Genomic DNA, 55,474 nt, shown 5'->3' with positions numbered 1-55,474 from the left:
TCGCCTTGACGCGGGGGTCGCCGACCGGCGGGGCGCCGACCAGCTCGTCGAGGGGGACCTGGTGGGCACGGGCGAGCGGCAGGAGCAGTTCGAGGCTGGGTCTGCGCTGCCCCGACTCCAGCCGGGAGAGGGTGCTCACGGAGATGCCGGTGGCGGCGGAGAGCTCGGCCAGGGTCACACCCCGGTCGCGCCGGACCCGGCGGAGCCGGGGGCCGACCTCGGTCAGGACGGCGTCGATGCGATCGTCTTCGGTCATACCTCCAGTGTTGCAGAAACGGCAAGATTCCTTGCGGTACGTTCACCAGCGGAACCACTCTCGCCTGCATGAACACGAACACACCTGACACGCACGAGCGGTACGACGCGGTGGTGGTCGGCGGTGGTGCGGCCGGGCTCAGCGCGGCGCTGATCATGGGCCGCTCACGGCTGCGCACCCTGCTCGTCGACGCCGACGAACCCCGCAACGCCCCGGCCCGCAGGAACAGGTGGTCAACGCGGTGAGCCGGGGCTACCGGGCGGGCGTGGCGATCAGCAGCGAGCTGCTGATCGCGGACCTGGAGGCGGGGGCGGCCCGTCGGCCGGCCGGATGAAACGTGGCGGCTGGGGCTGCGCCGCGCGGGGCCGTGGGTGAGGATCGGCCATGGTGACCACATTCGGCCGGTACGACGTAAGGACGGGACACCTCCCATGCTCGGTACGCAGTTCACCAAGGGCTCCCCCAACTGGATCGACCTCGGCAGCCCCGACACCGCTGCCGCCGCCGCGTTCTACGGCGCCGTCCTCGGCTGGGAGTTCCGGTCGGCGGGCCCGGACGCCGGCGGTTACGGCTTCTTCCAGCAGGACGGCGCGACGGTCGGCGCGGTCGGCCCGCTCACCGAGGAGGGCGCGCGCTCCGCCTGGACGGTGTACTTCCAGACCCCGGACGCGGACGCCACCCAGAAGACGGCCGAGACGGCGGGCGGCACCGTGCGCGTCGAGGCCTTCGACGTCATGGACGCGGGCCGCATGGCCTGCCTCACCGACCCGGCCGGCGCCGAGTTCGCCGTCTGGCAGCCGGGGCAGGTGCGGGGCCTGGAGCGGACCTCCTCCCCCAACACCCTCGTCTGGGCCGAACTGCACGTCCCCGACCCGGAGTCCACCCTCGGCTTCTACCGGACCCTGTTCGGCTGGCGGTGGGCGTCGATGGACGCCCCGGGCATGACGTACCGCGTGATCTCCACCGCCGAGGGGGACCAGCAGGACACCTCCTTCGGCGGGGTCGCCGAACTCCAGGGCGAGGGCGAGCGATCGCGCTGGATCCCGTACTTCGCGGTCGAGGACGCCGACGCGATCTCCCTCGCGGCCCAGGGCAACGGCGGCTCGGTCGTACTGCCGGCCGCCGACATCCCGGACGTCGGCCGCATCGCCTGGCTCGCCGACCCCTTCGGCGCGGTCTTCGCGGTGCTGAAGCCCGCGCCGACGGGGTGACCCGCCGCCCCTCGCCTCAGCGGGCGAAGAGTTCGAACGCCACCGCCGGGCGGTCGGCGAAGCGGGTGGAGGCGCGGGCCGTCGCCGCGGTCAGGAAGGCGCGGACGTACTCCTCCGGGGCCTCGTCCGTCAGGGCCTCGATGTAGGCGCGGTGGCAGAGGAGGGAGCGGATCGCGCGGTCCAGGCCGGGGGTCGCGTCGACCGCGTGGGTCGGGGTGCTGGAGGCGGCGACCGCGACCCAGCGGACGCCGTTCCAGGGTTCCAGGCCCTGCTCGGTCAGTTCGGGGAAGATCCAGCGGTTGCCCGCGTCGGCGGCCGCGTCCAGCGTGGCGCGGCCGACGGCCAGGTGGTCCGGGGTGTTCCAGGGGGCGCCGGGACCCCCGCCCCAGGTGTCACGGTGGTTGAGGGTGATCACCAGCTCCGGCCGGTGGCGGCGGATCGCCGCCGCGATGTCGCGGCGCAGCCCGAGTCCGTACTCGATCACGCCGTCGCGGTGGTCGAGGAACTCGACGGTGTCCACGCCGACGACCGCGGCGCTGTCGCGCTGCTCCCGCTCGCGGAGCGGGCCGCAGACGTCCGGGGCGAGCGAGTCGATGCCGGCCTCGCCGCGGGTGGCGAGGACGTACGAGACCTCCTTGCCCTCGTCGGTCCAGGCGGCGACGGCCGCCGCGCAGCCGTACTCCAGGTCGTCGGGGTGGGCGACGACGGCGAGCGCGCGCGTCCAGTCGCCGGGCATCTCCAGAAGGTCCGGGGCATCCGTGTCGATCATGACCGCAGGATACGGGTCGCCTCCGACACCGTCGGGCGGAACGCTCCGGCGAGGATCACCGAGCGGGAGATGTGCCGCGGACGGTCGGGGTTGAGGCCGCGCCGGTCCGCGAGGGCGACCGCGAGCCGCTGGGCGCGGACCAGGGCCGCGACCGGGTCGATCGCGTCGGCGGCGAACAGGGCGCCGGTGGACTCCACTTCCTCGCGGAGACCGGAGGGGGCGGGGCCGAGGCAGCAGACCAGGCTCGCCCGGTCGCTGATGCTGATCGGGCCGTGGCGGTACTCCATCGCCGCGTACGACTCCGTCCAGGCGCGGGCCACTTCGCGCAGCTTGAGCGCCGCCTCGTCGGCGAGGCCGACGGTCCAGCCGGTGCCGAGGAAGGTGAACTGGCCGCGCCGCTCCCAGGCGGCGGGCAGCTGCTCGTACAGGACGAGTTCCGCGTCGGCGATCGCGGGGCCGAGGTCCACCCCGAGCCCGGCGCGCAGGAGTTGCAGGGCGGTGGTGGCGAACCGGGTCTGGACGACGGAGCGTTCGTCGGCGAAGCCGAGGTCGACGACCCGCTCGGCGAGCCGCCCGGCCGGGCTGTCGGGGACGCCGGTGACGACGAGCGTCGGGACGCGGCCGGCGGCGCGGGCGAGCAGGTCCACGACCTCCGTGGTGGTGCCGGAGCGGGTGAGGGCGACGATCCGGTCGTAGCCGCGGCCGAGCGGGGTCGTGTCGGAGGCGGGGAACGCGTCGGTCTCACCGGCGCCGAGGGACTCCCGCAGGGCCGCGTAGGCGCGGGCGATGAAGTACGAGGTGCCGCAGCCGACGACCGCGACGCGCTCGCCGCGGGCCGGCAGCAGGCCGGTGTCGCGGTCCGCGATCTCGGCGGCGCGGCGCCAGCAGTCGGGCTGGCCGGCGATCTCCGCGCTGACGTGGTTGCTCATGGTCCGGGTCCTCTCCTCGCAGGGTCCCTCGCGGGTCCGGACCGAGTTGTATCCGTGCGCGACCAGAGCACACCATGAGCAATCCGCACTCACTGCTTGGACTTTTGTGGGTCCCTCGGCGCCCGGCCGCCGCAGGAGGCGCGGACCACCAGCCGAGGCCTCAGCTGCACCTGGTGGAGCGGGGCCGCGTCGCCCTCGGCGAGCCGCCTGAGCAGGATCTGCGCGGCGAGGCGGCCGAGCTGGTACTTGGGGGGCGAGACCGCCGACAGCGGGGTCTCGGCGACATCGGCGAACTCGTTGTCGTAGCTGATCAGGGCGAGGTCCTCCGGCACCCGCAGTCCGGCGCGGCGGGCCGCTCCGAGCAGCAGGGCGGCCTCCCGGTCGCCGAAGCAGAGCGCGGCGGTCACCCGCGCGCCCCGGAGCGCGGCGAGGGCCCGGTCGGCGCGGTCCGGGTCCCAGCGGGCCATCACGTCCCGCTCGTACGCGGGGGCGACGGGCAGCCCGAGGTCGCCGACGGCGCGGGCGAAGCCGGACTCGATGGGCGCGGTGGTGGGCGCGTCGGTGCGGGTGACGAGCCCGAGCCGCTCGTGGCCGAGGGCGCGCAGGTGGCGCACGGCGTCGTAGGCGCCGCCCTCGTGGTCGGTGCAGACGTGCTCGGTGGGATCGCCTGGGCCGTGGGCGGCCAGCCGGCGTTCGACGAGGACGGCGGGGACGGGCAGGGCGAGGAGTTCCTCGGCGCGCCGCCCCGGGTCGGTCGCGGTGTGCAGGCTGGGGACGAGGAGGAGCCCGTGGACCCCGGCGGAGAGGAGCCGTTCGACGGCGGCGTCCTCCTCGGCGGGGTCGTAGTGCGAGCAGGCGAGGACGAGGCGGGCGCCGGCCGCCGCGAGCTCCTTCTCGATGCCCTGGAGGACCCGTGGGTAGTAGAAGGTGGTGTCGGGGACGAGGACGCCGACGATCCGGCGGTCGGCCCGGTCCCGTTCGGGCCGGTGGGCGGCGAAGGTGCCCGCGCCCTGGCGCCGTTCGACGAGGCCGAGGGCGACGAGGTCCTCGTAGGCGCGGCGGACGGTGGTGACGGACAGACCCGTCTCGGTGGCGAGGGCGCGTTCGGTGGGGAGCTTGCTGCCGGGGGGCCAGGTGCCGTCGAGGATGCCGCGCCTCAGCTCCGCCATCAGGGCCCGGAACTTCAGCTCCCGGCCGGAGGCCGGTGTCTCGCGTGCCGCCATCCGGGCCCCCTCGTGCGGACCGGGGCGCCGGCGCCCCGGTGTCATTGCTGATCGATTGCGCGCCGAATCCTATGCCCCTCCCGCGGCGGTGGTCAGACCTCGTCCCGGGCGAGGGCGAGGAGCCGGTCGAGGACGCGCGGCCCGCCGGCCCGCACCCCGTCGTGCTCGAACTCGTCGGTCACCCAGGTCCGCAGCCCGCGAATCGCGCGCGCGGTCTCCAGGGAGTGGTCGGTGTCGACGTACATGTCGTCGTGGTAGACGGCGGCCGCCACCGGGACCTGGTTGGCGGCGAGCCGCTCGGGGTCGTACAGCGGGGTCCAGTCGTCGCGCGCGGCGAGCAGTTCTGCGGTCTCGCGCAGCGGGCGGAGCGCGGGGTCGGTGGTGAAGTGCCAGGGGTGGACGGTCTCGCCGGTGAAGAGCAGGGGCCCGCCCTCGGCGAGCGCCGTCCGGGCGTCGAACTCGGGGTGCTCGGCGCGGACGCGCTCGGCGGCCCAGTCGGTGGGGCCCTGGCCCTGGGCGTAGATGGCCTCGTGGAGTACGGCGTACAGCGGGTGCCCGGCGTACGAGAGATGTGCCTGGACCTGCTCCAGGAAGGCGTCGGAGAGCGCGGGCCCGCCCGGGGTGGGCACGAAGGCGCCTTCCAGCAGCAGATGGAGCTGATGGGTGCCGTCGCCGGAGCCGAGGAGGATGCCGAGGGACTGGAAGGCCTCGGCGGTGAGGAGGCCTCCGCCGGGGAGGGTGACCTCGTGGTCGAGGAGGTGGGCGGCGATCGCGCGGGCCCGTTCGGCGTCCTGGGGGTGGCGGGCGAAGTGGGCCTCGTTCTTCCGCCGGATGCGGGGGTAGGCGGCGCGGTAGACCTCGTCGGCGGTGGCGTCCAGGGAGGGCAGGCCTCCGGTGACGAGGACGGTGTCCAGGCCCTCGGGGGCGGTGGAGAGGTAGTGGGTGGCGCAGAAGCCGCCGAAGCTCTGGCCGAGGACGGTCCAGGGGGCGCCGCCGGTGAGCCGGCGCCGGATCAGCTCGCAGTCCTGGACGATGGAGTCGGCGCGGAAGTGGGCCAGGTAGTCCGCCTGCTCGGCCGGACCGCCGCGCAGGGGCAGGGTCTGGCGGTTGGCGGGGGTGGAACGGCCGGTGCCGCGCTGGTCGAGGAGGAGGACCCGGAACTCCTTCACCGCGCGGCCGAGCCAGGCCTGCGGGCCGATGAAGCGGCGGGCGCCGAAGCCGGGCCCGCCCTCCAGGTAGACCAGCCAGGGAAGCTTCTCGCGGCCGGGTCCGGCGTGGCCGCTCGCGACGACCTCACGGCCGAAGACCTCGATGCGCTCGCCGTCGGGGCGCGTGTGGTCGAGGGGGACGGGGAAGCGGTGGTCGGTGAGGACGAGGCCCGGCTGGCGGTAGGTGGTCAACGCTGCTCCTGCTCCTGTTCGGTACGCCCCCGCGAGGACAGTGGATCACACGCCGGGGGCCCACCGGTGGCGGGGCGGTGTCGGGGGGCGGGGACGTCAGTGCGGGACGAGTCCCTTCTCCGCGAGGTAGTTCCGCGCGACGTCCTCGGGAAGGCGCCGCCAGCTGTCCACCTGCTCGTTGAGGTGCGCCAGGTCGGTGGTGGTCAGGACCGTGTTGAGGCGGGCGAGCGCGCGCGTGACGCCCTCGCCGCCGGCACGGGCCCGGTTGACGACCGGGACGATGAAGTCGGCGTTCTGCAGGTGCTTGTCGTCGGCGAGCAGGACGAGCCCGAACGTGTCGAGCGTGGCGTCGGTGGTCGTGGTGAGCACCAGCTGGTTCTGCCCGCTCTGCACGGCCTGTTTGGACTGGGTGGTGCCGACGCCCTTGGGGTCGACGGCCGTCACGTCGATGCCGTAGACCTCCTTCAGGCCGGGCGCGCAGTACGGCCGCCGGACGCACTCGTCGCCGGCCGCGAGGCGGACCGGCAGGCGGGCGGCGCCGAGGTCGCTCAGGGTCTTCAGCCGGTGCTCGGCGGCGTACGCGGCGGTGACGGCGAAGGCGTTCTGGTCGACGGCCCGGCCGGGATCGAGGACGGCGAGTCCGCGCGGTTCCGCGAGCGTACGGAGGGCCGTCATCGTCGCCGTCAGGTCGGGCGAGCCGGCCGTCGGCGCGTCCGCCCCGTGGACCTTGGCGTTCAGCCAGTCGGCGAAGGTCGCCGCGTACTCCGGCACGACGTCGATCTGACCGTTCTCCAGGGCGGGCTCGTAGAGCTCGCGGTTGGTGACGGAGAGGATCCTGGTGCGGTGGCCGGCCTCCTGGAGCAGCAGCGCGTACATCTGGGCGAGGAGGTCGCTCTCGGTGAACCCGGCCGAGCCGACGACCAGCCGGTGGCCGTCACCGGGCTGCCCCGTGACCGCGTCCCGGTCCTCCAGGGACGGACCGGTGGTGCAGCCGGCGAGTGCGCCGCAGAGGAGCAGCGCGAGGCACGGCGCCGCGCGGACACCGGCCGCCCGCACGCGCGCGACAGCCGGGCCGGGCGCCACGCCCGCGACAGCCAAGTCGGGCGCCACGCGCACGACAGCCGGGCCGGGCGCCACGCCCGCGACAGTCGGGTCGGGCGCCACGCGCCCGGCGGCACCGGCTCGGGTCGCTCGCCCGGCGCCGGAGCCGGGAGCGCCGCGCGCTCTCACCCGCCGCTCCGCCGCGCCCGCGCCCGCGCCGGTCCGACGCGCAGGGCGCCCTCGAAGACCGCCTCGACCAGGAGCGCGAGCACGGCGACGAGGAAGGCTCCGGCGACGACCTGCGGGGTGGACGCGAGGTTGAACCCGGCGGTGATGATCCGGCCGAGACCGCCGCCGCCGGCGAGCGCGGCGACGGTCGCGGTGGCGACGAGCTGCACGGCCGCGATCCGTACGCCGGTGAGGATCATCGGCAGGGCGAGCGGCAGTTCGACCAGCGTCAGCGTCTGGCGGCCCGTCATGCCCATGCCCCGCGCGGCCCGTACGACATCGGCGTCGACGCCCCGCATCCCGACGTACGCGTTGGTGAGGAGCGGGGGCACGGCGAACAGCACCAGGGCGATGATCGTCGGCCACTGCCCGTACGGGCCGAGCGGGCTGAGCAGGAGCAGGACGAGGACGGCGAAGGTGGGGACGGCCCGGCCGGCGTTGGCGAGGTTCACGGCGAGCGCGCCGCCCTTGCCGAGGTGTCCGAGCACGAGGGCGACGGGCAGGGCGATCAGGCAGCTGAGGGCGAGGCAGACGACGGTGAGGAAGAGGTGCTCGCCGAGCCGGTGCCGGACGCCGTTCTCGCCGGACCAGTTCGCCGCGGTGGTGAGCCAGGACCACGCGTCGGCGAGGACGCTCACGCGGCCCGCCCCCGGGTCCAGGGGGTGAGGAGCCGCTGGGCGCCGAGGAGGAGCAGGTCGGCGGCGACGGCGATGACCACGCAGAGCACGGAGGCGGTGAGGACCTGGGCCTTGAAGTAGGTGTTCATCCCGGAGTAGATGAGGTTGCCGAGGCCGCCGTGACCGACGATCGCTCCGATGGTGACGAGGGAGACGGCGGACACCGTGGCGATGCGGAGCCCGGCCATGGCGGCGGGCAGGGCCAGCGGCAGTTCGACGGCGAGGAGCAGCCGGATCGGCCCGTACCCGAGGCCGCGCGCGGCCTGCCGGGTCTCCTGGGGGACGGCACGCAGTCCGGCGAGGAGGTTCCGGACGAGGAGGGTGAGGGAGTACAGGACGAGCCCGGCGACCACGAGGGCGGCGGAGAGTCCGTACACGGGCAGGAGCAGCGAGAACATCGCGAGCGCCGGGATCGTGTACAGGAGCGTGGTGATCCCGAGGACGGGTCCGGCCGCCCAGCGCCAGCGGCGGGCGGCGATCGCGAGGGGCAGGGCCAGCAGCAGGGCGAGGGCGACGGAGGCGCCGGTCAGTTCGAGGTGCTGGACGACGGCGTCGCCGAGGATCTCGCGCCGCGTGGAGAGGTAGTCGCCGCAGATCCACTCGTTGCGGACGAGGCAGTCGTCGGGCGGCCCGGTCACCCTCTCAGCGGTCACGCTCCCATTCGAGGCGGTACGGGACCCCCGCGCACCCCGGCCGGTCCGTTCGGGGGCGGGGGCGCGGCCCCGGTCAGCCGTTCGACAGGACCGCGATGACGTTGCCCGCCGGGTCCGTGAACCAGGCGATGGCGGTCCCGTGCGCGGAGCGCACGACGCCCTTGTCGTCGGCCTCGAAGCCGGGGTAGCGGGCGAAGGTCACCCCGCGCCCCACCAGCTCGTCCACGGCCCGGTCGATGTCGTCGACCTCGAAGTTGAGGACCGTGTACCCGGCCGGGGTGTGGTTCTCCTTGGGATAGACGAAGACCCGCGCCCCACCGGGCAGGACGAGGAACAGCATGCCCGTCCCCTCCGGGCCCGCGTCCTCCACCGTCAGTCCGAGGATGTCCCCGTAGAAGTCGCGTGCGGCGTCGAGGTCGTCCACCGAGAAGCCGCTGTACGCCGTGGTCTCGCCGAACATGTCGTGCTCCCTTCCGGGGACCCGGTGACCGGGTTCCCCTTCCAGGATCCTCCGACCGCGCCCCGCCGTCCGCTCAGGGGGCGATCGGCAGCTGCCGCTTGTGCTCGGTGAGCTCGTAGCGGCGGGCGATGGTGGCGTAGGCGGCCTCGGCGACCGGCTTCCCCTCCAGGAAGTCGTCGATGTCGTCGTAGGTGACGCCGAGCGCGTCCTCGTCGGCCTTGCCCGGGTCGAGGGTCTCCAGGTCGGCCGTGGGGGTCTTCCACACGAGCTCGGCCGGGGCGCCCAGCTCGTCGGCGATCGCGCGGACGCGCCGCTTGGTCAGACCGGTCAGCGGGACGACGTCGGCGGCGCCGTCGCCGAACTTGGTGAAGAAGCCGGAGACGGCCTCGGCGGCGTGGTCGGTGCCGACGACGAGACCGTCGTGGGCGCCGGCCACCGCGTACTGGGCGATCATGCGCTGCCGGGCCTTGATGTTGCCCTGCACGAAGTCCTGGTGGTGGGCGTCGCGGAAGGTCACCCCGCCGGCGAGGCAGGCCTCCAGGGCCGCGTCGCTGGAGGCCTTGACGTCCACGGTGAGCACCTGGTCGGCGCGGATGAAGCCGAGGGCGGTCTGCGCGTCCCGCTCGTCGGCCTGGACGCCGTACGGCAGGCGCATCGCGTAGAAGGTGGCATCGTGCCCGGCGGCGCGGGCCCGCTCCACGGCGAGCTGGCAGAGCCGGCCGGCGGTCGTGGAGTCGACGCCGCCGCTGATGCCGAGGACCAGGGAGCGCAGCCCGGTGGAGGTGAGGCGCTCGGTGAGGAACGCCACCCGGCGCTCGATCTCCGCCTTCGGGTCGAAGACCTCGGTGACCTGGAGGTCCCGGGCGATCTGCTGCTGGAGGGCGGTGGACGCCGGGTCGGTCACGAAAGTCTCCTCATCAGGGGTCGGTCGGCGGTGCACCGGGAGGTACGGGCGCGGCACCCGGACGTACGGGATCGCGCAGGTGTACGGGGGTGCACCGGGGTCGACTCTACGCGCCGCCCGCTCGGCCGGCGGACGCGTCCGGGGTGCACAGCACCTCGACCCGCTGGACGGCGTTGTTCGCGAAGCCGCCCCGGTTCCACGGCCCGGTGAGCGGCTGCACGTTCCCCGCGGCGTCGGTGGCCCGCACGGTCAGGTGGCGCAGCCCCGGCGTCGCGGTCCACATGTGGCGCCAGGCGCACCAGGCCCAGGGGTGGGCGGGGTCGTGGCGGCGTTCGGCGTCGGTCCAGACCACGCCGCCGTCCTCGCTGATCTCGACGCGGGTGATCGGTCCGTGGCCGGACCAGGCGCGTCCGATGAGCGAGACCTGTCCGGGCCGGACGACCCGGGTGCGGGACATGAAGTCGGGGAATCCCGGCGGCACCATCAGCGCCCGGGGTGCCATGAGGCTGACGGGCTCTCCCGGGTCTGCCGCCTCCTGCCGGAGCCGGTAGGCGACGCTCTGCTGGAAGCCGGTGTACGGGGTGTCGGTGAGCGTGATGTCGTGGAGCCACTTCACGTGCGCCATGCCGTACCAGCCGGGGACGACGAGCCGGAGCGGGCTGCCGTGCTGCGGCGGAAGGGGCGCGCCGTTCATCGCGTACGCGACGAGGACGTCCCGGGCGGGGTCGGCGGCCGTCGCCAGGGGCAGGCTGCGGCGGTAGTCCTGCTCGACACCCCGCTCGATCCCGTGGTCGGCGCCCGTGAAGACCGCCTCGACGGCTTCCTCGGCGACCCCGGCCTCCGCGAGCAGCGCGGCGAGGGGGACGCCGGTCCACTCGGCGGTGCCGACGGCCTCGACCAGCCAGGGCTGGCTGACGGGGCGGGGGGTGAGCCGGGCGCGGCCGTTCCCGGCGCACTCCAGGGTCACCCGGCGGGTGACGGCGGGCCGGGCGCGGAGCGCGTCCAGGTCCAGGTCCAGGGGCCGGAGCACCCGGCCGCCGACGGTGAGCCGCCATCCGTCCGCGCCCGTCATGGGGATGTCGTAGTGCACCAGGACGTAGTGCAGGCCGGGCGGGGTGACGTCGTACCGCAGGGCCTCCAGGGGCAGTCCGTGGTTGCGGGCGGCGAGGGCGAGCTCCTGCGCGGTGACGCCCTCCTCGGGGCCGGCCACGCGTCCCGGTGTGCTGATGTCACCCGGACCGCTCAGGGATCCGTCCATACCCTCATCGTCCGCTCGGTCGGGGCGCCCGGCACGTCGGGCCCTCGTCGTCCGCGCGGTCGCGGGGGCCCGTCGCGTCGCCTCAGTCCTGCCGCGGGCCGCGCAGGGCACGGTCGAGGCCGTCCTGCGGGAGGCCGGTGAGGGCGCGTACGAAGATCTCCTCGTAGGCGGGTTCGCCGATCGTCGCGCGTGCGGTGTCGGTGTACTTCTCGTGCAGCGCCCGCAGGCCGGGCAGACCGCGCCGGGGCTGGCCGGTGGAGCGCCAGTACGCCTCGCCCGTGCCGCTCACGTCGGCCGCGCGCTCGCCGTCCCCGGCGGCCGCGAGGGCGGTGGCGAGGACGTCGAGACCCAGGGCGACACCGAGGCTCGCGCCGAGCCTGCGGGTGCCTTCGAGCATGGCGCGGGCGTGGGCGGAGGCCGCCGCCGCGTCGCCTTCCAGGAGGCCGGTGAGGGCGAGCTGGTAGTCGAGGGCGGTGCGGGTCCACCATTCGTCGAGCCCCTCGCACAGGGCGCGCAGGCGCAACGCCTGTTCCCTGGCCTCGGCGAGCCGGCCGAGGCCGGTGAGCGCGAAGACCCGGACGAGGTGGCAGCGGAGCCGGGCGGCGGAGTCGGCCGGGCCGCCCCGGGCGGCGTCGAGGACGTGGCCCACGACGACGTACGCGGCCATCGGCCGGCCGGTGGTCAGGGCGAGCAGTCCGGCGAGGGCGGCGGCGTCGAGCATGAGGTCCCCGGGCCGGTCGGGGCCCCCGCGCAGGACCTCCTCGCGCTCGGTGTACTCGGTGTACCTGGCCTCGCGGGCGCAGCGTTCGCTGACGTCCTGGGCGGGCCCGAACTCTCCCTGGAGGACCAGGGTCACGCCGAGGGCCCACAGGGCGCGGGCCCGGACCCTGCCGCGTGCCTCGCCGAGGACCAGGGCCTGTTCGAGGCCGTCGCGGGCCTCGCGGAGGCGACCGCGGCAGGACCAGGCGAAGGCCACGGAGCCGACGAGGTCGAGGGCGGCGTCGGGGTCGGTGCGCAGCAGCCGGTCCAGGGCGGTGCGCAGGTCGGTGTGGTGCGCGTCGACGGTCCGGTACCAGCGGAGCTGGCGGGCGCCGTGCCACTCGGTCTCCGCCCGGCCGGCCAGGGCCCGGAAGTGGGCGGCGTGCCGGTCGGCGACCGCCCCGGTCTCGCCGGTCCGGTCCAGCCAGGTCGCCCCGTACTCGCGGATGGTGTCGAGCATGCGGAGCCTGCCGGCGGCGTCCGGCGGGCGGACCACGGAGGAGCGGACCAGCCCGTCGAGCGCGCCGGGCAGGGTCGCGGGGTCCAGGGGGCCGCCCGCGCACACGGCGGTCGCGGAGGCGAGGTCGAAGGGGCCGCGGAAGACGGAGAGCCGGGCCCAGAGGAGACGCTCCAGGGGGGTGCTCAGCTCGTGGCTCCAGCCGATGGCGGCGCGCAGGGTCTGGTGGCGGCTGGGCCAGACCCGCTCGGTGTGGGCCAGCAGGTCGAAGCGGGCTCCCGGCCGGGCGTCGAGGCGGGTGCCGAGCTGGTCGCGGACGGCTTCGGCGCCCTGGAGGCGGATCTGCGCGGCGGCCAGTTCCAGGGCGAGCGGGATGCCCTCCAGGCGTACGCAGATCTCGCCGGCGGGGCCGGCGGCGGGGAAGTCCTGCCCGGCGGCCCGGCGGAGCAGCTCCAGGGCGTCGCCTCCGGCGGGCGGCAGCGGGTCGAGGGCGACGACGTGCTCCCCCTCGACGCCGAGGGGCCGGCGGCTGGTGGCGAGGACGGTGAGGCCGGGGGCGGCGGCCAGGAGTTCGGTGACGAGGCGGGCGCAGGGCTCGGCGAGGTGCTCGCAGGAGTCGAGGACGAGGAGCAGCCGGTCGTCGGCGAGCCTGCGGCAGAGTCCGGTGGTGGCCATGCCGGGGGTGTGGTCGGCGAGGTCGACGGAGTCGGCGACGAGCGCGACGAGGAGCCGGTCGCCGTCGAGCTGGGTCAGGTCGGTCCACCAGGCGCCGTCCGGGAACGCGCCGGCGGAGCGGTGCGCGGCGCGCAGCGCGAGCCGGGTCTTCCCGACTCCCCCGACGCCGGTCACGGTGACGAGGCGGTGCTCCGCCAACGCGGCGGCCACGCGCTCCAGTTCCGTGCGGCGTCCCACGAAACCGGGGTTCTCGTCCGGCAGATGTCCACGCACGGCAGCAGTCTCCCTCATGCACGCGCCGAACGGACCGGCGGAACCGGTTCGTTACCCGGCCGAGGTGCTCTCCCGGGATGGGGCGGGCGCGCCGTGGCGGACTCGCCCGGGCTCTCACGGCTCGCGCCGTGACCGGCCGTAATTCGATTGACCCGGCCTCGGACCGGCGCTGCACTGGGGCGGGGCGCCACGGCTCGTGGTGTCCGCACGACCGGGGAGGCCGCAGTACCGATGGAGATCCGTCCCACGACCGACCAGGACCTCGGCGTCTTCGTCGACACGCTCCACACCGCGTTCGGGCGCTTCCCGGACACGCCGGCCGAGGGCGGCGGCGGGGTCTGGTGGTCGGCGTTCGAGATGGACCGGAGCCTGCTCGCCCTCGCGGAGGACGGGCGGCCGGTCGGCACCGCCGGTGCGTACTCCTTCGAACTGACCCTGCCCGGTGGGGCCCTCGTCCCGGTCGGCGGGGTGACCGCCGTCGGCGTGCTGCCCTCGCACCGGCGCCGGGGCACGCTCGGCGCGATGATGCGGCATCAGCTCGGGGAGCTGCGGGCCCGTGGGGAGTTCCTCTCCGTGCTGCTGGCCTCCGAGGCCCCGATCTACGGCAGGTTCGGCTACGGTCCCGCGACCTATACGCAGCGGCTGACCGTGCCGCGCCGGCAGGCCGCCCCGGCCGTCCCCCGGGCGGGCGGGACGGCCGACGCCCCGGCGGCCGGCTCGGTCGAGGTGCTGCGGCGTGCCGAGTGCGGGGAGATCCTGGAGGAGGTCTACGACCGGTACCGCCGCGCGCAGCCCGGCGCGCTGTCCCGGCCGCACCGCTGGTGGGAGCTGCGCGCGGGGCAGCCGCCGATCTCGCCGGCGCCGCGCTACGTCGCCGTCCACCGTGAGGCCGACGGCGTCCCGGACGGGTACGCGAGCTACACGACGGGCGAGTCCGACACCCTGACCGTCGACGAGATCATCGCCGCCGACGACGCCGTCTTCTCGTCGCTGGCCCGGTTCGTGCTCGAACACGACCTGGTCGCCCGGGTCGTGTTCAGGCACTTCCCGCCCGAGCACCCGCTGCGCTGGCAGTTCGAGGACTTCCGCGCGGGCGAGGTGAGCCACCACACCGACTGGCTCTGGGTGCGGCTGCTCGACGTCCCGGGCGCGCTGACCGCGCGCGGCTGGTGCGCGGACGGCGAGCTCGTCCTCGACGTGAGCGACCCGTTCCTCGGGGAGCACGGCCGCCATCTGCTGACCGTCAGGGACGGCAGGGCCGACTGCGTCCCGACGGACCGGGAGCCCGACCTCTCCCTGGACGTGCGGGACCTGGGCGCGGTCTACCTCGGTGGCACCGCCCCGAGCACCCTGGTGCGGGCCGGGCACATCCGGGCCCACCGTCCGGGCGCCGCCGCCCTCGCCGACGCCCTCTTCCGCGGCGAGCGCGTCCCGCACTGCCTGCACTGGTTCTGACCGCGCGGAGCGGGAGTGTTCACGCTCCCGCGACCGTCACCTCCACCGTGTGCCACCCCTGCGCCCCGTCGGGCATGGTGCCGGTGCGCCGCTCCGGCTGGGTGGTGCCGGTGCCGTCGGTGGCGCGGACGGTGAGGGTGTGGCGGCCGGGGGCGGCGGCCCAGGGGTGGACCCACTGCCGCCAGGTGTCGGTGCTGTCCTGTGCCGCGAGCCGGGCGTCCTGCCAGGGGCCGTCGTCGATCCGTACCTCGACCCGGCGGATGCCGCGGTGCTGGGCCCAGGCGACCCCGGCGACCATGACGGTGCCGGGGGCGGGGTGGGCGAAGGGGCGCGGGGTGTCGATGCGGGACTGCGTCTTGACGGGGGCCTGGGCCGCCCAGCCGCGCGGGACCCAGTAGGCGTCGTACGCGTCGAAGGTGGTGAGCTCGATCGACTCGATCCACTTGCAGGCGGAGACGTATCCGTAGAGGCCGGGGACGACCATGCGGACGGGGAAGCCGTGGGTGAAGGGCAGGGGTTCGCCGTTCATCCCGAAGGCGAGGAGGGCGTCGCGGCCGTCCATGACGGCCTCGACGGGGGTGCCGATGGTCATGCCGTCGACGGAGCGGGCGACCAGCTGGTCGGCGGGGCCGCCCTCGGAGGGCGGGCGGACGCCGGCCTCGCGGAGCAGGGCGGCGAGGGGGACGCCGAGCCAGCGGGCGTTGCCGACGTACGGGCCGCCGACCTCGTTGGAGACGCAGGCCAGGGTGATGTCCCGTTCCACCGCCGGCCGTGCCATGAGCTCCCGCAGGGTGAGGACGCGCTCCTCGCGGACGCCCATGCCGTGGAGCCGCAGCCGCCAGCGGTCGGCGTCGACCTTGGGGACGATGAGCGCGGTGTCGACGCGGTAGAAGTCGCGGTTGGGGGTGACGAAGGGGCTGATGCCGGGGACGGCGAGCTGGGCGCCGGGGGGCACGGCCGGTGCGGCGGAGGCGGGCCGGGGCAGGCGGAGGGCCGCGCGGGAGGCGGCGGCGTTCTCCTGTACGGGGGTGCCGACGGCGCGGCCGAGCGCGGCGGCTCCGGTCGCGGCGAGGCCGGTGGAGGCGGCGACGATCAGGAAGCCGCGCCGGTCGGCCCGGTCGGTTCCGGGTCGCGGGGTGAGGAGGCGGCCGGTCAGGACGTACAGCAGGAGCGCGCCGGCGGCGGCTCCGGCGAGGGAGGGCACGGCGTCGACGGCGGAGTCGGAGTCGGGGCGGGTGACGGCGGCGAGGGCACCGAGGACGCCGAAGGCGGCGACGGCCGCCGCGCCGAGCAGGCGGTTCCGCAGCGCGAGCAGGCCGACCCCCAGGGCGAGGGCCCCGAGGAGGAGCAGGATGCCGAGCTGGAGGACGGTCTTGTCGCTCTCCCCGAAGGAGCGGATCGCCCACTCCTTGAGGACTGCCGGGGTGCGGTCGACGACGGCGCCGCCGACGGCGGGGACGGGGCCCGCCTCGGGGCGGACCCGGGAGGCGACGAGGTCCGCGACGGCGAGGGAGACGTAGGCCGAGACCAGGCCGCCGAGCGCGGCGAGGAGGCGGTCGGTGCGGGTGGGTTCGGGGTGCGGCTCGCGCGCGGTCCTGGTGACGTTCATGGTGGGTGTTTCGGCAGGCCGGACCGCGCGGATGGGCTCCTTCACCCGTTCGGACCCCGGCGGGGGCGGGGCTCGGCAGGGGCGCGGCTCCGCCCGTACGGCCCGCGCGGTCTCAGCGCGTGTCCGGGTGCTCGCCCGGTGTCGCGAGGTCCTCCACCGCCCCGGCGCCGACGACCGCGCCGGTGGACTTCTTGCCCCGGCGCAGCCGGCGTTCGAGCCAGGAGGCGAAGGTGGTGAGGGCGAAGTTGAGGATGACGAAGATGACGGCGACGACGGTGAAGCACGCGATGGTGTTGGCGCCGTAGTTGGCGCTCATCGGGCGTACGGAGGCGAGGAGTTCGGAGAAGCCGAGCATCGCGCCGCCGAGGGCGGTGTCCTTGACGATGACCACGAGCTGGCTGACGAGGGCGGGCAGCATGGCGGTGACGGCCTGCGGCAGCAGGACGTACAGCATGATCTGGCCCTTGCGCATGCCGATGGCCTTGGCCGCGTCGGTCTGGCCGGCGGGGAGGGCGAGGATGCCGGCGCGGACGACCTCGGCGAGCACGGAGGCGTTGTAGAGGACGAGGCCGGTGACGACGGCGTACAGGGGGCGGGTGTCGGGGCTGATGTCGGTGAACTCGGAGTAGGCGGCGTTCGCGAAGAGCATCAGGATCAGGACGGGGATGGCCCGGAAGAACTCGACGACGGTGCCGGCCGCCCCGCGGACGGCGCGGTGGTCGGAGAGCCGGAGGATGCCGAGGAGCGCGCCCAGGGGAAGGGCGATGACCATGGCGAGCGCGGCGGCGATCACGGTGTTCTTCAGGGCGGGAAGGATGTACGTCTCCCAGACGCGGGGGTCGGTGAAGAAGGGTGCCCACTTGGACCATTCGAGCTGGTTCTTGTCGGCGAGGCTCGCCACGACCCACCACACGACGGCGGCGAGGCCGACCAGGAAGAGCAGGGTCCAGAGGAGGTTGCGCCGCCGGGCGCGCGGTCCGGGGACGTCGTAGAGGACGGTGGGCTTGTCCTTCACCGTTTCACCGCCACCTTCTTGGCGACCCAGCCGAGGAAGAGACCGGTGGGCAGGGTGAGGCAGAGGAAGCCGGCGGCGAAGATCGCGGAGATGAGGATGAGCTGGGCCTCGTTCTCGATCATCTCCCGCATCAGCAGGGCCGCTTCGGCGACGCCGATGGCGGCGGCCACGGTGGTGTTCTTGGTGAGGGCGATGAGGACGTTGGCCAGGGGGCCGACGACGGAGCGGAAGGCCTGCGGGAGCACGATCAGACGCAGGATCTGGGGGAAGCTGAGGCCGATGGCGCGGGCGGCCTCGACCTGTCCGAGGGGGACGGTGTTGATGCCGGAGCGGAGGGCCTCGCAGACGAAGGCGCTGGTGTAGGCGGTGAGGCCGAGGACGGCGAGCCGGAAGTTGATGGTGGTGAACCGTTCGGCACCGAGGGTGACGCCGAGGGTCTGGAAGAGGCCGAGCGAGGTGAAGACGATGATGACGGTGAGGGGGATGTTGCGGACGATGTTGACGTAGACGGTGCCGAAGCCCCGCATGAGGGGGACGGGGCTGACGCGCATCGCGGCCAGCAGCGTCCCCCAGACGAGGGAGCCGATCGCGGAGTAGACGGTGAGCTGCACCGTCACCCAGAAGGCTCCGAGCAGGTCGTACCCCTGGAGGAAGTCGAACACGGCGGCCTGCTCACTGGACGATGACGCCGATCTTCGGCGCGGGCTCGTTCTGGTAGCCGGCGGGGCCGAAGTTCTTCTTGACCGCCGCCTCCCAGGAGCCGTCGGCGACCATCTTCTCCAGGGCCGTGTTGATCTTGGCCTTGAGCTCGCTGCCCTTCTGGACGCCGATGCCGTAGTTCTCGTTGCTCATCTTGAAGCCGCCGAGCTTGAACTTGCCCTTGAACTCGGGCTGCGCGGCGTATCCGGCGAGGATCGAGTCGTCGGTGGTGACGGCGTCGATGACGCCGTTCTCCAGGCCGGTCAGGCACTCGGAGTAGCCGCCGTACTCCTGGAGCTGGGCGTCAGGGGCGATCTTGTCCTTGACGTTCTGCGCGGAGGTCGAGCCGGTGACCGAGCAGAGCTTCTTGTTGTTCAGGTCGGACGGCTTCTTGATGGAGTCGTCGTCGGCCCGGATCAGGACGTCCTGGTGGGCGAGGAGGTAGGGACCCGCGAAGTCGACCTTCTCGGCCCGCTTGTCGTTGATCGAGTACGAGGCCGCGATGAAGTCGACGTCGCCGCGCTGGAGCAGGGTCTCCCGGTCGGCGCTCTTGGCCTCCTTCCACACGATGTCGGCCGGGTCGTGGCCGAGCTGCTTGGCGATGTACGTCGCCACGTCGACGTCGAAGCCCGTGTAGGTCCCGTCGGGGGTCTTCAGGCCGATGCCGGGCTGGTCGAACTTGATGCCGACGGTGATCTCGTCGCCGTCGTCGTGGTCGCGGAGCGCACCGCCGGCCGCGCCGTTCGCGAATCCTGCCGAGGTGAAGGAGAGGACGACGGCCGCCGCGGCGGCCACGAGCGCCCTGCTGGTCCTGAGCGGGTTCATGAGGATCACCCCTGGGGGCTGCTGATCGGGCGACCGGGCGGCGGCCGCGGCTCAGTGGTGGAGGATCTTGGAAAGAAAATCCTTGGCGCGCTCGCTGCGCGGATGGGTGAAGAACTCGTCCGGGGTCGTCTCCTCGACGATCCGGCCGTCGGCCATGAACACGACGCGGTTGGCGGCGGAGCGGGCGAAACCCATCTCGTGGGTGACGACCACCATCGTCATGCCGTCCCGGGCCAGTTGCTGCATGACCTCGAGCACCTCGTTGATCATCTCGGGGTCGAGCGCGGAGGTCGGCTCGTCGAAGAGCATCACCTTCGGATCCATGGCGAGGGCGCGGGCGATCGCCACGCGCTGCTGCTGTCCCCCGGAGAGCTGCGCCGGGTACTTGTCGGCCTGGGAGGCGACACCGACCCGGTCGAGGAGGGCGCGGGCCCTTTCCTCGGCCTTCTTCCGCTCCTTCTTGCGGACCTTGATCTGCCCGAGGGTCACGTTGTCGAGCACGGTCTTGTGCGCGAAGAGGTTGAAGGACTGGAAGACCATGCCCACGTCGGCCCGCAGGGCCGCCAGTTGGCGTCCTTCGGCGGGCAGCGGCCGCCCGTCGACGACGATCTCGCCGGCGTCGATGGTCTCCAGACGGTTGATCGCCCGGCACAGCGTCGACTTCCCCGAGCCGGACGGCCCGATGACGACGACGACCTCGCCGCGGTGGATCGTGAGGTCGATGGCCTGGAGGACGTGCAGGGGGCCGAAGTGCTTGTCGACCCCGCGCAACACGACGAGCGCGTCACCGCCGTCCGGGACGGGCATGGCACCCTCCAGGGTCACACCCCCCGCTGGCCGGTCCCTCCTCACGTTCATGCTCCGCCCTCGGCCCGGCGCGCGCACTCCGGACGACGGGTGTACGGAAGGTGACCGCGGGGCCACCCTTCGCTCCGGCACCCGGTCGGCCGCTCCGGACCCTGCGCACGGGGGCGGGCGGGCCCACACTGGGGGGTGGGAGCCGAGTGTGCGAGGAGGGTCCGCCATGAGCAGAGCCGCGCCCAAGGTCAGCACGTTGCCACAGGAGCACCGGGAGCGCCTGATGGCCTTCGCCGAGGACGTGTACTTCGATTCCGGCCACCGACTGTTCGAGGAGCAGCAGCACGCCGACCGGTTCTGGATCGTCAAGACGGGCGCGGTGACCCTCGACGCGAAGGTGCCGGGCCGGGGGGCACCCGTGATCGAGACACTGCGCCACGGGGAGCTGGTCGGGCTCTCCTGGCTGTTCCCTCCGTATCTCTGCCAGTCGGGGGCCGAGGCGATGACGCCGGTGCGGGCGTACGAGTTCGACGCCCCGGCCGTCCGGTCGATGTGCCACTCGGACACCGAGTTCGGCGCCGCGGTCGTGTTCTGGGTGGGCGCGATCCTCGCCCACCGTCTCCATGTGACCCGGGTCCGCCTCCTCGACCTGTACGCCCCGCACGGGAGCGGCATCCTGGCCTGACCCGACACCGTGGGGGCCGCCCGGCGCCGGGCGGCCCCCACGCGGGCGATCGACCTCCGCTTCGGCACGGAGGCCGGCCGGCGGCGGACCGCCCGCCGCCCGGCCTTCACCCCCGGCGGCTGAACCGCACGGCGTGCCGGCGCCCGGGACGGACCGCCCCGGGCGGCGCGGAGCCCGGGCGGTACGGTGGAGGTGCAGCACCGCACGACCCCGTACGCACCCGCGCACCATCCCGTACGCACACTCCGGCGACGAGCGGCGAGGCCCGCATGAGCGACCCGACGACGGCACGCGAGGCGATCGCCCTCGTCACCGACGACTTCAGCGAACTCCCCTTCGACGAGGGCCCCTTGCCCGGTGACGGGCCGATCGGATGGCCCGGCTACTCGGCGGCGCACGCCCGCGCGGCCGAACGCACCGGAGAGACCGAGTCGGTGGTCTGCGGCACCGGTGTGGTGGGCGGGGTGACGGCGGTGCTGATCTCCTTCGAGTTCCGGTTCCTCGGCGGGTCCCTCGGGGAGCGGACCGGCGCCCGGGCCGCCGCGGCCCACGCCCTGGCCAGGGCGCGACGCCTGCCCGTGGTCGTCCTGCCGGCCACCGGCGGCAGCCGGATGCACGAGGGCATGCGCGCCCTCCTCCAACTCCAGTACCTGGCGCGCGAGTCGGAGACCACCCGGGCGGCGGGGCTGCCGCAGATCGCCGTCCTGCGGGATCCGACGACAGGTGGCGGCTGGGCCACCCTCGGCGCCGGCTCCGATGTCGTCCTCGCCCTTCCCGGCGCCCAGGTGGGCTTCGCCGGCTCCCGCGTGCGGCCGCCGGACGCGGACCCGGCCGCGTACACGGCCGAGGCACAGCTCGCCCACGGTCACCTCGACGCGATCGTGCCGCCCGCCGCGCTGCGCGAGACCCTCGGACGCTGGCTCTCGCTGCTCGTCCGCCCGGCCGAGGGCCCGGTCCCGCCGCCGTACGCGCTCGGCGACCCGGGTGCGGCGCCCGCCGCGAGCGGCCGGGAGGCCGTGGCACGCGCCCGGCACCCGGACCGGCCCCGGGCCGCCGCGTACCTCGACGCCCACTTCACACTGCGCGAGGAGATCTCCGGCGACCGCTGCGGGGGCGTCGACCCCGGCATGCGGTGCGGCTTCGGGCGACTCCCCGACGGCCGGACCGTCGCCTACGCCGCGCAGTGCGGCACCGCGACCCGCCCGGCCGGATTCCGCACGGCGGTCCGCCTCGTGCGCCTGGCCGACCGTCTCGGGATCCCGGTGCTCACGCTCGTCGATACCCCGGGCGCCGCCAACGACCCCGCGGCGGAACGCGCGGGCGCGGGAACCGCGATCGCGGACCTGTTCGCCGCCGTCGCCTCCGCCCGCACCCCGCTCACCTCGCTGCTCGTCGGAGAGGGCGGTTCGGGCGGCGCCCTCGCCCTCGCCGCCCCGGGCAACACCTGGGCCACGCCGGACAGTTACTTCTCCGTCATCGCTCCCGAGGCGGCCACCGCCATCCTCAAGCGCGCCCCCGAGGAGGCGGCGACCACCGCGGACCAGCTCCGCCTGCGGCCCCAGGACCTCGTGGACCTCGGCGTGGTCCGGGGCGTGGTGGAGGGAGCGCCCGGGGACTCCCGGTGACCCGGGGCCGCGCTGTGACGCTGCCTACCCGTCGAGGACCGGCCGCGGTCGTTCCGTCGCCGGGACCTGGGCGTGGACCTATTCCGGTGCGCCCGTCCTCCGTGCGGGCGGGCGACCGACCTCCAGCCACACCACCTTGCCCACGGCACCCGGGCCCTTGTCCCGGCTGCCCCAGGCGCCGGCCAGCCGGTCCAGGACCAGCAGACCGTGCCCTCCGGGCAGCGCGGGGGACCGGGGCGTCCGCGCCCGCGGATGCTCGGGGCTGGCGTCGGACACCTCCACGCGCAGCCGCCCCTCACCGTTGCGCAGGACGAGCTCCTCGGGGCCGCCGGCGTGCAGACAGGCGTTGGTGACGACCTCCGACACGAGCAGGAGGACGTCCTCGACCCGCTCCCGCGCCTCCTCGCCGTCCGCCGGGATCCACCCCCAGTCGGCCAGCGCCTGCGCCGTGAAGTCCCGGCAGCGCGAGACGACCCCGCGGGTCCCGTGCAGCACCAGCCTGCGGACCTGGTTCGGGGGCCCGGCGTCGCCGTCAGCCATGCGCCTCTCCACCGCCTCCCGGCCCGGCGCCGTCGTCGGCCAGCGCCTCGGCCGTGTCCGCGTACACCCGGAAGACCAGCCGGGCCCCGGTGATCTCGAACATCCGGTCCACCGGCGGCCCGAGCCCGGCGAGATCCAGGCGCCCGCCCGTCTCCCGCAGCCTCAGGCGCGCCCGCAGCAGCTCGTTGAGTCCGGTCGAGTCACAGAAGGTCAGGCCGGAGCAGTCGACGACGACCCGCCGGGCCCGGGCACAGTCGTCCAGCGCCCGGGTCAGCGGGCCGACGCTGTCGTGGTCGAGCTCCCCGACGAGACCGAGGACCACCACCGCGTCGGATGTCCCGGGCCCGGCCCGGACGGCGAACCGCTTCCCCGCACCACCCTCGGCGTCCATCGACACCCGCCCACCTCCTCGTACCGCCCGGCGACGTCACTTCTCCCCACCCAGTCTCGGACAGGTGCCCGCAATCGACCTTTCGGCATCCTGGCTAGCGCGGCTGGACCGCGCCGTCGTAGACGTGGTCCGGGGTCACGACGGCCGTGACCGCGCGGGCCACCAGCGTGGACGGCTCCTGCCCCTGGCTGGTGATGTCCGTGTTGAGCATGATGACCAGCGTGGCGTCCCGCTCCGGCAGGTACACCGTCACCGTCTCGTACCCCGGAATCGACCCGTTGTGCCCGATCCAGCCGTTGGCGTCGAAGATGCCGAGGCCGTAGCCGAGGCCGGGGTGGCCCGTCGGGAGCGTCTTGAGGCGCTGCGCCTGCGTCTCGGGGCTCAGCAGCTCCCCGGTGGCGAGGATCTTCGCCCAGCGCCGCAGGTCGTGCAGGTCGGAGATCATCGCGCCGGCCGCCCAGGCCCAGCTGGGGTTCCAGTCGGTGCTGTCCACGACGGCGCCGCTGAGCGTCTGGTTCGTGTAGCCACGGGGGTGCGGCTCGGGGAACTCGGGACCGCTCGGCAGGAACGTGCGGCGCAGGTGGGCCGGGCGGAGCACCCGGTTGCGGAGGAAGTCCGCCAGGGGCTGCCCGCTGACCTTCTCGACGACCAGACCGAGGAGCACCAGGTTGGAGTTCGAGTACTCGAACTGCGCGCCCGGCTTGAACGTGTTCCTGTGCTTGAAGCCGTACGCGAGCGCCTCCTCCGGGGTGAAGGAGCGCTCCGGGTCGCTGAGCAGGTCGTGGATGAAGTCCGGGTCGGAGGTGTACGGGAAGAGGCCGCTGCGCATCTCCGCGAGGTGGCGGAGGGTGATCCGGTGGCCGTTCGGCACGCCGTGGATGTAGCGGGAGATGGGGTCGTCGAGGCGGATCCGGTGGTCGTCGACGAGCTTCAGGAGCGCGGTGACCGTGAAGGTCTTGGTCTCGCTGCCGATGCGGACGAAGCCGTCGGTGGCCATCGGCTCACGGGTGACCTTGTCGGCGACGCCGGTCGCGCGGACGTAGCTGCCCTTGCCCGGCATCCAGAGCCCGACGACGACGCCGGGGATGCCGGCCTGCTCGCGGACGTCCGCGACGGCCTTGTCGAGCCGGGCGGTGAGCTCGGGGCCGAGTCCGTCCGGCGGGCAGTCGTCCTCGCCGTGCCGCGCGGCGGCGAGGGAACCGCCGGGGCCGCTCACGGCGTGGACGGCGCCGGCGGGCGTCGCCGTCATCGGGGCCAGCACGGACGCGACGAGCAGCGTCGCGGCGAACAGCCGACGGGAGGGGGTACGTCGCATGTCGGGGGCGCCTCTTCCGGATCGCGAGAACGGGGGACGGCCACATCACCACCGGGGGCCGGTGCGAAGGCGCTCCCTCCCGGCGCCCGCGCGGCGAGTCCACCCGTACGGGGCCACGCGGACGGCAGGGACGGCCTCGGCCCTCGGGCGCGGGAGGGCGGCGGAGGGCGGATGCCGGATGCCGGATAATGACACCCCCTACACCTGGAGACGAACGACCGATGACGCTGACAGTGGGCCGACGGGTGAAGCTGACGGCCGATCTCCGGCTGGCCGGGCAGGTGGTTCCGGCCGGTGAGGCGGCCACGGAGACCGGGGCGGGCTTCCTGGCCCTGGCGGCGGGCGTCGAGGGTTCGGTCGAGCGGGTGGACGAGGACCGGTCGCAGAGCCAGGAGGTCCGCGAGTACGAGCGGCTCAAGTCCCTCCTCGACGACTTCGGCCATCAGATGCCTCCGGGCAGCAGGCAGCAACTGGAGGAGCAGGTCGGCTCGCTGGAACCCGCGTGGACCGCGTACCAGGAGCGGAAGCTCCGTCTGACGGTCCGCGTCCGTTTCGACAACGGCTTCGTCCTCGACGACGCCCCCGGGGACCTGTTCACCTCCCTCTGACCGCGCCCCCTCTCTTTGCGGTTTTCGCAAGATTCTTTGCCACTCCCCCTTCCCCGGTCCGAGTCTGGGCGGCGTCCGGACTCGTCGAAGGGGGAACTCACGTGCTCACGACATCCCTGGCCGCTCCACCCACCCCGCTCACCGCGCGCCAGCGCTGGACGGTGCTCGCGGTCTGCGCGCTCAGCATGTTCCTGGTCGGTGTCGACGCCACCATCGTCAACGTGGGGCTTCCCGAGATCGGGCGGGGCCTCGACGTGGGCACCCGCGGTCTCGAATGGGTCGTCGACGCCTACACCGTGGTCATGGCCAGTCTGCTCATCGTCTCCGGCGCCCTCGCCGACCGCCTCGGGCGCCGCCGCGTCTTCCGGTACGGGCTGACCGTCTTCGGCCTGGCCTCCCTCGCGTGCGCCCTCGCCCCCTCCCTCGGCGTCCTGGTCGCCGCCCGGGCCGTGCAGGGCGTCGGGGCCTCGATGCTGAGTCCGGTGGCCCTGGCGATCGTCGTGAACGCGATGCCCGACCCCCGGGAACGGGCCCGCGCGATCGGCGTGTGGGCCTCGGTGTTCGGGCTCAGCATGGCGGCGGGCCCGGTCACCGGCGGGGCGCTCATCGCCGCGTTCGGCTGGCGGTCGGTGTTCTGGATCAACGCGCCGGTGGTCGTCCTGGCCCTCGTCCTGGTCGCCCTGTTCGTGCCGGAGTCCCGCGGCGCACGCGCCCGCCGTCTCGACCTGCCCGGCCAGGCGCTCCTCACCCTGGCGCTCTGCCTCACCGTCGGGCTTCTCATCGAGGGCCCCCGCATCGGCTGGACGTCGCCCGCGGCCCTCGCCGGTTACGCTCTGACCGCGGCGGCCACGGCGGGCTTCGTGCGGGTCGAACTCCGGCGCGACGAACCCCTGATGGACCTCGGTCTGTTCCGCCGGCCGCCGTTCGTCACGGCGGTGCTCGGCGCGGCGGCGGTCTTCGTCGCCCTCAACGTGACCCTGCTGCTCAGCACCCTCTACCTCCAGAACGCCCGCGGCTGGACTCCTCTCGCCGCCGGCGCCGCGACCCTGCCCATGGCGCTCGGGGCCACGGTGTGCGCGCCGTGGTCCGGCGTCCTCGTGGGCCGTGCCGGACCGCGGCGTCCGCTGCTCCTCGCGGGCGCGTTCACCACCGCCGGCGGCCTCTGTCTGGTGGGCCTGGACGGGGACACGAGCGTGTCCCTGATCCTGCTCGCCTTCCTGCTGACCGGCATCGGGTTCGGCTTCGCCAACGCCCCCCTGACGAACACCGCGGTCGGCGGTCTGCCGCCGTCCCGGGCAGGGGTGGCGGGGGCGATCACGTCCACCTCGCGCCAGGTCGGTGTGGCGGTCGGCATCGCCGTCGCCGGCGGACTCGTCGCGGGCGCGGGCCCGGCCTCTCTCGCCGCCGCGACCCGCCCGGGGTGGCTGATCGTGGCGGCGTGCGGACTCTTCCTCCTCGTCGTGGCGCGCACGGCGGGAGCACGGCTGCAGAACGCCTCCTAGCCTTTCCGGAGGCGTCTTCTTTCCCGAGTCTTGGCCGGGTGCTTGACGTCCGCTGTACGGGGGCTGCATCGCGCGCGGCGAGAGTGGCAGCACCCGAACGCAGCGGCGTTCGGAGCCCGTTCACTCGAAGCAGGAGCCTCTGATGAAGCGCATGTCCCGTACCCGTGCCACCCTCGCCGGCGGTGTCACCGTGGCGGTGCTCGGCACCCTCGCCGTCGGCGTCGGCGTGGCGCAGGCCGGCGAGAAGGGCGACCGGCGGGTCAAGACCGGCGAGCGGGAGATCGCCGCGCTGTTCGACCGCTGGAACGCGGCGCTGCGCTCGGGCGACCCGGAGCGGGTCACCGATCTGTACGCCGAGGACGCCGTCCTGCTGCCGACGGCCTCGCCTCGGATCCGCACCGACCACGCGGCGATAGCGGACTACTTCGCGCACTTCCTGCAGAAGAAGCCGCGGGGCGAGAAGATCCGTACGGAGATCGAGATCCTCGACGCGAACTCGGCGATCGACGCCGGTCTGTACCGCTTCCACCTCACCGACCCGAAGACCGGTGTCACGAAGCCGGTCGAGGCGCGCTACACCTACGTGTACGAGAAGCGCGACGGCAGGTGGCTGATCGTCAACCACCACTCCTCGGTGCTCCCGGCCGAGGGCTGATCCACCGGGGTCCCTCGGCCGCGGTCCGCAGCGCGATCCGCACGCACAGTCCGCCGCCGGGCGCGTCCCGCAGGGCCACGCCACCGCCGTCGTCCGTGACGAGCTGCTTGACGATGGCGAGCCCCAGGCCGGAACCCGAGCGGCCGGTCAGACCCTGGCCGCGCCAGAACCGGTCGAAGGCGCGGGCCTGTTCGGCGGCGGACATGCCGGGGCCCTGGTCGAGGACCTCCAGGACCGCCTCCTCCGGGCCGGCCGTCTCCACCCGTACCGTGATCGTCCCCCGGTCCGGGGAGACCTCCAGGGCGTTGGAGAGCACGTTGTCCAGGACCTGGTCGAGGTTGCCGGGCCCGGCGAGCACGCGCGGCAGGTCGTCGGCTTCGCCGGTGAGGACGATCGTCACGCCGCGTTCGTCGGCGGCCGGCCGCCAGACCTTCAGCCGCTCCTCCACCAGCTCGCGCAGTGCCAGCGGTTCCGGCGCGGACACCTTGGCCTCGGCGCGGGCGAGCACGAGGAGGCCGCTGACCAGACGGCTCATCCGGACGACCTCGGCGGTGGCCTGGTCGACGTCCTCGCGGACGAACTCGTCGTCGACCCCGTCCGCGATGTTGTCGAGCGAGAGGCGCAGCGCCGTCAGCGGGGTCCGCAGCTGGTGCGAGGCGTCCGCGACGAAGATGCGCTGCGAGGCGACGAGGGTGTCGAGGCGTTCGGCGCCCTGGTTGAGGGTGCGGGCCAGGGTCTGGGTCTCCTGGGGGCCGGTGACGGGCGAGCGGGCGGTGAGGTCGCCGTCGCCGAACCGGCTGGCCATGTCGTTGAGCTGGCGCAGCGGCTTGGTGAGCAGCCGGGCGACGATCGCGCCGAGTCCGGCGGCGACCGCGAGCACGCCGACGGCGAGGATCGCCCGGAAGCCCCAGATGCGCCAGAGCCGGTCGCTCAGGTCGGCGGTCGCGTACCGGACGCGCACCGCGCCGACGATGTGTTCCGCCGGGGCCGGCTCCCCCGCGGCCTCGTCCTCGGCCCCGCCCTCCCCCTGGCGCCCGTCCTCGCGCTCGGCCCGGCCCCGGGTGTCCCCCGCGGAGGCCTCGCGCCGGGCGAACGCGGGCACGGTGACGACCAACTCCGGTCCCCAGACGAGCCGGGACCCCCAGTCGACCGTGGTCCTGCCCTGCTTCAGCGCCGCGCCGAACGCCGGGTCGTCCGGGTGCGCGGGGAGGGGCAGCGGCTCCACCGCGCTTCGGCCGTCGGCGGCCACCACCTCGACCCTGCCGGGCGTCTCGTCGGCGTACGCTCCGGCCATCCGGGCGAGCGCCTGCCGGGCGGGGGCGTCGCCGTCCCCGAGGAGCAGCGCCATCGTGGTGGCCTCACGGCGTACGGACTCCTCGGTGTCACCGCGCAGTTGGGCGGTGAGCGTGAAGGCGACCGGCACGGTGAAGGCGGCGAGCGCCACGGCGACCAGGGCCACGTAGCTGAGGATGAGACGCCTGATCACGGGCGGCCCACGGGCTCCACGACCAGGCGGAAGCCGACGCCGCGGACCGCCTCGACGGTCACCGCCCCGGCCAGCTTGCGCCGCAGCGCCGCCACATGGACGTCGAGAGTCTTGGTCGGGCCGAACCAGTTGGCGTCCCAGACGGCTTCCATGATCTGCTCGCGGGACATCAGCGCGCCCGGCTCCTCCGTGAGGAAGGCGAGCAGGTCGTACTCCTTGGGCGTGAGCGCCACCTCGGCGTCGTCCAGCCACACGCGTGCCGCCTTGCGGTCGACGCTCAGCCGGGCACCGTACCGCTGGGGGCCCGTGGGCTGGTCCGTCGGCCGGACCCTGCGCATCACGGCCCGGATCCGGGCGATGACCTCGCGCACGCCGAAGGGCTTGGACACGTAGTCGTCGGCACCGATCTCCAGGCCGACGACCCGGTCGGTCTCGTCGCTGCGGGCGCTGATCACGATGATCGGCACGTCGCCGCGCCGGCGCAGCGCCCGGCAGACGTCGAGCCCGTCGGTGTCGGGCAGGCCGAGATCGAGCAGGACGAGGTCGTACGGGGTGGTGACGGCGAGGCCCGCCGTCCCCGTGGTGACCCACTCCACCTCGAACCCGTAGCGCAGCAGCCCGCGCCGCAGGGATTCCGCGACCGGCTCGTCGTCTTCCACCAGCAGTACACGCACGGGGCAACCCTAGTTCGGGTTCCGTACGCCGGTTCACCACCGGGGAGCGGCTGCGGGATCAGTAGTAGTGGCGCATGATCTCGTCGGCCCAGGCGGGCTGTTCGGTCGGTCCCTGGGGGCCGAACTCCGTCATGTACGGCTTGATGTCGAGGACGGGTGTGCCGTCGACCGCGTCCAGGCCCCGCACGTGGAGGTCGAGACCGTCGGTGCGGATCAGTCGGCAGCGGGAGACGCCGAGGCGGTTGGGGCGGTTCTTGCCGCGCTGGGCGAAGATCCCGACCAGCGGCCACTCCTCGTTGCCGCGCGGGTGCCGGGCGCCGGTCTCGACGGCGTCGGGGCCGACCCGGTCGAAGTGGTAGACGACCTCCAGGTGCGAGAAGGCGTCCAGACCGGCCAGCGCCTCGGGGCCGAAGGCCTCCGCGTCGAGGCGGACGATCGACTCGACGTCCCCCCACTCGTCGTCCCGGACCTCTCCCCGCCCGCCGACGACGTGGGCGACGGGGCGTGAGACGACCGTGCCCGGGGCGTGTTCCGTCTGCTCTGCGTGCTCCTGTGCCATGCGGTTCCGCGTCCTCTCGTGGCCGTGGCCGCGCCCCCGGCGGGGCGGGCTCCGGCACGGTACCCCTTCGGCGAGGGGTCGTCAGATGCCGGGCCCGTACCCCGGGTCCGGGCCCTGTCGCGGATGCCACCAGGTCGCGAGACCCCAGAGCGCGAGGCCCGCGACCGCCAGGCAGACGAGCGCCGCCGTCCACGGCCGGAACCGTCGGACGGCCGCCGCCCAGGTCAGCGGGGGGACGACGAGACCGGCGAAGAGGATGAGCGGCAGGTCGACGAGGATCACGCCCCAGTCCCGGGCGTGCGCCTCGAAGCCGCCGTCGATGCTGTACGCGGCCCGGGGCAGCGCGAAGGCGCCCGCGACCGCGACGCCGACGACGGCGAGCAGGCAGCCCACGGCGCTCTCCGCGCGGTCGTGCGATTCCGGTGACGGGTTCTCGCTCATGCCCGGGACGGACGCCGGCGGGCGCCGTCCGGTTCCGTACGCCCGGACGGCTACCGGGTCAGGGCGATCGCGGTGAGCACCAGTCCTTCGCGCACGAGCCAGCGTCCGGTGAAGTGGTCGCGCCGGGCGTCTCCGGCCACCGGGCCCGGGACGAGGAGCCGGGCGGTGAACGCGCCCGTGTGGCCCCGCGGGTCCGGCGCCGGCTCGAACGCGACGGACGCCTCGTCGAATCCGAGCTCTCTCCGGGTCAGCGGGTACCAGGTCTTGAAGACGCTCTCCTTGGCGCTGAAGAGCAGCCGGTCCCAGGGGACGCCCGGGGTGCGGGCGGTCAGCGTGTCCAGGTGGCGGCGCTCCCCGGGCAGCGACACCTGGTCGAGGACCCCCTCCGGCAGGGGTGCGGCGGGTTCCGCGTCGATGCCGAGCGAGAGGACGTCCGCGGTCCTGGCCAGGGCGGCGGCCCGGTAGCCCGCGCAGTGCGTCATGCTGCCCGCCACGCCCTGCGGCCAGGGCGGCTCGCCGCGCGCGCCCGGGGCGAGGGGGGTCTCGGGCAGGCCGAGGCGGCGCAGCGCGAGCCGTGCGCAGAGCCGCACGGTGGCGAACTCGCGCTGCCGCCCGACGACGGCGCGCGCGACGGCGGCGGCCTCCTCGGGGAAGAGCGTGACGGGCTCCGTGTCGTCGCGCCGCCAGACCGAGACGACGGCCTCCGGCAGCAGTTCCGCGATCATTCGGCGTGCGCCTCCGGCCAGGAGGGTCGCGGCCGGGCGGCGGGAGTGATCAGTTCGAGCATGGCCGCGACAGTACCGGCCCCGACCGGCGCTCCCTCCGGCCGGCCCCGCTCGCCGGGTCCCCCGGACGGCCGTACCGCTCGCCGACGCGGTGGCCGCGGGTGACCATGGGAGACGGGATCCCGCCGGGGGCGAGCCAGTGGCTGGAGGCACTCGTGGCGCACCACCGCACCACCACCGACGTCCTGATCGTGGGCGCGGGCCCGGTCGGCCTGAGCGCGGCCGCCGAGCTGCGCCGGCACGGTGTGCACTGCCGGCTCGTGGACCGGTTGCCGGCCCGGCTGCCGTACGCCAAGGCGGTCGGGATCCAGCCGCGCACCCTGGAGCTCTGGGACCGGATGGGCCTCGTCCGGGCCGTCCTGGAGGCCGCCGTGCCGCTGCGCGGCCAGCTCCTCTACGTCGACGGGCGCGAGCAGGACCGCATCGAGCTCACGATGCCGCCGGAGGTGCCGTACGGCTTCGCCGCGCTGCCGCAGTACGAGACGGAGCGGCTCCTGGAGGAGTACGTCGCACGCATGGGGACGGTGGTCGAGCGCGGCACGGAACTGGTGTCGTTCACCCAGGACCGGGACGGGGTCACCGCGCGGCTGCGGGCGCCGTCCGGCGCCGACGAGGAGCTGCGCGTCCCGTACCTGATCGGCTGCGACGGCGCGCACAGCGTGGTCCGCAAGACGCTGGGCCTGTCCTACGAGGGCGGCGCGTTCCAGGAGGAGTACATGCTCGGCGACGTCGTGGCCGACTGGGACCTGCCCGCCGGCTACGGCATCCGTTCCAGCCGGCGGGCCGCCGACGGTTCCACGGGCGACGTGCTGGTGTGCATCCCCCTGCCGGGGGCGGGCCGCTACCGGATGTCGATGAGGCTCCCGGCGGAGCTCGCCGCGACCCCGGGGGCGGCCCCGGCCGCGCCGGACGGTGTGGCGCACGGCCCGGAGGCGGGCCGTGTCCCCGGGCTCGCCGACCTCCAGGCGGTCGTCGACCGTCTCGCGCCGCGCCCGGCGCGGCTGTCGGGACTGCGCTGGTCCTCGGTCTTCCGCATCAGCCACCGGATCGTCGACCGCTACGGGCGGGGCCGGGTCTTCGTGGCGGGCGACGCGGCGCACATCCATCCGCCCACCGGCGCCCAGGGCATGAACACCGGGGTGCAGGACGCCTGCAACCTGGCCTGGAAGCTCGCCCTCGTGGTGCGGCGCGAGGCGGGGCCCGAGCTGCTCGCCACGTACGACACCGAGCGCCGTCCGGTCGGCGAGGAGGTCGTCGGCCGGACCGTGCGGCACGCCGCGCAGGGGATCGAGGCGGACCCCGAGGACCGTCGGACGGTGCTCCTGCGGGAGGCGCAGCTGCTGGTCGGTTACCGGGGCGGTCCGCTCTCCGGCGCCCCGTACGGTCCGCCGGAGGCGCCCCAGCCGGGCGACCGGGCTCCGGACTGCGCGGGCCTGACCACGCCGATCGCCGCCTTTCCGATGCGTCTTCTCGACGTGCTGCGGGGGCGCCCGGGACATGTGGTGCTCCTGTACGGCTCGGACGGGGCCGAGCTGGCGGGGGCGGCCGCGGCGGCGCGGGCGTTCGGCGGCCTCACGGCCGTCGTGATCCTCGCGGCCGACGCGGACGACTCCGCCGGGCCCGCCGAGCCGTCCGTGCCCGTCTACCGGGATGCCGCCGGGGAGTTCGCGCGGCTCTACCTCCCCGGCGGCGCCACCGGCTTCGTCGTCCGTCCCGACGGTCAGCTCGGCGCCCGCTTCCCGCTGGTCGGTACCGCCGCCGCACTGAGCGGTCTGCTCAGTGCCCTGTCCGTGCGGCGGGACACCGGCCTACGGAACCCAGTGGTTGCCTGAGGCCGTGATCATGACCTGGAGCTGGATGCTGGCCGAGAAGTAGCTGCTCGTGTCGACGGGGGTCACCAGCATCTTGTTCCACAGGGCGTCCAGCCAGGCCTGACTGCCCGGGTCGGTCATCGCCGCCACGGCGAAGGGGGCGAAGAAGGCGGCCTCGCTGCCCGAGGAGATCGGGGTGCCGTTGAGCTTGTAGCCGACGGCGATCTTGTTCGGGTCGCCGCCGGTCTTCGTCTTGATCCAGCCGTTGAGCTTCCGGGCGGCGGCGAGCGAGGTGGCGTCGCCGCTGGTCACGGCGTCGTCGGCGATGCGCCACGGCGTGCGGCAGGCGTTCCACCAGTAGGCGCCGTCGTTGGGGTCCTCCAGGACCTGTCCCGGGGCGGGCCTGGGCGTGGTGTTGGTGTCGACGACGAAGTCGGGCAGGAGTCCGGTGCCGGAGGCGTACGTGGACTGGAGGCGGGAGATCTGCGTCTGGTGCGCGCCGCGCACCGCGTCCCAGGTGGTGTCGCCGGAGGCCGCACGGAAGGCGCGGAAGTGGTCGGCCATCCAGTCCGAGGTGCGGGAGATGTAGTAGTACTGGTCGCCCGAACCGCTCCAGTCGCCCAGCTTCAGCAGCTTGGTCGTCGGGTTGACCTCGTCCTTCTTGATGGCGGCGATGTGCTTGAGCGCGAGGTCCTTGTAGTTGTACGTGCCGGCGCTGCCCCACTGCTTGTCGGCGAGGAGCAGGCCGTAGGCCACGTCCATGTCGCCGTCGGTGGCGCCGTCGCCGCCGTTGACGCTCTTGCAGGCGGTGTCCTGTTCGGCGGCGAGGAGGTTCGGGTTGACCGAGGACGGGTGGTCGATCTTCCACTTGACGAGTCCGTCGAAGATCTTCTTGGCGTCCGGGTCGGCGCCCGCCATGGTGGCGGTCACGACCATGCCGTACCCCTGCGCCTCGGCGACGTACGGGTGGTCGGCGTCGGGCGAGATGATCTGGTACCAGCCGTTGCCGCAGTTCTGCCGGACGAAGGCGGCCTTCCACTTGTTGTAGTACTCGACGACCTTCTGGTCGAGGACGGCCTGCGTGCCGGAGGGCTTCAGCGTGCCGGCGGTGTACGGCCTGAGGTGGCTGCCGAAGGGGACGGCCGGTCCACCGCCGCCCCCGCCGCCGCCGGTGGGCACGCCGTACACCTCGAACTCCCAGAGGGAGTAGCCGTACGGCGTGCCGCGGCCGGTGCCGTACATCCGGACGTACCGGCCGCTGCCGGAGACCGTGAGGTCGTCGGTCGCCCCGTCACCGGCGGTGGTGGAGTAGACGTCGGTCCACGTGGAACCGTCGGCGGAGGTCTGGATGCGGTACGTCCTGCCGTACGCGTCCTCCCAGTTGAGCTTCACCCGGGAGATCGTGTGGTTCGCCCCGAGGTCGATCCGTATCCACTGCGGGTCGACCCCTTCGGCGCTCGCCCAGCGGGTGGCCGTGCTGCCGTCCACCGCGAGGCCGGGCCCGAAGGCCGAGGTCTCGACGGACGAGGCCGTCACCGCCTTTCCGCCGGACACCAGGCCGTCGGCGGCCTGCGCCTGCGGCATGACCGTCAGGGGCAACGCCAGCAGACCTGTGAGCCCGAGAAGCGTGACGCTTCGTCGACGCATGTCAACTCCCTTTCCCTCCATGGCCAATGGTTAGGAAGTATTCCTAACCATTGGCCCGGAGAGTAGAGAGGCCGCCCGCCCCGCGCAAGACCCCCCGCAGCGGGGAACTCAGCCGCGGGCGGCCCGCAGCGCCGTGTGGACCGACCAGACGACCGAGACCAGCGGAACCGCCACCACCGCGCCCACGATGCCCGCGGCGATCGAGCCCGCGATCACCGAGATGGCCACCACCAGCGGGTGCAGCCGCACCGCCCAGCTCATGACGAGCGGGTGCAGCAGATGCCCCTCGATCTGGCCGATGACCACGATCAGGGCCACGACGATCCCCGCCACCAGCGGGCCCTGCGAGGCGAGCGCCACGACGGCGGCGACCGCGAGGGCGATCGGCGAGCCGATCAGCGGGACGAAGGCGGCCAGGAACTCGAGGAGGGCGAGCGGCACGGCGAGCGGGACCCCGAGGAGCCAGAGGGCGACGCCGACGAGGACCGCGTTGACGGCGGCCACCAGGACGATGCCGTGCGTGTAGCCGGTGAAGGTGCGCCAGGCCGCGCGCCCGCCGATGCCCACGCGGTCGCGTACCGCACCCGGCAGCTGCTCCTGGAACCACGCCCACTGCCGGTCCCCGGAGTGGATGAAGAACACGGCGGAGAACAGGCCGAGGGCCAGGGTGGTGAGGACGGCGACCAGATGACCGGCCCCGCTCATCGCCTCGCTGAGCAGGGTCGAACGGTGACTGGAGAGGAACTGCCCGATCCGGGACTGCACGCCGGAGAGCGCGTCCGGGGCGAGGCGGAACGGCGGCCGCTCCAGCCAGTCCTCGATCCGCCCGACACCCTCCCGGAACTCGCGCACGAGCGTGGTCCGCTCCCCCGCGACCGCCTCGCCGACCAGTGCGAGGACTCCGAGGACGAGCGCGATGCTGCCGAGCAGCGTGAGGGCGACCGCCGGCGGGCGGGGCATGCCCCGGGCGACCACGTCGGCGACGGGCCGGAGCAGCGCGGTGATCACCAGGCCGAGGAAGACGGCCACGCCGATCTCGTGGAAGCGCCCGAGCACCGCGAACAGGCTGTAGACGAGGAGGCCGACGACGAGCAGCCGCCACGCGTAGGCGGCGGCCGTGCGGAGGAAGGGGGTGACCGTCGGGGGTGTGCCTGGCTGCATGGCCATCGAGGTACCACCGCCGGCACGCCGGGCCACGCCCGAGGGCCGGGATTCGCCCGACCCGGTCCCGTCATTCGGCCGTCCGGTGCCCGCGGGGAGCCCTGTGGGAACGGGGCCGGCGTGTCGTCAGGATCACAGCGGCCATGGGGAGAAGACCCGGCAGCCGTGCCGCGCCCGCGGGCAGAATGGGCCCCGCATCCGGCGTCTTCACTTTCGGGGGAACGTGACGTGTCCAGACTGAACCGGTGGTGGCTCCTCCTTGCCGTGACCGGGCCCCTCACGCTCGCGGGCTGCGACAGCGCGCCGCCGCCACTGGAGTTCGGCACGGCGCAGCCGTCGGGCCCGAAGCTGGCCGCGCGACCGGCCGCGAACGGCTCGCTGCCGCTCGCTCAGTGGCCGAACGCCTGCGAGGTGCTGAGCGACACGGAGATCCGGGCGGTCCTCCCGCAGGCGAGCGACTTCGCACGCGACCCCGTGAAGGTCACGATCATCAATTTCAACCCCCTGTCCGAGTCCGCTCCCGGCACGACCGGGGACGTCCCGGCGGGCGGCTGCGAGTTCAGGTTCGGGCTGCCGTCCTCGTACGAGAGCGAGCACAACAGCAGCGTCAAGGTCACCTTCACCGCGATCGCCGATCCCGAACTCGTCGAGCGGAACTACGCCGAGGACCTCGCGGACGCGCGCAAGCGGGCGGGCGAGGGCACGTACAAGAAGGAGTTCCGGGACCTCGGCACCTCGCTCGGCACCGACGGCTGCTTCCTGCCGGACGTCTCGGACGGGCCCACCTGCCATCAGGGCCCCTACCAGTTCGAGGTGGGCGGCATGTCCACCGCGGACGGTGTCGGCGAGTACCCGGCGTCGAAACGGAACTGGAGCGAGAAGGTCCTCACCCAGGTCGTCCGGACACTGGGTCCCCGCATGCGATGACGGCGACCGGGCCGGTGACGGCGACCGGGCCGGTGACGGCGACCGGGCCGGTGACGGCGACCGCCGCGACGGCCGCCCGCTCGCGGTCGGCCCAGTCCAGGAGCCGCAGGCCCTCCTGTGCGCCCGCCTTGAACCGGGCCTCGCCGCGCACCCAGAGGCGGAGCAGCGCCGCGTCGGGGTCCGGTCCGGCCGCCGCCTCGCGCAGCTCGACCCCGGGCAGGAGCCTCCGCAGGACGGGAAGGGGACCGGGTCTGCGCGCCGCGGGCTCCACGTCGACGCCGACCGGACCGGGGCCGACGGCCGCCGCCACGAGACCGTCGGCGTGGCTCAGGCTGACGCCGAGCGCGGGCCGGCGGCTCAGGTACGGACGCCCGTGCCCGTACCGCCGGCAGTCGTCGCAGTACTGGTCCGGGCCCGACGCCTCGGGAGGGAGTCCGGTGAACCGGGCGACGCACAGCCGGACGAGGAGGCGGGCCGCGAGGACGTCGTCGCGACGGCTCGGCACCCGTATCCGGTCGAGCCGGCGGCGTTCCCAGGGCGCGAGCAGCCCGTCGTGCAGTGCGGGGTGGTCCAGGACCTCCCGCGTGGTCGCCACGACGGCCAGGGCCGTCACCGGCGGGGCATCACGTGGCGGCACTCAGGAAGCGCTCCTGGACGCGGCCGATGGTGCGGAAGTCGTCGATGGTGACCTCCTGGAGGTCGATGGAGCTGCCGGAGAGCTCTTCGAGGAGGTCGATGAACTCCAGGAAGTCCATGGAGTCGATGAGCCGGGCCTCGATGAGGTCCTCGTCGGCGGCGATCGGCCCGTCGAGACCGGGGTTCTTCTCGTGGAGCCACGCGGCGATGGGGTCCATGGGGGTGACGCTCCTTGCTGTGTGTCGTGTGCGGTGGTGCGGGTCCGGACTAGCGGGTGTCGCGCAGCCGGTCGAGGGCCTGTTCGGGGGTGCCGTGGGCGAGGATCATCGCGTGCACCCAGCGCTCGACGCCGAAGGCGACGCAGGCGCTGTACGCGGGGCCCTCGGAGCCCGCGCGGATGTCGAGGCGCTCGCCGAAGAAGTTGCGGTGCCGGTTCACGGAGGCGATCGCCGTGCCGTCGGGGGCGCTGAACTCGTGCTTGACGGGGTCGAGCGCCATCAGCCGGGCGCGGGAGCCGCCCTTGTCGTAGAACGGGTCGTCGGCCACGGCCCGGTTCAGCTCCAGGCCGAGGCGTCCGGCCAGTTCCCGGACGAACTCGGCCCCCTGCTCCAGGTGTTCGAGCGAGCCCTGCTTGGTGCCGAGGTAGAGGACCTCGCGCATGTGGAAGCCCCAGAGGCGGCGCAGCCCGTCGTAGTGGGTCTCGTTGCGGAAGCAGCGGCCGGCCGCGGAGAGCCGCAGTCCGCCCTCGCCGACGTCCCGGCCCTCCAGGGAGAGGAGCAGGCCGTAGCAGGTGGCGGAGGGCAGCAGGTAGCCGGTCGGACGGAGCGGCAGTTCGCCCGGCGACTCCCCCGCCGCGAGGCCGTCGAGCGCGTCGGGGGCGAACCGTCCGGCGGAGACGCCGAGATGCGGGAAGTTGCGGAAGAAGTCGAGGCGCGCGAGGCCCTCGACGGAGAGCAGCGGCGGGCCGACGACCTCGGGGGCGGAGAGGCGCGCGGCCAGGCCGGTGAGCAGCTCGTCGAGGCCGTGCAGCAGGGCGGTACGGACGGGGTCCAGGGTGATGAGGCCGGCACCGGGGCTCTTCAGGCCGCCGTCCGGCAGGACCGTGGTGCTGGGTGTGCTCATGGAAACCGCTCCCTCTGGGCGTGGGCGAACAGTCAGGGCGTGGGGTCCTCGTCGACCGCGGCACGGCGAAGAAGCCGCCTGATGCTCCATCAGGGACCGGACTGCGCATGGGGACCCTAAGCCAGCTCGGCGACGGTTGTCTAGACCAACTCTGCCACCCCGGCGGGGACCTTCGGAGCGATCCCGGGCCCCATAAGGGGCTCAACACGACACATCGAGCGGGCACTTGACAGATGCGTTGGTCTAAACCAATTCTTCTGAACGACGTGGCCGCCTGACCTCCGGCCACCGCCTCTGGAGGGACCCCATGACGACACCCGCCCCGCACCGACCCCCTCGCCTCCCCCATCTGCACCGGGCGGCGTCGGACCGGCCGTACTTCAGCGCGGACGGCGAGTCGTACCTCGCCCAGACCACCCTGCGGGAGCTGAAGAAGTCACGGCCGCTGAGGGTGCTGTCCGAGGAGGACTTCGCCCACTGGCAGACGTACGGCTACGTCGTCGTCCGCGAGGCGATCCCGGCCGAGGCCGCGCGGCGCCTGCTCGACTTCACCTGGGACTTCCAGGGACTCGACCCCGACCGTCCGGACAGCTGGTACGAGGACCGGCCGTTCCGCTCCGAACTGGACCAGCAGCTGCACGTGTACGGCTTCGTGGAGGCGTACCACCACCAGCTCCTCTGGGACAGCCGCCAGGCCCAGCGCGTGTACGACGCCTTCGTGGACGTGTGGGACTGCGAGGAGCTGTGGGTCACCCAGGACCGGCTCAACCTCAACCCGCCCAACGTGCGCAACCGCGACCGCGCCCTGATCGAGCCCACCGACCGGGGCTTCGACATCGAGCTGCACTGGGACATCGACACCACGCTCGGCGTGCCCCCGCAGCGCGTACAGGGCATCATCGCGCTCAACGACACCCGCCCGGAGTCCGGCGGATTCCAGTGCTGCCCGGAGCTCTTCCGGCGGTTCGAGGAGTGGAAGCTCGGCCAGCCGGCCGACCGGGACCCCATCCGCCCCGCCGTGGACCGGACGGAGTTCCCCGTCGTCCGCCCGGACCTGCGCCCCGGCGATCTGCTGATCTGGAACGGTCTCCTCGCCCACGGCGTGGCCCGCAACACCTCGACGGACCAGGTGCGGGCCGTGCAGTACCTGTCGATGATGCCGGCCCTGGAGGAGCACGCGAAGCTTCGGAAGTCCCGGGTCGAGTCCTGGCGGCACCTGCGCACCCCGCGCTGGAACCGCACCCTGGTCGGCGACCCCGTCCTGCACGAGTCCAAGCGCTACCCCACGGCCGCCCTGAACGAGCTCGGCAGCCGTCTCCTCGGGCTCACCTCCTGGAAGGACGCGGGCCGGGCCGCGGACGGGGACACCGGCACGAAGCCGGGCGAGGAGTCGGCGTGCGCCGCGTCTGCCTGACCCTGCCCACCCACCGCGCCTGCCCAGCGACGATCCGGGCGGTCGCGGAGGAAGCCGCCCACGGCGCCCGTCACTTCGGCGTCGAGGTGCACGTGCTGATCCTGGACTCCTCCGACGCCGCCGTCCTCGCCGGACACCGGCGGACGGTGGCCGCGCTGCCGCCGGCGCCCGGCGTGGTCGTCCACCACCTCGACGAGGCCGCCCAGCGGGCCTTCCTGTGCGAGGTGACCGTCCGCTCCGGCGTCGCCGAGCCGGACCGGACGCTCGCCCTGATGCTGCCGTCCCGCCTGTCCTACGGCGCCTGCACCGACCGGGCCTTCCTGTTCGCGGAGGCGCTCGGCTGCGCCTCGGTGCACCGCAGGGACTCCGACAGCCGCTACCAGTACCTCGACGGGGAGCCGGTCTTCCCCCTCCACCACGAGCTCACGGCCCTGGGCCGGCCGGCCGCCGAGGTGGCGGGGCTCGTCTCCCGGAGCAGGCTCGACCCCGCGTACGCGCACCGGCCGGTGGCCCTGGTCGGCGGCTCCTTCGTCGGCGAGATGTCCGTGGACGTCGAGGAGATCCGCCGACTCGACCCGCTCGTCTACGAGGAGGTCATCGGCCTCTCGGTCCCGGACGGCTATCCGGAGATCTGGCGCAGGAACCTGATCGCGGAATCGTTCCGGGGCGCCGGGACCGCCGCCTTCACCGGGGACCTCACCACGCTCACCACCGTCAGCCCCACGCGCGTCGACATGTGCAACGTCTCCCTCGCGCGCGAGGTGTACGCCCGGGTGCCGCTGCCGCCCGCCACCGACACCATCGGGAGCGACTACTTCCTCCTCCACCTGGTCCACGACGCCCGGCTGCCCGGCGTGCTGCACAACCGGCACATCGTCAACTTCCACACGGGTGAGCGGCGTTCCGACAGCGGCTTCCTCGCCTACCAGCTGCGCTTCGCGAAGTTCCTGCTCTCGGCCCCTCACCTGCACTCCGTGTACGCGGGGACGACGGCGGCCGGCGAGGCGCTGCTCGACACCGGGGGCGGGCTCCGCGCCTCCGCCGTCGCCGCCCTCGTCCGCGAGGGCGCTCGCGTCGACCCGCTGGAGAAGGCCGAGCGGCTCGACGTCGTCGACCGCTCCTACCGCAAGCTCGGCGGTCGCTACACCGAGGCCGCCGACTTCCTCGCCGGCCGGCGCGAGCGGCTCATCGACGAAGTCCGTGAGGACATGGAGGAGTTCGCCCTCCTGATCGACGCCTGGGCGGCGCTGGCCGGGGCGAGCGCGGACCACGAGACGTTCCCGGAGGGCGTCGCATGACGAAGACGTACACGGTCACCGTCCACTACGCGGGCGGGGAGCGGCGCCGGGGCCCCGTCACCATGGGCCAGGCCAACATGATCCGCTGCATGCTGCGGGACGAGCCCGAGCACATCAACATCCACGACGTGTGGCCCGTCCCCGAGGGAACCCCCACGGAGTCGGCGATCGACGCGCTGCGCGCCCTGGTGGTGCGGCACGAGGCACTGCGCACGACGTTCCCCCACGCGCCGGGCGAGGCACCCCGCGAGCAGGTCGTGGCGTCCGAGGGCGAGTTCACGGTCACGGTCGTCGACCACGCGGAACTCCCGGCGGACGCCGCCGGATACGCCGACTCCGTGGCCCGCCGGGGCCGCGTCGACCGTTTCCGCCTGGACCGCGACTTCGGACTCCGCGTCTCGCTCGTCGCCGTGGACGGCGCTCCGGTCTTCGTCGCCCTGGCGGCGAGCCACGCCGTGACGGACATCAGCGCCCTGTCCGTCCTGGAGGAGGACTGGCTCGGCCTGCTCGCCGGCCGGACGCTCCCCGCCGTGACGGCCTTCACCCCGCTCGACCTCGCCGCCGAGGAGGCGACCCCGGGCGGGCTCCGGAGGTCCGAGGCGTCGCTGCGGCACTGGGAGCGGATCATCCGCACCGGCCCGCAGGCGATGTTCGCGGAGCCGGGCGCCGTGGGCACCGAGATCGAGGCGGAGCAGCTGACGCTCCGCTCGCGGCGGGGCGCACAGGCGCTCGCCCTCGTCGCCGAGCGCACCGGAGGCCTGCCGTCCACGGTGCTGCTCACGGCCTGGTGCGCGCTCGTGGCCCACCGTACCGGCCAGTCCTCGTGCGTCGCCGCCGTCCCGACCTCCAACCGGTTCCTGCCCCGGCTCGCCCGCTCGGTGAACACCGTGTCCCAGGACGCGCTGCTCTCCCTCGACATGGGGGTGCCGTCCTTCGACGCCCTGCTGCGCAAGGCGTGGGGCGCGGCGCTCAACGCCTACCGGCACAGCCAGTTCGACGCGGTCCGCCTCTGGGACATGATCGACGCCGTCACCCACGAGCGCGGCAGCCGCTTCGCCCGCGACGTCGTCTTCAACGACGTCAGCACCCTCCCGGCGGCCCCGGCCGCGGAAAGCCCGGAACAGCCCGAACCCGACGTGGTCCGGGGGCCGGCGCAGGTCCTGCCGACCCGCGTCCTCACCTTCGTCCACGAGACGGCGCCCGTGCTCCGGCTCGGGATGTGGGTCGATCCCGCGCTGTTCACGCCGGACGAGTCCGAGGGCTTCCTGACCGGTCTGGTGCGGCTCCTGGAGGCGGCCGCGGTCGAGGACGTGCCGCTGGCGGCGCTCACCGAGGTGACGGGCGTCCGGCCGGTCGAGCGCGGCGCGGGCTGGTGCCGGGTGGACGGCTCGTGGGTGTCGCCGCCCGAGGTCGCGGACGTCCTGAGCGGGGCGCTGGGAGGCGTACCCGTGCACGTCGCCGACGATGCCTCGGAAGGGGACGGCCTCACGGCCTTCGTCGCCTGCGGCGGCACCCCGCTCACACCGGCGGAGGCGCACGCGGCGCTGATGGACGCCCTCCCCGGCCGCCCGGGAGTGCTGGCCCCACGCCGGTACGTGATCGTGCGGGACGCGCCGGCGGAGGCGGACCGGACCGGTGCGTGGCTGCGACTGCCGATTCTCAGGGAAGGGGCCGGCCGAGACCGGCGCATGTGACATGACGACGAATGACACGACCGTACAGCGGGAGCGGAACTCCCTTCCCAGCCCGTGGCGTTCCCCGCGCTTCCGGCTGTTCTTCACCGCCCGCAGCACCTCGCTCCTCGCCGACGGCATGCTGATGGTCTCGCTCACGACCGCCGTGCTCGGCGCGGGGTACGGAGCGGCCGGCGTCGGGTACGCGCTGGCCGCGTGGATGGCGCCGATCGTGCTCCTGGTGCTGTTCGGCGGCGTGTTCGCGGACCGGTTCACTCCCCAGGTGATGATGGTCGGCGCCGACGTGGTGCGGATGGTGGCCATGCTGGCGCTCGCGGCCCTCCTCGCCGTCGGCGACATGCGGCTGTGGCACATGATGGCGCTCCTCGCGCTCAGCGGCGCCGCGACCGCCATGTTCCAGCCGGGTCTGGCGAGCCTGGTGCCCCGGGTCGCCGAGGACATCCAGCGGGCCAACGCCCTGCTCCGCATCTCCGAGTCGATCTGCACCCTGCTCGGCCCCGGCCTCTCCGGCCTGCTCGTCGCCTACTGGGACGTCGCCGGGTCCTTCGTGGTCATCGCGGCCTTCTACGCGTGCAGCGCGCTCGGCCTCGCGCCGCTGCGGAAGCTCGGCACCGCCCGGGACGAGAGCGACGAACCGATCCTGCGGCGCCTCGCCACCGGATGGCACGAGTTCCGGTCCCGTTCCTGGCTGTGGGGCGTCATCGCCGTGTGGTCGGTCTACGGCCTGTTCGTCTTCGGCCCGGCCCTCCCGCTCGGCGCGGCGCTGCTCACCGAGCAGCACGGCGCGAGCGGTTACGGCTGGATCGCCTCAGCCGACGGCGCCGGCACGATCGTCGGCGGACTGCTCGGCATGCGGGTCCGGCCGAGCCGCCCGCTCGTCGCGGGCGCGTGCGCCATGTTCTTCTTCTCCCTCAACCCCCTGGCACCCGCCCTCGGGTGGTCGTTCACCCTGACGGCGCTCACCGGTGTGGTGGCCGGCTGCGGGTTCGCCTTCTGGGGCGTCATGTGGGCGACGAGCGTGCAGTCGCACATCCCGCTCGCGGTCCTGAGCCGCGTGTCCGCCTACGACGTCGCCGGATCCATCATGGTCATCCCGCTGGGCCGTGCCCTGTCCGGCCCGGCCGCCGAGAGCGTGGGCGCCGACCGGGTGCTGCTCTTCTCGTCCGTCATGGGCCTCGCGCTGATCGCCGTCATGCTCTCCGTGCCGGCCGTCCGCGCACTGCGCAGGGCACCGGAGGGGGCCGAGGACCGTCTCAGGCAGAGGTGAGCGCCATCGCCAGGGCCACCACCGCGAGCAGCGCGAGGTACGCGCACGCGTGGACGCGGTCCGGTATCCGCGGCGGACGGCGGCGGAGGACCGCGATGACCGGCAGGGCTCCGAGCAGAAGCGCCCCCGCCGCGTACGGATCCACCAGGCCGACCAGGCCGGTGCCGCTCGCCGGGACGGCCGGGGGCGGGGAGCCGGCGAGGGAGACCGCGACGGCCGGGAGCGCGACGGCGAGGGCGAGCGGGTTGGCCAGCGCGGTCGCCACCCGCATGGGATGACCGGCCCGGCGCATCGCGGGGACGGTCATCACGCTGCCGCCGACACCGAGGAAGGCGGCGACCGCGCCGATCGGGGCGCCGGCCGTGGCCGGCAGCGGCCGCGGATCCCGCTCCGGTGCCCTGCCGGTCCGGGTCGCGGGGCGGAGGAAGCCGGGCCGGAGCAGCAGGTCGAGGGCGGTCAGGGCGACGTACGCGACGAACGCCCAGCGGGCCAGGGCGGCCGGGGCGAAGCGGGACGCGTACGCCCCGGCCGCGGCGCCCACCGCCAGCAGGGGCAGCAGCGCGCCGGTGCCGCGCAGGGCGAGGAGCACGGAGCGCGGGGTGACGGCCGTGGCGAAGGCGGCGTTCACGACCATCACCAGGGCGGAGGTGGCGGTGGCCACCGGGAGGGCCGCCGTGCCGAGGGCGGCGTCGGCCCACACCACGACCGGGACCGCCACGAACCCTCCGCCGAAACCGAACAAGACCGTCGTCGCTCCGGTGAGGAGCCCGATCGCCATCAGTGTCACCACGTCCATGGGGTCAAGACCACCAGGTCGCACCCGGTTCCCGCATGCGATGGTCGGCAGGGTTCTTTCGCGTCTCGGCCAGTACGGTGGCCCGGTGAAGAACATCCCGCTGGACGACGTCGACCACCTCGACCGGGCGGTCCTGCCGATCGGCACCGACTATCCGGCCGGGCGGGTCCTGGACTGGCACGAGCACCGGCGGGCGCAGTTCCTCTACGGGGCGACCGGGGTGATGGTCGTCGACACCGCCGACGGCACGTGGACGGTCCCGCCCGAGCGGGCCGTCCTGATCCCGGCCGCCACCCCGCACCGGGTCCGGATGCTGGGCGTGAGCACGCGCAGCCTGTACGTGGAGCCGGGCGCCGTTCCCTGGTGGCCGGCGCGCTGCACGGTCGTGGACGTGCCGCCGCTCCTGCGCGAACTGCTGCTCGCGGCCGTCGAGTTCCCGGCGGACTACAGCCTGTCGGGGCGGGAGGGCGCCCTCGCGACGCTGCTGCTGCACGAGATCGCCGCGCGCTCCCCGCTCCCCTTCCACGTCGGGATCCCCTCCTCCGGGGACCTCGCGGCGCTGTGCCGGGAGTACCTGGCCGCCCCGGACGCGGCTGTCACCAACACCGACTGGGCGGCCAGGACCGCCCTGAGCGAGCGGGCGTTCACCCGGCGCTTCCGCGCGGAGACGGGCGAGAGCCCCGCCGTCTGGCGGTCCCGCGCCCGGCTCCTGGCGGCCGTGCCCCTGCTGCGTACCGCCTCGGTCAGCGCGGTCTCGGGCCGCCTGGGGTACTCCTCCCCGGCCGCGTTCACGGCCGCGTTCACGCGGGCCTTCGGCATGCCGCCGTCCCGGTTCGCGGCGGGCCGGGGCTGACGTCAGCGGGGGTTGTTCGCGTGGGTGAGGGTCTCCCAGGCGACGAAGAGGTTGTTCGTGCCCGCCGGCCGGCCCGCCTCGGTGAACTTCCGGGTGTTCGTCATCGCGTACCCGAGACGGCCGTTCAGCGCGTTGAAACCGACCTCGGTGACGGGTCCCAGGTGGTCCTTGAGGGTGCCGCCGCAGAGCCAGGACGGGACGGGTTCGCCGAGCTCGTACCTGGCCTGGAGGCCGAGGGCGTGGCGCAGCCGGTCGGCGACCTCGGGGTAGAGGTCCTGGCCCTGGATGCGGCTCGTCTCGGCGATGTGCGAGATCGCGGAGAGGCCGTATCCGGTGTGGGTGAGGTCGCGGCAGGTCTCCTGGGTGAGCCCGTCGACGAAGGTGGTCTGCCCCTGCCAGTACCGGACGAGCTCGTCGCGGGTGTCGAGCCCGCTGCCGGGCGCCGCCTTCGGCAGGGCGCCGTCGCTCGCGAGGTAGATGTACGCGGGGACCCGGCCGCGGAACTTGGCGACCGCCTTGTCGTAGGCGGCGCGGTCCTCCAGGAAGACGGCGATGCCGAGGGCCGCCTCGGTCATGCTGAGTTCCCAGTTGCCGTTGGAGTGGGAGCCGTTGGTCACCTCGGGGAGGTAGACGGTGCGGAGCATGGTCTTGAAGCGGTCGACGCGGGCCTGCGGCCAGCCGGTGTAGGTGTACCGGATGATCTCGGCGGCCCGCGGCCAGGAGGAGCCCGCCCAGCCCGTCTGGAGGGGCGCGTTGGAGTTGGTGTGGTCCGTGATCACGCCGGACCAGGCGTCCATGATCTCGATCGCCTTCTCGGCGTACCGGCTGTCCCGGGTGACGTACCAGGCCAGGGAGAGCGTGTACGCGGCGAGGGCGTCCTCGCGCTCGTCGGTGCAGCCGAGGTTGGGGTTCGAGTAGGAGCCGCACTCGACGACCGCCCGGGGCTTGGGGACCCGGGCGAGCGAGGCGTACTTGCTCGCCGTCATCCGGTCGAAGGCGTCCTTCCAGGGCTGCGCCCCGGCGGTGACCTTCTCCCGGGTGAAGTCGAGCTGTCCTCGGGAGACCAGGACGCCGGGGTGGACGAACGCGGCCGGGGCGGCTTCGGCACGGCCGCCTCCGGGGGCGGCCACCAGTGTGGCCAGAAGGCCGGCGAGGAGCAGGGGGGCGGTGAACCATCGAGTCATGGAGTTACCCCTTCTTCATGTATGTGAACGGGCGAGGGTTGTCGAGGGTGGAACCTAAAGGTCTGCACCAGTGGCGTCAAGAAGGCCCGTTCACGCGGAGCCGGCCTCGCAGGCCGGGCGCGAGGCCCGCACACCTACACCCTCTGTTCATGTCCGTGAATCCGCTGGAGAGCGTCACGGTGGCCCGTGTCACGAGGGCGGGTCCGGCTTCCGTACGATTCCCCACGTTGCCACTCATACGTCTGAAGGAGATCCCCATGGCCCAGGTCACGCTGAAGGGCAGCCCCGTGCAGGTCAACGGCGCTCTGCCGGCCCCCGGCAGCCAGGCCCCCGACTTCACGCTCGTCGCCGAGGGACTGGCGGACAAGTCGCTCAAGGACTTCGCCGGTGTGCGCAAGGTCCTCAACATCTTCCCGAGCGTCGACACGCCGACGTGCGCCTCCTCGGTCCGCGCCTTCAACGAGAAGGCCGCGCAGCTGGACAACACGGTCGTCCTCTGCATCTCCGCCGACCTGCCCTTCGCCCAGGCCCGCTTCTGCGGCGCCGAGGGCCTGGAGAACGTCAAGAACCTCTCGACGCTCCGCGGCCGTGAGTTCCACACCAACTACGGCGTGGAGATCGCGGACGGCCCGCTGGCCGGTCTGACCGCCCGCGCCGTCGTCGTCCTCGACGAGAACGACACGGTGCTGCACGCGCAGCTCGTGGGCGAGATCGCCGACGAGCCGGGCTACGACGAGGCGCTCGCCGCCCTGAAGTAGTCGCCGCCGCGGCAGGACACACGGAGGGGCCCTCCACCGACACCGGTGGAGGGCCCCTCTCGCATGCGCTCAGGCGCAGCCCGGGCAGAGCCCCCGGTACGTCACGTCCGCCGCCGACACCGTGAAGCCGAACCGCTCCGCGGGCGGCAGGACGGCGAGCGGATCCCCCGTCGGGTGGACGTCGCGGATGATCCCGCAGTCCGAGCAGACCAGGTGCTGGTGGGGGTGGTGCGCGTTCGGGTCGTAGCGCTTGGCCCGGCCGTCCGTCGACAGCTCGACGACCTCCCCCAGGGCGACCAGCTCGCCCAGGGTGTTGTAGACCGTGGCCCGCGCGATCTCCGGCAGGCGCGTCACCGCGCGCGCGTGGACCTCGTCCGCCGTGAGGTGCACGTGGTCCCCGGCCAGGACCTCGGCGACGACCCGGCGCTGGGACGTCATCCGCCAGCCACGCGCGCGCAGCCGCTCCAGCAGGTCACTCATCTCTCACCCCGTCTTCATCGGCAAACTTGGCGTGGTTCTTGACTTGGACAACGTCCATCGTAGGATCGGTTTCGTAAATGGCCAAGGGACAGGAAGACTCCAGCACGGCGGGAGAAGCACACGTGAGACCCGCGCCAGGCCCGTCCGCCGAACGCACTTCCTGAGCACTGTGATCCGCCAGGTCCGGAAGGATTCCCATGTCTGAGAACCACGAAGCAACCGCCACCGACGCGAAGGCGGAGGGCGCGGGCGGCTGCCCGGTCGCGCACGGGCGCGCCGCCCACCCCACCCAGAGCGGTGGCAACAGTCAGTGGTGGCCGAACCGGCTGAACCTGAAGATCCTCGCCAAGAACCCCGCCGTGGCCAACCCGCTCGGTGAGGGCTTCGACTACGCGCAGGCCTTCGAGAGCCTCGACCTCCCCGCCGTGAAGCGGGACATCGCCGAGGTCCTGACCACCTCGCAGGACTGGTGGCCCGCCGACTTCGGCCACTACGGCCCGTTCATGATCCGGATGGCCTGGCACAGCGCCGGCACCTACCGCATCAGCGACGGCCGCGGCGGCGCCGGCGCCGGCCAGCAGCGCTTCGCGCCGCTGAACAGCTGGCCGGACAACGGCAACCTGGACAAGGCACGCCGTCTGCTCTGGCCGGTGAAGAAGAAGTACGGCCAGAACCTCTCCTGGGCCGACCTCATGATCCTCGCGGGCAACGTCGCCCTGGAGTCGATGGGCTTCGAGACCTTCGGCTTCGCCGGCGGCCGCGCGGACGTGTGGGAGCCCGACGAGGACGTCTACTGGGGCCCGGAGACCACCTGGCTCGGCGACGAGCGCTACACCGGCGACCGCGAGCTGGAGAACCCGCTCGGCGCGGTGCAGATGGGCCTCATCTACGTCAACCCGGAGGGCCCGAACGCCAACCCGGACCCGATCACCGCGGCCCGCGACATCCGCGAGACCTTCCGCCGCATGGCGATGAACGACGAGGAGACCGTCGCCCTCATCGCGGGCGGCCACACCTTCGGCAAGACCCACGGCGCCGGCCCGGCGGACCACGTGGGCGCGGACCCGGAGGCCGCCTCCCTGGAGGAGCAGGGCTTCGGCTGGAAGAGCACCTTCCGCACCGGCAAGGGCCCGGACGCCATCACCAGCGGTCTGGAGGTCACCTGGACCACCACGCCGACCCAGTGGGGCAACGGCTTCTTCAAGAACCTCTTCGAGTACGAGTACGAGCTGACCAAGAGCCCGGCCGGCGCCCACCAGTGGGTCGCCAAGAACGCCGAGGCGATCATCCCGGACGCGTACGACCCGGAGAAGAAGCACCTCCCGACCATGCTCACCACCGACCTGTCGCTGCGCTTCGACCCGGTCTACGAGCAGATCTCGCGCCGCTTCTACGAGAACCCGGCCGAGTTCGCGGACGCCTTCGCCCGCGCCTGGTACAAGCTCACCCACCGCGACATGGGCCCGGTCGTGCGCTACCTCGGCTCCGAGGTCCCGTCCGAGGAGCTCCTCTGGCAGGACCCGCTGCCGGCCCGCACCGGCGAGCTCGTCGACGCCGCGGACATCGCCTCCCTCAAGGAGAAGATCCTCGGCTCGGACCTCACGGTCACCCAGCTGGTCTCGGCCGCCTGGGCCGCCGCCTCCTCCTTCCGCGGCAGCGACAAGCGCGGTGGCGCCAACGGCGGTCGCATCCGCCTGGAGCCGCAGCGCAACTGGGAGGTCAACAACCCGGACGAGCTGGCCCAGGTGCTGCGCGTCCTGGAGGGCGTCAAGGAGTCCTTCGACTCCGCGCAGAGCGGCGGCAAGCAGGTCTCCCTCGCTGACCTGGTCGTCCTCGCGGGCGTCGCCGCGGTCGAGAAGGCGGCCGCCGACGCCGGTCACTCCGTCGAGGTCCCGTTCACGCCGGGCCGTGTGGACGCCGCCCAGGAGCAGACGGACGTCGAGTCCTTCGCCGCCCTGGAGCCGGCCGCGGACGGCTTCCGCAACTTCCTCGGCAAGGGCAACCGCCTCCCCGCCGAGTACCTGCTCATCGACCGGGCGAACCTGCTCACCCTGAGCGCGCCCGAGCTGACGGTCCTCGTCGGCGGTCTGCGCGTCCTCGGCGTCACGCAGCCGCAGTCCTCGCTCGGTGTCCTCACGGAGACGCCGGGCAAGCTGACGAACGACTTCTTCGCCAACCTGCTCGACCTGGGCACGGAGTGGAAGTCCACCTCCGAGGACCAGACCACGTTCGAGGGCCGTGACACGGCCACCGGCGCGGTCAAGTGGACGGGCAGCCGCGCCGACCTCGTCTTCGGCTCCAACAGCGAGCTGCGCGCGCTGGCCGAGGTCTACGCGAGCGACGACGCGAAGGAGAAGTTCGTGAAGGACTTCGTGTCGGCGTGGGACAAGGTGATGAACCTGGACCGGTTCGACATCGCCTGACCGTCACCGTGACACCGGGGCCGGCCCGGGTGGCTTCCACGCCACCCGGGCCGGCCCTCTTCGTGCCGACACCCCTCCCTCGTCTCCTTTCTGACGCCGCATGAGACAACCGACGGGTGTCCCGCACCGTCCTCACGAGACGAGAGGGGCGCCGAGGAGCCGGGAATCCGGCCCCTGCCGGTGCTCCGACGACTCCGATCGTGAGGAAGACCGCTTTGATACGTGTCACACGCGGCGTGACCACCGCCGTGGCGTTACTCGCACTGACGGCGGGGGCACCCTGGCCCGCGTCCGCCCAGCCCTCGCCCGCGTCACCGCAGCCCGGTCCGCCGCCGGCGGCGTCCCCGGAGAGCCGCCTCGGGGAGCTCACCCTCCCCGAGGGCTGGCAGGTCACCGGGAGCGGCGCGGGCAGGCAGCTGGTCTGGACGTCGCCCGAGCGCATACCCGCGGGTGACGCCCGCGTCGAGTTCCACGCCGGCGACCGGCTCCTCGGCCGCCCGCTCCCCCGGCCGGACGGGCGCTCCTTCGCCCTGCCCCTCGGCGACGCACGGCTGACCGAGGGCACGCAGCTGCGGGTGACGGCCGGCGGACGGCGGCTCGACACGCCGGGCCGCGCCGGCGCCGCGAGCGAGCGTCCCCCCGCCCCCGCCGCCGCACCGGAGGCCCCGCTTCCCGCGAACCCGGTCGACCCCGGCGTGCCGGGCCGCTACCGGACCGTCAGCGGCGAGTACGCCCTGAACTCCGTACGCCTGCCCGGCTTCCCGGAGCCCGTCGAGATGCGCGCCACGGTCGTCGGCCCGGCCGGAGCGCCGGGGAAGCGGCCGGTGGCCCTCTTCCTGCACGGCCGCCACGACACCTGCTACACCCCGGGAACGGAGGACGTCCGGTTCACCTGGCCGTGCCCCGCGGGCACCCGGCCGATACCCAGCAAGCAGGGATACCTCCGCGCCCAGCGTCTGCTGGCCTCCCAGGGGTACGTGACGCTGTCCATCGCCGCGAACGGCATCAACGGCCAGGACTGGCAGGCCGAGGACGGCGGCGCCCAGGCCCGCTCCTCCCTGGTCCGGCTGCACCTCGCCCGCTGGGCGGACTGGGCCGCGAACCGGGCCTCCGCCCCGGCGGCCGTACGGAAGACCTCGTCCGCCGACCTCTCGCGGGTCCTCCTCGTCGGCCACTCCCGGGGAGGAGAGGGCGTCAACCGGGCCGCGACCGACAGCCTGAACCCGCCGCCCGCCGCCCAGGACGGCTACCGGGGTCCCGTGCGGTGGAAGATCCGCGGCAACGTCCTGATCGGGCCCACGGTGTTCGGCCAGAACCCGGCCCCCGACGTTCCCTCCACGACGATCCTGCCGGGCTGCGACGGCGACGTGTCCGACCTCCAGGGCCAGATCTACGTCGACGGCACCCGCGGCGTCAGCCGGGGCGCGGCCCTGCACAGCGCGGCCTACGTGATCGGCGCCAACCACAACTTCTTCAACAGCGAGTGGACCCCCGGGCAGGCGAAGGCCCCTGCCATCGACGACTTCTCCTCCGACGACGGGACCGACCCGGTCTGCTCCCCCGGCACGGCGACCCGGCTGACGGCCACCCAGCAGCAGGCGGCCGGCGCCACCTACATCGCGGCGTCCGCCCGGCTGTTCGTCGGGGGCGACGACGCGGTCCGGCCGCTGCTCGACGGCACCGGCCGCCGCGCGCCCTCGGCCGGACCCGCGCGGGTCCTCACCCACGCCGTCGGCGCGCACCGCGCGCCCGCGTTCCTGCCGGGCTCCTCGGTCACCGTCTCCGGCGGCGGCCGGCTGTGCGCCCAGGTCGACCCCGACGCCGCCCGGGCCTGTCTGTCGCCCGAGGAGGGCTGGTCGCCGCACTTCGCCTCCTGGGAGGCGTCTCCCGAGCCCGGCCGCGACGCCGTGGCGATGAAGTGGACGGGCCGGGGAAACCGGGTCGATGTCCGCTCGGCCCGGCCGGTCTCCCTCGCGGGCGCCGGGTCCCTGGCGCTGCGCGTGATCGTCCCGCCCAACAGCTCCGGCACCGAACTGGACGTCGCCGTGACCGACGCCTCGGGCCGCCGTGCGGCCCTGGGCCGTACCCGGGTCGACGGACTGCCGGGCAGCCCGCGCACCGCCGCGTACTGGAGCCGCGAGGTCCGCGTGCCGCTGTCCGCCGCCACTCGGGCGGGCCTGGACCTGAAGCGGATCTCGACCCTCGAACTGACCCCGCGCGGCGGCGCCGGCAGGGCCTGGCTCATGGACGCCTGGGGCTGGCGCCCCGGCACTCCGGCGGTCGCCCCCGCACCCCTCGCGCGCGTCGACGTCGGCCGTCTGACCGTCGCGGAGGGCGACTCCGGGGTCCGGACCTACCGGGTGCCGGTGACGGTCACCGGACAGGGCAGCGGGCAGGTCCGCCTGTTCGTCCCGGCGCCGGACGGCGACACGGTCACGTCCCGCACGGTGACGGTGCGTCCGGGACGCCATGACATCGACGTGCCGGTCCAGGTGCGGGGCAACACGCGCTTCGGCTACGACGTGCGGCACGACGCGTTCGTCAAGGCGGTGCGCGGCACCGTGGTCGGAGCACACCGGGGCGGTGTGACAGCGCGGAACGACGACGCCATGCCCACCGTGCGCCTGACGCCCGTCGCGGACGACGTGACCGAGGGCTCGGCCCTGAACTGGCGGGTGGCGCTCTCCGCGCCGGCCGACGTCGAGATCTCCGGCGGCATCCTCCTCAAGCCGGTGACCGACGGCCCGGAACTGTCCACGGCGGACATCGACCCGGCCTGGCTGGAGGCGCAGTTCGGCGAGGTGCCGACTCCCGCGAGGCCGCTGTCCGGGGTGGTGGAGGGCGGCACCAGCCTGTGGTTCTCCGTCCCCGCCGGGGAGACGAGCACCCAGGTGACCGTGCCCACCGTCCGGGACGGGGTCGCGGAGCCGACGGAATCCCTCCGGGCCGCGCTGTTCACGTACGACGACTCCTGGGAGCCGGTCCCCGGCCCGGAGTTCACGGGCAGGGTGCGGGACGCGGCATGAGCTGACACGCCTGCGTCACACCATGGCGCCATGTGGCACCACCCGGTGCCACATGGCGCCATTTCGCATCACCAGATGCAGCCGCACCCATCTGACACCACGGCCACCCCTGCACATGGCGCGACGTTCTCACAGGTCAGAACAGGTGCACAGAGATATCGCCCCAACGACCCCGCCCGTACGCTTGCGCGTGGCGCCATAGTGATGCCATGATGACGTCATGGACCTCACCCCGTATGTCGACACCCTCCGCCGCGAACTCGCGGTGGCCGCCGAAGCCGGCGGCGAAGAGGCGCGCGAGCTGGCCGAGCGGCTCACCGCCCCCCTGGAGTCGGCGGCCCGGCTGACCATGCTCAACGTGCTCTCCGCCGCGACGGACGAGATCACCCGCGAGCTCGCCCCCGGCTCGGTCGACGTACGGCTCCGGGGCCTCGACCCCGACTTCGTGGTGTCGCTCCCGCCCACCGGCGACAGCGCCCCCGCGGAGCCGGAGGCCGCCGAACCGCTCCCGGCCCCGGCCCTCGTCGAAGGCGACGAGGGAGGCACCGCCCGCGTCAACCTGCGCCTGCCGGCCCACCTGAAGACCCGTGCCGAGGAGGCCGCGGCCCGCGAGGGCCTGTCGGTCAACGCCTGGCTGGTGCGCGCCGTGTCGGCCGCGGTCGGCGGCGGCACCCGACCGCGGACGCCGGAGAAGCCCCAGACCGTCGGACAGAGCATCACCGGCTGGGTGCGCTAGCCACGCCACCGGCCCGCACCACTTCACCCACATCACGTCCCACCTGCGGGGACGACCTGAAGACTCACGAGGACGGGACAGCCATGCCTTCTTTCGACACTCCCGAACCGATCTCGGCCACGGCGCGCGTGGAGGCCGGTTCCATCCAGTTCATCGCGGGCGACCGCGCCGACACCGTCGTCGAGGTGCGGGCGCGCAACCCGAAGAAGGACCTGGATGTGCGGACGGCCGACCAGACCGAGGTCTCGTACGCGGCCGGCGCACTGACCGTCAGGACGCCCAAGTCCAACATGTTCGGCCGCACCGGCGTCGTCGACGTCACGGTCGAACTGCCCGCCGACTCCCGGGTCGAGCTGACCGGCGCCTGGACCCAGGTCCTCGGCGAGGGCCGGCTCGGGGAGGTCCGCGTGAAGACCTCGTCCGGAGACGCCCGCTTCGACACCACCGGCCCGCTGCACCTGACCGCCTCGCACGGCTCCATCACCGTGGACCGGGTCGAGGGCAAGGCCGAGATCACCACCAGCTCCGGCAGCCTGCGCGTCGGCCTCGTGGACGGGCCCGCCGTCCTGAAGAACTCGCACGGCACCACGACCGTCCGCGCCGTGACCGGCGACCTGCGGGTGAGCGGCGCCAACGGCGACATCGAGGTCGGCCGCGCCGAGGCCTCGGTCGTCGCCACCACCGCCCACGGCACCCTGCGCATCGGCGAGGTGGCGAGCGGCGCCGTCCAGCTGGAGACCTCCTACGGAGCGATCGAGGTCGGCATCCGCGAGGGGGTCGCCGCCTGGCTCGACGCCCACTCGACCTCCGGACAGGTGCGCAACGGGCTCACCGCGTCCGAGACCCCCGGGAAGGCCGAGGACACCGTCGAGGTCCGCGCCCGCACCAAGCACGGCAACATCGACATCCGCCGCGCCAAGGCCTGAGCCCCACCCCCTCGGCGGGCCCGCCGTCTCCCCCACCTCCTCGGCCGGCCCGCCCCTCCCCCACCCCCGCAGTCTCCACCCTTCGATCGGAGGACCCCATGCCTTCTTCTGTCATGTCCATGCCTAGCCAGGCGGACGGTCGGCCGTCCCCGGCGGCCGTCTCCGCCGTCGGCCTGCGCAAGTCCTACGGCGACAAGACCGTCCTCGACGGCATCGACCTGACCGTCCCCGAAGGTTCGGTCTTCGCCCTGCTCGGTCCGAACGGCGCGGGCAAGACGACCGCGGTGAAGATCCTGTCGACGCTCATCACCGCGGACGCCGGCGAGGTCCGGGTGGCGGGCCACGACCTGGCCGCCACACCGCAGGCGGTGCGTGCCGCGATCGGGGTCACGGGCCAGTTCTCGGCCGTCGACGGGCTGATCACGGGCGAGGAGAACATGCTGCTGATGGCGGACCTGAACCACCTGTCCAAGAA

The 55,474-nt window shown here is 73.7% G+C and carries 53 protein-coding genes and 1 pseudogene (1 of these 54 cut by a window edge); 21 read left to right on the top strand and 33 right to left on the bottom strand.

Annotated features, from left to right (window positions below):
• On the bottom strand, positions 1-256 hold the start of the coding sequence (locus IE237_RS15990) for a helix-turn-helix domain-containing protein (RefSeq protein ID WP_189802644.1). It extends 332 nt beyond the left edge of the window; only the first 256 of its 588 coding nucleotides appear in the window; its start codon is at positions 254-256; its stop codon lies beyond the left edge, outside the window.
• A 68-nt stretch (positions 257-324) separates the two neighbouring features.
• On the opposite strand from IE237_RS15990, the pseudogene IE237_RS15985 reads away from it, so the two are divergent.
• Together IE237_RS15985 and IE237_RS15980 are read left to right on the top strand one after the other, a co-directional pair.
• Positions 325-474, top strand: a pseudogene (locus IE237_RS15985) (FAD-binding protein); the annotation flags it as partial.
• A gap of 213 nt (positions 475-687) precedes the next feature.
• The gene (locus IE237_RS15980; protein WP_189802643.1) at positions 688-1,467 is read left to right on the top strand and encodes a VOC family protein; all 780 of its coding nucleotides are present in this window, start codon (positions 688-690) and stop codon (positions 1,465-1,467) included.
• A gap of 16 nt (positions 1,468-1,483) precedes the next feature.
• On the opposite strand, the gene IE237_RS15975 is transcribed toward IE237_RS15980, so the two are convergent.
• The 11 genes from IE237_RS15975 to IE237_RS15925 form a co-directional block, all read right to left on the bottom strand.
• Positions 1,484-2,236: a PIG-L deacetylase family protein gene (locus tag IE237_RS15975; protein ID WP_189802642.1), complete on the bottom strand. Its 753-nt coding sequence runs from the start codon at positions 2,234-2,236 to the stop codon at positions 1,484-1,486.
• On the bottom strand, positions 2,233-3,165 hold the full coding sequence (locus IE237_RS15970; RefSeq protein ID WP_189802641.1) for an SIS domain-containing protein: 933 nt from the start codon (positions 3,163-3,165) through the stop codon (positions 2,233-2,235). Before IE237_RS15970 ends, IE237_RS15975 begins: the two co-directional genes overlap by 4 nt.
• Before the next feature lie 89 nt (positions 3,166-3,254).
• Entirely contained in the window at positions 3,255-4,388 is a 1,134-nt protein-coding gene (locus IE237_RS15965; protein ID WP_189802640.1) for a GntR family transcriptional regulator, read from the bottom strand.
• A 92-nt stretch (positions 4,389-4,480) separates the two neighbouring features.
• Entirely contained in the window at positions 4,481-5,788 is a 1,308-nt protein-coding gene (locus IE237_RS15960; protein ID WP_189802639.1) for an alpha/beta fold hydrolase, read from the bottom strand.
• Between the two features lie 96 nt (positions 5,789-5,884).
• Positions 5,885-6,844: an ABC transporter substrate-binding protein gene (locus IE237_RS15955; RefSeq protein ID WP_189802958.1), complete on the bottom strand. Its 960-nt coding sequence runs from the start codon at positions 6,842-6,844 to the stop codon at positions 5,885-5,887.
• Positions 6,845-7,014: 170 nt separating this feature from the next.
• Positions 7,015-7,695: an ABC transporter permease gene (locus IE237_RS15950; protein WP_189802638.1), complete on the bottom strand. Its 681-nt coding sequence runs from the start codon at positions 7,693-7,695 to the stop codon at positions 7,015-7,017.
• Positions 7,692-8,372 (bottom strand): ABC transporter permease, encoded by a 681-nt coding sequence (locus IE237_RS15945; protein ID WP_189802957.1) that lies wholly within the window; start codon positions 8,370-8,372, stop codon positions 7,692-7,694. The genes IE237_RS15950 and IE237_RS15945 overlap by 4 nt, the downstream gene beginning before the upstream one ends.
• An 88-nt stretch (positions 8,373-8,460) precedes the next feature.
• The gene (locus tag IE237_RS15940; RefSeq protein WP_189802637.1) at positions 8,461-8,847 is read right to left on the bottom strand and encodes a VOC family protein; all 387 of its coding nucleotides are present in this window, start codon (positions 8,845-8,847) and stop codon (positions 8,461-8,463) included.
• Positions 8,848-8,920: 73 nt separating this feature from the next.
• Positions 8,921-9,751 carry an NAD(+) synthase gene (nadE, locus tag IE237_RS15935; protein ID WP_189802636.1) on the bottom strand — a complete coding sequence of 277 codons (831 nt, stop codon included), beginning with the start codon at positions 9,749-9,751 and terminating at the stop codon, positions 8,921-8,923.
• A 106-nt stretch (positions 9,752-9,857) separates the two neighbouring features.
• Entirely contained in the window at positions 9,858-11,009 is a 1,152-nt protein-coding gene (locus IE237_RS15930; protein ID WP_189802635.1) for a sulfite oxidase, read from the bottom strand.
• 82 nt (positions 11,010-11,091) lie between these two features.
• The gene (locus IE237_RS15925) at positions 11,092-13,191 is read right to left on the bottom strand and encodes an ATP-binding protein (protein ID WP_189802634.1); all 2,100 of its coding nucleotides are present in this window, start codon (positions 13,189-13,191) and stop codon (positions 11,092-11,094) included.
• A 213-nt stretch (positions 13,192-13,404) separates the two neighbouring features.
• Between IE237_RS15925 and IE237_RS15920 the strand changes: the two genes are divergently transcribed.
• Positions 13,405-14,628: a GNAT family N-acetyltransferase gene (locus IE237_RS15920; protein ID WP_189802633.1), complete on the top strand. Its 1,224-nt coding sequence runs from the start codon at positions 13,405-13,407 to the stop codon at positions 14,626-14,628.
• Between the two features lie 19 nt (positions 14,629-14,647).
• Here the strand turns inward: IE237_RS15920 and IE237_RS15915 are convergent, their stop codons facing one another.
• From IE237_RS15915 to IE237_RS15895, 5 genes are all read right to left on the bottom strand, one after another.
• Complete coding sequence (locus IE237_RS15915) at positions 14,648-16,237, bottom strand: molybdopterin-dependent oxidoreductase (protein ID WP_189802632.1); 1,590 nt, start codon at positions 16,235-16,237, stop codon at positions 14,648-14,650.
• Between the two features lie 112 nt (positions 16,238-16,349).
• Entirely contained in the window at positions 16,350-17,252 is a 903-nt protein-coding gene (locus IE237_RS15910) for an amino acid ABC transporter permease (RefSeq protein ID WP_189802631.1), read from the bottom strand.
• Positions 17,249-17,914, bottom strand: coding sequence for an amino acid ABC transporter permease (locus IE237_RS15905; RefSeq protein WP_189802630.1), 666 nt, complete (start codon positions 17,912-17,914; stop codon positions 17,249-17,251). Before IE237_RS15905 ends, IE237_RS15910 begins: the two co-directional genes overlap by 4 nt.
• A gap of 10 nt (positions 17,915-17,924) precedes the next feature.
• A complete protein-coding gene (locus IE237_RS15900) occupies positions 17,925-18,776 on the bottom strand; it encodes a glutamate ABC transporter substrate-binding protein (protein WP_189802629.1) in 852 nt (283 codons plus the stop codon).
• A gap of 51 nt (positions 18,777-18,827) precedes the next feature.
• Positions 18,828-19,583 carry an amino acid ABC transporter ATP-binding protein gene (locus IE237_RS15895; RefSeq protein ID WP_189802628.1) on the bottom strand — a complete coding sequence of 252 codons (756 nt, stop codon included), beginning with the start codon at positions 19,581-19,583 and terminating at the stop codon, positions 18,828-18,830.
• Positions 19,584-19,800: 217 nt separating this feature from the next.
• Here IE237_RS15895 and IE237_RS15890 point away from each other — a divergent pair, with 217 nt between their 5' ends.
• Both IE237_RS15890 and IE237_RS15885 read left to right on the top strand, forming a co-directional pair.
• Positions 19,801-20,259, top strand: a complete 459-nt coding sequence (locus IE237_RS15890) for a Crp/Fnr family transcriptional regulator (protein WP_189802627.1) — start codon at positions 19,801-19,803, stop codon at positions 20,257-20,259.
• 269 nt (positions 20,260-20,528) lie between these two features.
• On the top strand, positions 20,529-21,884 hold the full coding sequence (locus tag IE237_RS15885) for a carboxyl transferase domain-containing protein (RefSeq protein WP_189802626.1): 1,356 nt from the start codon (positions 20,529-20,531) through the stop codon (positions 21,882-21,884).
• 78 nt (positions 21,885-21,962) lie between these two features.
• Here IE237_RS15885 and IE237_RS15880 read toward each other — a convergent pair whose 3' ends face one another.
• The 3 genes from IE237_RS15880 to IE237_RS15870 all read right to left on the bottom strand — a co-directional run bounded on the left by IE237_RS15880 (position 21,963) and on the right by IE237_RS15870 (position 24,130).
• Positions 21,963-22,424: an ATP-binding protein gene (locus IE237_RS15880; RefSeq protein ID WP_189802625.1), complete on the bottom strand. Its 462-nt coding sequence runs from the start codon at positions 22,422-22,424 to the stop codon at positions 21,963-21,965.
• The gene (locus IE237_RS15875; protein ID WP_189802956.1) at positions 22,417-22,815 is read right to left on the bottom strand and encodes an STAS domain-containing protein; all 399 of its coding nucleotides are present in this window, start codon (positions 22,813-22,815) and stop codon (positions 22,417-22,419) included. Before IE237_RS15875 ends, IE237_RS15880 begins: the two co-directional genes overlap by 8 nt.
• A gap of 94 nt (positions 22,816-22,909) precedes the next feature.
• Positions 22,910-24,130 (bottom strand): serine hydrolase domain-containing protein, encoded by a 1,221-nt coding sequence (locus IE237_RS15870; RefSeq protein ID WP_189802624.1) that lies wholly within the window; start codon positions 24,128-24,130, stop codon positions 22,910-22,912.
• A 221-nt stretch (positions 24,131-24,351) separates the two neighbouring features.
• On the opposite strand from IE237_RS15870, the gene IE237_RS15865 reads away from it, so the two are divergent.
• The 3 genes from IE237_RS15865 to IE237_RS15855 all read left to right on the top strand — a co-directional run bounded on the left by IE237_RS15865 (position 24,352) and on the right by IE237_RS15855 (position 26,895).
• Positions 24,352-24,738 (top strand): hypothetical protein, encoded by a 387-nt coding sequence (locus tag IE237_RS15865; RefSeq protein ID WP_189802623.1) that lies wholly within the window; start codon positions 24,352-24,354, stop codon positions 24,736-24,738.
• Between the two features lie 101 nt (positions 24,739-24,839).
• Positions 24,840-26,240 carry an MFS transporter gene (locus IE237_RS15860; RefSeq protein ID WP_189802622.1) on the top strand — a complete coding sequence of 467 codons (1,401 nt, stop codon included), beginning with the start codon at positions 24,840-24,842 and terminating at the stop codon, positions 26,238-26,240.
• Positions 26,241-26,382: 142 nt separating this feature from the next.
• Positions 26,383-26,895, top strand: a complete 513-nt coding sequence (locus IE237_RS15855) for an SgcJ/EcaC family oxidoreductase (RefSeq protein ID WP_189802621.1) — start codon at positions 26,383-26,385, stop codon at positions 26,893-26,895.
• On the opposite strand, the gene IE237_RS15850 is transcribed toward IE237_RS15855, so the two are convergent.
• From IE237_RS15850 to IE237_RS15830, 5 genes are all read right to left on the bottom strand, one after another.
• The gene (locus IE237_RS15850; protein WP_189802620.1) at positions 26,858-28,381 is read right to left on the bottom strand and encodes a sensor histidine kinase; all 1,524 of its coding nucleotides are present in this window, start codon (positions 28,379-28,381) and stop codon (positions 26,858-26,860) included. The two genes, IE237_RS15855 and IE237_RS15850, sit on opposite strands and share 38 nt — an antisense overlap.
• Positions 28,378-29,055 (bottom strand): response regulator transcription factor, encoded by a 678-nt coding sequence (locus IE237_RS15845; RefSeq protein WP_189802619.1) that lies wholly within the window; start codon positions 29,053-29,055, stop codon positions 28,378-28,380. The genes IE237_RS15850 and IE237_RS15845 overlap by 4 nt, the downstream gene beginning before the upstream one ends.
• Before the next feature lie 58 nt (positions 29,056-29,113).
• Entirely contained in the window at positions 29,114-29,614 is a 501-nt protein-coding gene (locus IE237_RS15840) for an SAM-dependent methyltransferase (RefSeq protein WP_189802618.1), read from the bottom strand.
• An 81-nt stretch (positions 29,615-29,695) separates the two neighbouring features.
• The gene (locus IE237_RS15835; protein WP_189802617.1) at positions 29,696-30,055 is read right to left on the bottom strand and encodes a hypothetical protein; all 360 of its coding nucleotides are present in this window, start codon (positions 30,053-30,055) and stop codon (positions 29,696-29,698) included.
• Positions 30,056-30,105: 50 nt separating this feature from the next.
• Complete coding sequence (locus IE237_RS15830; protein ID WP_189802616.1) at positions 30,106-30,780, bottom strand: 4'-phosphopantetheinyl transferase family protein; 675 nt, start codon at positions 30,778-30,780, stop codon at positions 30,106-30,108.
• A gap of 167 nt (positions 30,781-30,947) precedes the next feature.
• On the opposite strand from IE237_RS15830, the gene IE237_RS15825 reads away from it, so the two are divergent.
• Positions 30,948-32,672 carry an FAD-dependent monooxygenase gene (locus IE237_RS15825; protein WP_189802955.1) on the top strand — a complete coding sequence of 575 codons (1,725 nt, stop codon included), beginning with the start codon at positions 30,948-30,950 and terminating at the stop codon, positions 32,670-32,672.
• Here the strand turns inward: IE237_RS15825 and IE237_RS15820 are convergent.
• Positions 32,649-34,298: a glycosyl hydrolase family 8 gene (locus IE237_RS15820; RefSeq protein ID WP_189802615.1), complete on the bottom strand. Its 1,650-nt coding sequence runs from the start codon at positions 34,296-34,298 to the stop codon at positions 32,649-32,651. The genes IE237_RS15825 and IE237_RS15820 overlap by 24 nt on opposite strands.
• A gap of 108 nt (positions 34,299-34,406) precedes the next feature.
• Positions 34,407-35,459 carry an AI-2E family transporter gene (locus IE237_RS15815; RefSeq protein WP_189802954.1) on the bottom strand — a complete coding sequence of 351 codons (1,053 nt, stop codon included), beginning with the start codon at positions 35,457-35,459 and terminating at the stop codon, positions 34,407-34,409.
• A gap of 228 nt (positions 35,460-35,687) precedes the next feature.
• Here IE237_RS15815 and IE237_RS15810 point away from each other — a divergent pair, with 228 nt between their 5' ends.
• Positions 35,688-36,386 (top strand): hypothetical protein, encoded by a 699-nt coding sequence (locus tag IE237_RS15810; RefSeq protein WP_189802614.1) that lies wholly within the window; start codon positions 35,688-35,690, stop codon positions 36,384-36,386.
• Here IE237_RS15810 and IE237_RS15805 read toward each other — a convergent pair.
• The 3 genes from IE237_RS15805 to IE237_RS15795 are packed head-to-tail and all read right to left on the bottom strand — an operon-like array spanning position 36,346 to position 38,144.
• A complete protein-coding gene (locus IE237_RS15805) occupies positions 36,346-37,023 on the bottom strand; it encodes a 4'-phosphopantetheinyl transferase family protein (RefSeq protein WP_229842700.1) in 678 nt (225 codons plus the stop codon). The genes IE237_RS15810 and IE237_RS15805 overlap by 41 nt on opposite strands.
• Positions 37,010-37,240 (bottom strand): acyl carrier protein, encoded by a 231-nt coding sequence (locus tag IE237_RS15800; protein WP_189802613.1) that lies wholly within the window; start codon positions 37,238-37,240, stop codon positions 37,010-37,012. Before IE237_RS15800 ends, IE237_RS15805 begins: the two co-directional genes overlap by 14 nt.
• A gap of 49 nt (positions 37,241-37,289) precedes the next feature.
• Positions 37,290-38,144, bottom strand: coding sequence for a class-II aminoacyl-tRNA synthetase family protein (locus IE237_RS15795; RefSeq protein ID WP_189802612.1), 855 nt, complete (start codon positions 38,142-38,144; stop codon positions 37,290-37,292).
• A 307-nt stretch (positions 38,145-38,451) separates the two neighbouring features.
• On the opposite strand from IE237_RS15795, the gene IE237_RS15790 reads away from it, so the two are divergent.
• The 4 genes from IE237_RS15790 to IE237_RS15775 are packed head-to-tail and all read left to right on the top strand — an operon-like array spanning position 38,452 to position 43,817.
• A complete protein-coding gene (locus tag IE237_RS15790) occupies positions 38,452-39,558 on the top strand; it encodes a phytanoyl-CoA dioxygenase family protein (protein ID WP_189802611.1) in 1,107 nt (368 codons plus the stop codon).
• On the top strand, positions 39,540-40,856 hold the full coding sequence (locus IE237_RS15785; protein WP_189802610.1) for a DUF6271 family protein: 1,317 nt from the start codon (positions 39,540-39,542) through the stop codon (positions 40,854-40,856). The genes IE237_RS15790 and IE237_RS15785 overlap by 19 nt, the downstream gene beginning before the upstream one ends.
• Positions 40,853-42,550: a condensation domain-containing protein gene (locus tag IE237_RS15780; protein ID WP_189802609.1), complete on the top strand. Its 1,698-nt coding sequence runs from the start codon at positions 40,853-40,855 to the stop codon at positions 42,548-42,550. The genes IE237_RS15785 and IE237_RS15780 overlap by 4 nt, the downstream gene beginning before the upstream one ends.
• A gap of 1 nt (position 42,551) precedes the next feature.
• Positions 42,552-43,817, top strand: a complete 1,266-nt coding sequence (locus tag IE237_RS15775; protein WP_189802608.1) for an MFS transporter — start codon at positions 42,552-42,554, stop codon at positions 43,815-43,817.
• On the opposite strand, the gene IE237_RS15770 is transcribed toward IE237_RS15775, so the two are convergent.
• Positions 43,804-44,613, bottom strand: coding sequence for a sulfite exporter TauE/SafE family protein (locus IE237_RS15770; RefSeq protein WP_229842699.1), 810 nt, complete (start codon positions 44,611-44,613; stop codon positions 43,804-43,806). The two genes, IE237_RS15775 and IE237_RS15770, sit on opposite strands and share 14 nt — an antisense overlap.
• Positions 44,614-44,698: 85 nt before the next feature.
• On the opposite strand from IE237_RS15770, the gene IE237_RS15765 reads away from it, so the two are divergent.
• Positions 44,699-45,466: an AraC family transcriptional regulator gene (locus tag IE237_RS15765; protein ID WP_189802607.1), complete on the top strand. Its 768-nt coding sequence runs from the start codon at positions 44,699-44,701 to the stop codon at positions 45,464-45,466.
• A gap of 2 nt (positions 45,467-45,468) precedes the next feature.
• Here the strand turns inward: IE237_RS15765 and IE237_RS15760 are convergent, their stop codons facing one another.
• On the bottom strand, positions 45,469-46,650 hold the full coding sequence (locus tag IE237_RS15760) for an alginate lyase family protein (RefSeq protein WP_189802606.1): 1,182 nt from the start codon (positions 46,648-46,650) through the stop codon (positions 45,469-45,471).
• Between the two features lie 257 nt (positions 46,651-46,907).
• On the opposite strand from IE237_RS15760, the gene tpx reads away from it, so the two are divergent.
• On the top strand, positions 46,908-47,408 hold the full coding sequence (gene tpx / locus IE237_RS15755; RefSeq protein WP_189802605.1) for a thiol peroxidase: 501 nt from the start codon (positions 46,908-46,910) through the stop codon (positions 47,406-47,408).
• A gap of 69 nt (positions 47,409-47,477) precedes the next feature.
• Here tpx and IE237_RS15750 read toward each other — a convergent pair whose 3' ends face one another.
• The gene (locus IE237_RS15750) at positions 47,478-47,888 is read right to left on the bottom strand and encodes a Fur family transcriptional regulator (RefSeq protein WP_189802604.1); all 411 of its coding nucleotides are present in this window, start codon (positions 47,886-47,888) and stop codon (positions 47,478-47,480) included.
• 197 nt (positions 47,889-48,085) lie between these two features.
• On the opposite strand from IE237_RS15750, the gene katG reads away from it, so the two are divergent.
• From katG to IE237_RS15725, 5 genes are all read left to right on the top strand, one after another.
• Positions 48,086-50,311, top strand: a complete 2,226-nt coding sequence (gene katG / locus IE237_RS15745) for a catalase/peroxidase HPI (protein WP_189802603.1) — start codon at positions 48,086-48,088, stop codon at positions 50,309-50,311.
• A gap of 215 nt (positions 50,312-50,526) precedes the next feature.
• On the top strand, positions 50,527-53,337 hold the full coding sequence (locus tag IE237_RS15740; RefSeq protein WP_189802602.1) for a S9 family peptidase: 2,811 nt from the start codon (positions 50,527-50,529) through the stop codon (positions 53,335-53,337).
• A gap of 220 nt (positions 53,338-53,557) precedes the next feature.
• Complete coding sequence (locus tag IE237_RS15735) at positions 53,558-54,073, top strand: toxin-antitoxin system HicB family antitoxin (protein WP_189802601.1); 516 nt, start codon at positions 53,558-53,560, stop codon at positions 54,071-54,073.
• An 83-nt stretch (positions 54,074-54,156) separates the two neighbouring features.
• Complete coding sequence (locus tag IE237_RS15730) at positions 54,157-54,999, top strand: DUF4097 family beta strand repeat-containing protein (RefSeq protein ID WP_189802600.1); 843 nt, start codon at positions 54,157-54,159, stop codon at positions 54,997-54,999.
• 98 nt (positions 55,000-55,097) lie between these two features.
• Positions 55,098-55,474 (top strand): ATP-binding cassette domain-containing protein (locus IE237_RS15725; RefSeq protein ID WP_189802599.1); only part of this gene is annotated, 377 nt, incomplete at its 3' end.

It is taken from the genome of Streptomyces tanashiensis (genome assembly GCF_014648895.1).
Classification (GTDB): Bacteria; Actinomycetota; Actinomycetes; order Streptomycetales; family Streptomycetaceae; genus Streptomyces; species Streptomyces tanashiensis.
The sequence above is the reverse complement of the archived record's forward strand: the minus strand, read 5'-3'. Positions and strand labels throughout refer to the sequence as shown.

Bases quoted from the DNA above. Each gene is read 5' to 3' on its own strand.
- IE237_RS15980 (WP_189802643.1), top strand. From the start codon at position 688: ATGCTCGGTACGCAGTTCACCAAGGGCTCCCCCAACTGGATCGACCTC.
- IE237_RS15975 (WP_189802642.1), bottom strand. From the start codon at position 2,236: ATGATCGACACGGATGCCCCGGACCTTCTGGAGATGCCCGGCGACTGG.
- IE237_RS15970 (WP_189802641.1), bottom strand. From the start codon at position 3,165: ATGAGCAACCACGTCAGCGCGGAGATCGCCGGCCAGCCCGACTGCTGG.
- IE237_RS15965 (WP_189802640.1), bottom strand. From the start codon at position 4,388: ATGGCGGCACGCGAGACACCGGCCTCCGGCCGGGAGCTGAAGTTCCGG.
- IE237_RS15940 (WP_189802637.1), bottom strand. From the start codon at position 8,847: ATGTTCGGCGAGACCACGGCGTACAGCGGCTTCTCGGTGGACGACCTC.
- IE237_RS15930 (WP_189802635.1), bottom strand. From the start codon at position 11,009: ATGGACGGATCCCTGAGCGGTCCGGGTGACATCAGCACACCGGGACGC.
- IE237_RS15925 (WP_189802634.1), bottom strand. From the start codon at position 13,191: ATGAGGGAGACTGCTGCCGTGCGTGGACATCTGCCGGACGAGAACCCC.
- IE237_RS15920 (WP_189802633.1), top strand. From the start codon at position 13,405: ATGGAGATCCGTCCCACGACCGACCAGGACCTCGGCGTCTTCGTCGAC.
- IE237_RS15915 (WP_189802632.1), bottom strand. From the start codon at position 16,237: ATGAACGTCACCAGGACCGCGCGCGAGCCGCACCCCGAACCCACCCGC.
- IE237_RS15900 (WP_189802629.1), bottom strand. From the start codon at position 18,776: ATGAACCCGCTCAGGACCAGCAGGGCGCTCGTGGCCGCCGCGGCGGCC.
- IE237_RS15895 (WP_189802628.1), bottom strand. From the start codon at position 19,583: ATGCCCGTCCCGGACGGCGGTGACGCGCTCGTCGTGTTGCGCGGGGTC.
- IE237_RS15890 (WP_189802627.1), top strand. From the start codon at position 19,801: ATGAGCAGAGCCGCGCCCAAGGTCAGCACGTTGCCACAGGAGCACCGG.
- IE237_RS15885 (WP_189802626.1), top strand. From the start codon at position 20,529: ATGAGCGACCCGACGACGGCACGCGAGGCGATCGCCCTCGTCACCGAC.
- IE237_RS15880 (WP_189802625.1), bottom strand. From the start codon at position 22,424: ATGGCTGACGGCGACGCCGGGCCCCCGAACCAGGTCCGCAGGCTGGTG.
- IE237_RS15875 (WP_189802956.1), bottom strand. From the start codon at position 22,815: ATGGACGCCGAGGGTGGTGCGGGGAAGCGGTTCGCCGTCCGGGCCGGG.
- IE237_RS15870 (WP_189802624.1), bottom strand. From the start codon at position 24,130: ATGCGACGTACCCCCTCCCGTCGGCTGTTCGCCGCGACGCTGCTCGTC.
- IE237_RS15865 (WP_189802623.1), top strand. From the start codon at position 24,352: ATGACGCTGACAGTGGGCCGACGGGTGAAGCTGACGGCCGATCTCCGG.
- IE237_RS15855 (WP_189802621.1), top strand. From the start codon at position 26,383: ATGAAGCGCATGTCCCGTACCCGTGCCACCCTCGCCGGCGGTGTCACC.
- IE237_RS15840 (WP_189802618.1), bottom strand. From the start codon at position 29,614: ATGGCACAGGAGCACGCAGAGCAGACGGAACACGCCCCGGGCACGGTC.
- IE237_RS15835 (WP_189802617.1), bottom strand. From the start codon at position 30,055: ATGAGCGAGAACCCGTCACCGGAATCGCACGACCGCGCGGAGAGCGCC.
- IE237_RS15830 (WP_189802616.1), bottom strand. From the start codon at position 30,780: ATGATCGCGGAACTGCTGCCGGAGGCCGTCGTCTCGGTCTGGCGGCGC.
- IE237_RS15825 (WP_189802955.1), top strand. From the start codon at position 30,948: ATGGGAGACGGGATCCCGCCGGGGGCGAGCCAGTGGCTGGAGGCACTC.
- IE237_RS15820 (WP_189802615.1), bottom strand. From the start codon at position 34,298: ATGCGTCGACGAAGCGTCACGCTTCTCGGGCTCACAGGTCTGCTGGCG.
- IE237_RS15815 (WP_189802954.1), bottom strand. From the start codon at position 35,459: ATGCAGCCAGGCACACCCCCGACGGTCACCCCCTTCCTCCGCACGGCC.
- IE237_RS15800 (WP_189802613.1), bottom strand. From the start codon at position 37,240: ATGGACCCCATCGCCGCGTGGCTCCACGAGAAGAACCCCGGTCTCGAC.
- IE237_RS15795 (WP_189802612.1), bottom strand. From the start codon at position 38,144: ATGAGCACACCCAGCACCACGGTCCTGCCGGACGGCGGCCTGAAGAGC.
- IE237_RS15790 (WP_189802611.1), top strand. From the start codon at position 38,452: ATGACGACACCCGCCCCGCACCGACCCCCTCGCCTCCCCCATCTGCAC.
- IE237_RS15780 (WP_189802609.1), top strand. From the start codon at position 40,853: ATGACGAAGACGTACACGGTCACCGTCCACTACGCGGGCGGGGAGCGG.
- IE237_RS15775 (WP_189802608.1), top strand. From the start codon at position 42,552: ATGACGACGAATGACACGACCGTACAGCGGGAGCGGAACTCCCTTCCC.
- IE237_RS15770 (WP_229842699.1), bottom strand. From the start codon at position 44,613: ATGGACGTGGTGACACTGATGGCGATCGGGCTCCTCACCGGAGCGACG.
- IE237_RS15760 (WP_189802606.1), bottom strand. From the start codon at position 46,650: ATGACTCGATGGTTCACCGCCCCCCTGCTCCTCGCCGGCCTTCTGGCC.
- tpx (WP_189802605.1), top strand. From the start codon at position 46,908: ATGGCCCAGGTCACGCTGAAGGGCAGCCCCGTGCAGGTCAACGGCGCT.
- IE237_RS15750 (WP_189802604.1), bottom strand. From the start codon at position 47,888: ATGAGTGACCTGCTGGAGCGGCTGCGCGCGCGTGGCTGGCGGATGACG.
- katG (WP_189802603.1), top strand. From the start codon at position 48,086: ATGTCTGAGAACCACGAAGCAACCGCCACCGACGCGAAGGCGGAGGGC.
- IE237_RS15735 (WP_189802601.1), top strand. From the start codon at position 53,558: ATGGACCTCACCCCGTATGTCGACACCCTCCGCCGCGAACTCGCGGTG.
- IE237_RS15730 (WP_189802600.1), top strand. From the start codon at position 54,157: ATGCCTTCTTTCGACACTCCCGAACCGATCTCGGCCACGGCGCGCGTG.